The organism is Aequorivita viscosa (assembly GCF_900106795.1).
In the GTDB taxonomy this organism is placed as follows: Bacteria; Bacteroidota; Bacteroidia; order Flavobacteriales; family Flavobacteriaceae; genus Aequorivita; species Aequorivita viscosa.
Genome location: NZ_FNNS01000005.1, coordinates 115343 through 173013, shown reverse-complemented (window position 1 = coordinate 173013; position 57671 = coordinate 115343). Strand labels below are relative to the sequence as shown.

At 36.7% G+C, this 57671-nt stretch carries 52 protein-coding genes and 2 pseudogenes (2 of these 54 running past the window's edge); 15 read left to right on the top strand and 39 right to left on the bottom strand.

Going from position 1 to position 57671, the window contains the following annotated elements:
* The 5 genes from secDF to BLW28_RS04460 form a co-directional block, all read right to left on the bottom strand.
* Positions 1-1915, bottom strand: the 5' portion of a protein-coding gene (gene secDF, locus BLW28_RS04480; protein WP_073215538.1) for a protein translocase subunit SecDF. Its footprint begins 1124 nt before the window's first position; the window shows 1915 of its 3039 coding nt (coding positions 1-1915); it begins with the start codon at positions 1913-1915; its stop codon lies off the left edge, out of view.
* Between the two features lie 144 nt (positions 1916-2059).
* Entirely contained in the window at positions 2060-2710 is a 651-nt protein-coding gene (locus tag BLW28_RS04475; protein WP_143036836.1) for a hypothetical protein, read from the bottom strand.
* A 407-nt stretch (positions 2711-3117) separates the two neighbouring features.
* Positions 3118-3972, bottom strand: coding sequence for a hypothetical protein (locus BLW28_RS04470; protein WP_073215532.1), 855 nt, complete (start codon positions 3970-3972; stop codon positions 3118-3120).
* A 24-nt stretch (positions 3973-3996) separates the two neighbouring features.
* Positions 3997-6036 (bottom strand): TonB-dependent receptor plug domain-containing protein, encoded by a 2040-nt coding sequence (locus tag BLW28_RS04465; protein ID WP_073215529.1) that lies wholly within the window; start codon positions 6034-6036, stop codon positions 3997-3999.
* Between the two features lie 171 nt (positions 6037-6207).
* The gene (locus tag BLW28_RS04460; RefSeq protein ID WP_143036835.1) at positions 6208-6633 is read right to left on the bottom strand and encodes a hypothetical protein; all 426 of its coding nucleotides are present in this window, start codon (positions 6631-6633) and stop codon (positions 6208-6210) included.
* 253 nt (positions 6634-6886) lie between these two features.
* Here BLW28_RS04460 and BLW28_RS04455 point away from each other — a divergent pair, with 253 nt between their 5' ends.
* Complete coding sequence (locus tag BLW28_RS04455; RefSeq protein ID WP_073215526.1) at positions 6887-9439, top strand: adenosylcobalamin-dependent ribonucleoside-diphosphate reductase; 2553 nt, start codon at positions 6887-6889, stop codon at positions 9437-9439.
* 192 nt (positions 9440-9631) lie between these two features.
* Here BLW28_RS04455 and mdh read toward each other — a convergent pair whose 3' ends face one another.
* The 3 genes from mdh to gyrB form a co-directional block, all read right to left on the bottom strand.
* Positions 9632-10558 carry a malate dehydrogenase gene (mdh, locus tag BLW28_RS04450; RefSeq protein ID WP_073215523.1) on the bottom strand — a complete coding sequence of 309 codons (927 nt, stop codon included), beginning with the start codon at positions 10556-10558 and terminating at the stop codon, positions 9632-9634.
* Between the two features lie 209 nt (positions 10559-10767).
* Positions 10768-11784 carry a DUF6588 family protein gene (locus tag BLW28_RS04445; protein WP_073215520.1) on the bottom strand — a complete coding sequence of 339 codons (1017 nt, stop codon included), beginning with the start codon at positions 11782-11784 and terminating at the stop codon, positions 10768-10770.
* A 214-nt stretch (positions 11785-11998) separates the two neighbouring features.
* The gene (gyrB, locus tag BLW28_RS04440; protein WP_073215517.1) at positions 11999-13939 is read right to left on the bottom strand and encodes a DNA topoisomerase (ATP-hydrolyzing) subunit B; all 1941 of its coding nucleotides are present in this window, start codon (positions 13937-13939) and stop codon (positions 11999-12001) included.
* A gap of 297 nt (positions 13940-14236) precedes the next feature.
* On the opposite strand from gyrB, the gene BLW28_RS04435 reads away from it, so the two are divergent.
* Entirely contained in the window at positions 14237-14782 is a 546-nt protein-coding gene (locus BLW28_RS04435) for a DUF2911 domain-containing protein (protein ID WP_073215597.1), read from the top strand.
* A gap of 45 nt (positions 14783-14827) precedes the next feature.
* Here the strand turns inward: BLW28_RS04435 and BLW28_RS04430 are convergent, their stop codons facing one another.
* Positions 14828-15457, bottom strand: a complete 630-nt coding sequence (locus tag BLW28_RS04430; RefSeq protein WP_073215594.1) for a 7-carboxy-7-deazaguanine synthase QueE — start codon at positions 15455-15457, stop codon at positions 14828-14830.
* Between the two features lie 151 nt (positions 15458-15608).
* Here BLW28_RS04430 and BLW28_RS04425 point away from each other — a divergent pair, with 151 nt between their 5' ends.
* The 5 genes from BLW28_RS04425 to BLW28_RS04405 all read left to right on the top strand — a co-directional run bounded on the left by BLW28_RS04425 (position 15609) and on the right by BLW28_RS04405 (position 19875).
* The gene (locus BLW28_RS04425) at positions 15609-17138 is read left to right on the top strand and encodes a helicase HerA-like domain-containing protein (protein ID WP_073215512.1); all 1530 of its coding nucleotides are present in this window, start codon (positions 15609-15611) and stop codon (positions 17136-17138) included.
* Positions 17139-17191: 53 nt separating this feature from the next.
* Positions 17192-17758, top strand: a complete 567-nt coding sequence (locus BLW28_RS04420; RefSeq protein WP_073215509.1) for a hypothetical protein — start codon at positions 17192-17194, stop codon at positions 17756-17758.
* Between the two features lie 94 nt (positions 17759-17852).
* Positions 17853-18041, top strand: a complete 189-nt coding sequence (locus BLW28_RS04415) for a hypothetical protein (protein ID WP_073215504.1) — start codon at positions 17853-17855, stop codon at positions 18039-18041.
* Positions 18042-18173: 132 nt separating this feature from the next.
* Positions 18174-19214, top strand: coding sequence for an AI-2E family transporter (locus tag BLW28_RS04410; RefSeq protein WP_073215502.1), 1041 nt, complete (start codon positions 18174-18176; stop codon positions 19212-19214).
* A 208-nt stretch (positions 19215-19422) separates the two neighbouring features.
* Positions 19423-19875, top strand: a complete 453-nt coding sequence (locus BLW28_RS04405; protein ID WP_073215498.1) for a YkvA family protein — start codon at positions 19423-19425, stop codon at positions 19873-19875.
* Positions 19876-19892: 17 nt separating this feature from the next.
* On the opposite strand, the gene BLW28_RS04400 is transcribed toward BLW28_RS04405, so the two are convergent.
* The 3 genes and pseudogenes from BLW28_RS04400 to ffh form a co-directional block, all read right to left on the bottom strand.
* A complete protein-coding gene (locus BLW28_RS04400) occupies positions 19893-20774 on the bottom strand; it encodes a bifunctional 5,10-methylenetetrahydrofolate dehydrogenase/5,10-methenyltetrahydrofolate cyclohydrolase (protein ID WP_073215495.1) in 882 nt (293 codons plus the stop codon).
* A gap of 40 nt (positions 20775-20814) precedes the next feature.
* Positions 20815-21178, bottom strand: a pseudogene (locus tag BLW28_RS04395) (four helix bundle protein).
* An 86-nt stretch (positions 21179-21264) separates the two neighbouring features.
* Entirely contained in the window at positions 21265-22593 is a 1329-nt protein-coding gene (ffh, locus tag BLW28_RS04390; protein ID WP_073215493.1) for a signal recognition particle protein, read from the bottom strand.
* A 663-nt stretch (positions 22594-23256) separates the two neighbouring features.
* Here ffh and nhaA point away from each other — a divergent pair.
* Both nhaA and BLW28_RS04380 read left to right on the top strand, forming a co-directional pair.
* On the top strand, positions 23257-24594 hold the full coding sequence (gene nhaA / locus BLW28_RS04385) for a Na+/H+ antiporter NhaA (protein WP_073215490.1): 1338 nt from the start codon (positions 23257-23259) through the stop codon (positions 24592-24594).
* Between the two features lie 92 nt (positions 24595-24686).
* Complete coding sequence (locus BLW28_RS04380) at positions 24687-25025, top strand: DMT family transporter (RefSeq protein WP_073215591.1); 339 nt, start codon at positions 24687-24689, stop codon at positions 25023-25025.
* Positions 25026-25093: 68 nt separating this feature from the next.
* Here BLW28_RS04380 and BLW28_RS04375 read toward each other — a convergent pair whose 3' ends face one another.
* Both BLW28_RS04375 and BLW28_RS04370 read right to left on the bottom strand, forming a co-directional pair.
* Positions 25094-26194 (bottom strand): sensor histidine kinase, encoded by a 1101-nt coding sequence (locus tag BLW28_RS04375; RefSeq protein ID WP_073215487.1) that lies wholly within the window; start codon positions 26192-26194, stop codon positions 25094-25096.
* Positions 26195-26198: 4 nt separating this feature from the next.
* A complete protein-coding gene (locus BLW28_RS04370) occupies positions 26199-26978 on the bottom strand; it encodes a LytR/AlgR family response regulator transcription factor (RefSeq protein ID WP_073215588.1) in 780 nt (259 codons plus the stop codon).
* Positions 26979-27335: 357 nt separating this feature from the next.
* Here BLW28_RS04370 and BLW28_RS04365 point away from each other — a divergent pair, with 357 nt between their 5' ends.
* On the top strand, positions 27336-29078 hold the full coding sequence (locus tag BLW28_RS04365) for an FG-GAP-like repeat-containing protein (protein WP_073215484.1): 1743 nt from the start codon (positions 27336-27338) through the stop codon (positions 29076-29078).
* Between the two features lie 99 nt (positions 29079-29177).
* On the opposite strand, the gene BLW28_RS04360 is transcribed toward BLW28_RS04365, so the two are convergent.
* From BLW28_RS04360 to BLW28_RS04350, 3 genes are all read right to left on the bottom strand, one after another.
* The gene (locus BLW28_RS04360) at positions 29178-30560 is read right to left on the bottom strand and encodes an aldehyde dehydrogenase (RefSeq protein ID WP_073215481.1); all 1383 of its coding nucleotides are present in this window, start codon (positions 30558-30560) and stop codon (positions 29178-29180) included.
* A 17-nt stretch (positions 30561-30577) separates the two neighbouring features.
* A complete protein-coding gene (locus BLW28_RS04355) occupies positions 30578-31384 on the bottom strand; it encodes an SDR family oxidoreductase (RefSeq protein WP_073215478.1) in 807 nt (268 codons plus the stop codon).
* A 101-nt stretch (positions 31385-31485) separates the two neighbouring features.
* Positions 31486-31992: a GtrA family protein gene (locus BLW28_RS04350; protein WP_083540666.1), complete on the bottom strand. Its 507-nt coding sequence runs from the start codon at positions 31990-31992 to the stop codon at positions 31486-31488.
* Between the two features lie 178 nt (positions 31993-32170).
* Between BLW28_RS04350 and BLW28_RS04345 the strand changes: the two genes are divergently transcribed.
* From BLW28_RS04345 to BLW28_RS04330, 4 genes are all read left to right on the top strand, one after another.
* Complete coding sequence (locus BLW28_RS04345) at positions 32171-33145, top strand: D-alanine--D-alanine ligase (protein ID WP_073215475.1); 975 nt, start codon at positions 32171-32173, stop codon at positions 33143-33145.
* A gap of 83 nt (positions 33146-33228) precedes the next feature.
* Positions 33229-34359 (top strand): lipid-A-disaccharide synthase, encoded by a 1131-nt coding sequence (gene lpxB, locus BLW28_RS04340; protein WP_073215472.1) that lies wholly within the window; start codon positions 33229-33231, stop codon positions 34357-34359.
* A gap of 164 nt (positions 34360-34523) precedes the next feature.
* Positions 34524-35135 (top strand): C40 family peptidase, encoded by a 612-nt coding sequence (locus BLW28_RS04335; protein ID WP_073215470.1) that lies wholly within the window; start codon positions 34524-34526, stop codon positions 35133-35135.
* Positions 35136-35387: 252 nt separating this feature from the next.
* Positions 35388-37412 carry a ComEC/Rec2 family competence protein gene (locus BLW28_RS04330; RefSeq protein WP_073215466.1) on the top strand — a complete coding sequence of 675 codons (2025 nt, stop codon included), beginning with the start codon at positions 35388-35390 and terminating at the stop codon, positions 37410-37412.
* A 15-nt stretch (positions 37413-37427) separates the two neighbouring features.
* Here BLW28_RS04330 and BLW28_RS04325 read toward each other — a convergent pair whose 3' ends face one another.
* The 4 genes from BLW28_RS04325 to BLW28_RS04310 form a co-directional block, all read right to left on the bottom strand.
* The gene (locus tag BLW28_RS04325; protein ID WP_073215463.1) at positions 37428-37961 is read right to left on the bottom strand and encodes a thioredoxin family protein; all 534 of its coding nucleotides are present in this window, start codon (positions 37959-37961) and stop codon (positions 37428-37430) included.
* A gap of 85 nt (positions 37962-38046) precedes the next feature.
* Complete coding sequence (locus BLW28_RS04320; protein WP_073215460.1) at positions 38047-39834, bottom strand: peptide MFS transporter; 1788 nt, start codon at positions 39832-39834, stop codon at positions 38047-38049.
* Between the two features lie 36 nt (positions 39835-39870).
* Positions 39871-41274: a peptide MFS transporter gene (locus BLW28_RS04315; protein WP_073215457.1), complete on the bottom strand. Its 1404-nt coding sequence runs from the start codon at positions 41272-41274 to the stop codon at positions 39871-39873.
* A gap of 32 nt (positions 41275-41306) precedes the next feature.
* Positions 41307-43487 carry a S9 family peptidase gene (locus BLW28_RS04310; RefSeq protein WP_073215583.1) on the bottom strand — a complete coding sequence of 727 codons (2181 nt, stop codon included), beginning with the start codon at positions 43485-43487 and terminating at the stop codon, positions 41307-41309.
* Positions 43488-43842: 355 nt separating this feature from the next.
* Here BLW28_RS04310 and mgtE point away from each other — a divergent pair.
* Positions 43843-45159 (top strand): annotated as a pseudogene (gene mgtE / locus BLW28_RS04305) (magnesium transporter).
* A gap of 111 nt (positions 45160-45270) precedes the next feature.
* On the opposite strand, the gene BLW28_RS04300 reads toward mgtE, so the two are convergent.
* The 18 genes from BLW28_RS04300 to rpsH all read right to left on the bottom strand — a co-directional run.
* Positions 45271-46185, bottom strand: coding sequence for a dimethylarginine dimethylaminohydrolase family protein (locus BLW28_RS04300; RefSeq protein ID WP_073215454.1), 915 nt, complete (start codon positions 46183-46185; stop codon positions 45271-45273).
* A 63-nt stretch (positions 46186-46248) separates the two neighbouring features.
* A complete protein-coding gene (locus BLW28_RS04295) occupies positions 46249-47535 on the bottom strand; it encodes a citrate synthase (protein WP_073215449.1) in 1287 nt (428 codons plus the stop codon).
* A 176-nt stretch (positions 47536-47711) separates the two neighbouring features.
* Complete coding sequence (eno, locus tag BLW28_RS04290) at positions 47712-48998, bottom strand: phosphopyruvate hydratase (protein ID WP_073215446.1); 1287 nt, start codon at positions 48996-48998, stop codon at positions 47712-47714.
* 72 nt (positions 48999-49070) lie between these two features.
* Positions 49071-50192 (bottom strand): glutamine-hydrolyzing carbamoyl-phosphate synthase small subunit, encoded by a 1122-nt coding sequence (carA, locus tag BLW28_RS04285; RefSeq protein ID WP_073215439.1) that lies wholly within the window; start codon positions 50190-50192, stop codon positions 49071-49073.
* Positions 50193-50366: 174 nt separating this feature from the next.
* Positions 50367-50858: a 50S ribosomal protein L17 gene (rplQ, locus tag BLW28_RS04280; RefSeq protein WP_073215434.1), complete on the bottom strand. Its 492-nt coding sequence runs from the start codon at positions 50856-50858 to the stop codon at positions 50367-50369.
* A gap of 141 nt (positions 50859-50999) precedes the next feature.
* Positions 51000-51992, bottom strand: coding sequence for a DNA-directed RNA polymerase subunit alpha (locus BLW28_RS04275; protein ID WP_073215429.1), 993 nt, complete (start codon positions 51990-51992; stop codon positions 51000-51002).
* A 21-nt stretch (positions 51993-52013) separates the two neighbouring features.
* The gene (gene rpsD / locus BLW28_RS04270; RefSeq protein WP_073215426.1) at positions 52014-52619 is read right to left on the bottom strand and encodes a 30S ribosomal protein S4; all 606 of its coding nucleotides are present in this window, start codon (positions 52617-52619) and stop codon (positions 52014-52016) included.
* A gap of 158 nt (positions 52620-52777) precedes the next feature.
* Complete coding sequence (gene rpsK / locus BLW28_RS04265) at positions 52778-53179, bottom strand: 30S ribosomal protein S11 (protein WP_073215424.1); 402 nt, start codon at positions 53177-53179, stop codon at positions 52778-52780.
* Between the two features lie 11 nt (positions 53180-53190).
* The gene (rpsM, locus tag BLW28_RS04260; RefSeq protein WP_073215421.1) at positions 53191-53565 is read right to left on the bottom strand and encodes a 30S ribosomal protein S13; all 375 of its coding nucleotides are present in this window, start codon (positions 53563-53565) and stop codon (positions 53191-53193) included.
* A 3-nt stretch (positions 53566-53568) separates the two neighbouring features.
* Complete coding sequence (gene ykgO, locus BLW28_RS04255; protein ID WP_009779203.1) at positions 53569-53685, bottom strand: type B 50S ribosomal protein L36; 117 nt, start codon at positions 53683-53685, stop codon at positions 53569-53571.
* 92 nt (positions 53686-53777) lie between these two features.
* A complete protein-coding gene (gene infA, locus BLW28_RS04250) occupies positions 53778-53993 on the bottom strand; it encodes a translation initiation factor IF-1 (RefSeq protein WP_073215417.1) in 216 nt (71 codons plus the stop codon).
* 99 nt (positions 53994-54092) lie between these two features.
* Positions 54093-55436: a preprotein translocase subunit SecY gene (gene secY, locus BLW28_RS04245; RefSeq protein ID WP_073215414.1), complete on the bottom strand. Its 1344-nt coding sequence runs from the start codon at positions 55434-55436 to the stop codon at positions 54093-54095.
* Between the two features lie 11 nt (positions 55437-55447).
* The gene (gene rplO, locus BLW28_RS04240; protein ID WP_073215411.1) at positions 55448-55900 is read right to left on the bottom strand and encodes a 50S ribosomal protein L15; all 453 of its coding nucleotides are present in this window, start codon (positions 55898-55900) and stop codon (positions 55448-55450) included.
* A gap of 11 nt (positions 55901-55911) precedes the next feature.
* A complete protein-coding gene (gene rpmD, locus BLW28_RS04235; protein WP_073215408.1) occupies positions 55912-56091 on the bottom strand; it encodes a 50S ribosomal protein L30 in 180 nt (59 codons plus the stop codon).
* A 12-nt stretch (positions 56092-56103) separates the two neighbouring features.
* A complete protein-coding gene (gene rpsE / locus BLW28_RS04230) occupies positions 56104-56628 on the bottom strand; it encodes a 30S ribosomal protein S5 (protein ID WP_073215405.1) in 525 nt (174 codons plus the stop codon).
* An 8-nt stretch (positions 56629-56636) separates the two neighbouring features.
* Positions 56637-56993 (bottom strand): 50S ribosomal protein L18, encoded by a 357-nt coding sequence (gene rplR / locus BLW28_RS04225; protein WP_073215402.1) that lies wholly within the window; start codon positions 56991-56993, stop codon positions 56637-56639.
* Between the two features lie 68 nt (positions 56994-57061).
* Positions 57062-57604: a 50S ribosomal protein L6 gene (gene rplF, locus BLW28_RS04220; protein ID WP_073215399.1), complete on the bottom strand. Its 543-nt coding sequence runs from the start codon at positions 57602-57604 to the stop codon at positions 57062-57064.
* Between the two features lie 15 nt (positions 57605-57619).
* Positions 57620-57671, bottom strand: partial view of a 30S ribosomal protein S8 gene (gene rpsH / locus BLW28_RS04215; protein WP_073215396.1) — the 3' portion only. Its footprint extends 350 nt past the window's final position; the window shows 52 of its 402 coding nt (coding positions 351-402); its start codon lies beyond the right edge, outside the window; the stop codon is at positions 57620-57622.

The window sequence follows — 57671 nt, the reverse complement described above, 5'->3', positions numbered from 1 at the left end:
TAGTAGCAAACCCTTGAATAGGACCAGTTCCGAATACCAAAAGGATTAATCCCGTAAGACCTGTGGTGATGTTAGCATCTAGAATTGAAGACAAAGCATTATTAAAACCATCTTTAATAGCATCTTTTTGCGACTTCCCTTTTGCGAGTTCTTCTTTTATACGTTCAAAAATAAGTACGTTAGCATCTACCGACATACCAATGGTAAGTACAATACCTGCAATACCAGGAAGCGTAAGCACAGCACCTAATCCGGCTAATATTCCGAAGATGAATAAAATGTTAACTAACAAAGCGATGTCGGCATAAACACCTGCTCTTCCGTAGTATCCAATCATCCAAAGTAGCACAATTATAAGTGCTATTGCAAATGACATAACACCACTATTAATAGCTTCGTGACCAAGTGTTGGTCCAACTACTTCCGCTTGAACGATGTCTGCTGAAGCTGGTAGTTTACCTGCGCGAAGTACGTTTGCTAAATCCTGACCTTCGTTAACTGTAAAGTCTCCAGAAATCTGGCTACGACCTCCTGCGATTGGACCTGAAGTAACTCCAGGAGCAGAATATACAATATCATCAAGTACAATGGCAATCTGGCTTTGGTTTTGGTACGCATTACCAGTCATTTGTTCCCATACTTTAGCCCCTTGGCCATTCATTTGCATAGAAACTACTATTCTACTCATTTGGTCGTATTCTTGTCTTGCATCAACAACAACGTTTCCACCAAGTGGCGGCACCTCATCCCTATTTCCTTTTAACACATAAAGCGCAGTAGTTTCCTCTCCCTTTAATTGTGGGTTTGGTGAAGGCAAGCCCCATACAAATTTTGCAAAACGCATTTCTGTAGGTAGCAATGAACGTACTTGAGGCATACGCAAGTAACCGTTTACCGCTGCAGTATCTTTTAATCTGAAAGTAGCAATAACTGGACTTCCTTGGTTTCCAAGAGAGACCATTCTAGAAAGAATTGGGTTCGCCTTATTATCATCTACCAGTGTATCTTTAACATCTTGTCCACCTAGAAGTTTACTTACGTCGTCTTCTTCGGCAGCTTCGGTTGTATCTTCAACAACTTCAACAGTTTCTTTTACCGCTGTTTTACCGCTTTTAGCTAATTCAATTTCGCCAGCTCTATTGTCTGCAGCTTGTAAAAAACTAGCTACTTCTTCAAATTTATAAACATCCCAGAATTCAAGCTGAGCAGTGCTTTGAAGCAATTTCTTAACTCTACTTACATCCTTAGCACCTGGAAGTTCCACCAAAATACGGGCAGATTTCCCTAAACGCTGGATGTTTGGTTGTGTTACACCAAACTTATCGATACGTTTTCTAAGTACCTCAAAAGCTGAAGTAATAGACTCATCGATTTTTCTTTCAATAATAGGCTTCACCTCAGCATTGGTCATTAATGGAGTAATGCTTTCTTCTAAATTCTTATTAAAGAAAACATCTGGAGAAGCTAATGTGTTTTCGCCTGGAAGCGCTTCAAAAGCCTTAAAGAAAGACTCTAAATATGTATCCTGACTAGCTTTTTGAAGTTCTGTGGCATTTTCTAAAGCTTGGTTAAAAGCAGGATCTTTCGAATGGTTTGCCAATCCTCTCAAGATATCCTTTACAGAAACCTCAAGAATAACGTTAATACCCCCTTTAAGATCGAGACCTTTATTAAGCTCTTTATCTTTTGCGGTATTGTAATCAATTCCTAAAAACACTGGAGAAACTCCAACAGAATCAAGGTAACGAGCCTCTGCGGCTTCTCTTAAATCTGGTTCATTTTCAGAATATTTGCTTTGTGCAAATTCTTTAGCTTCACTTTCTACTTTACTGGAAATAAACGTAAAAGAAAGCTGATAAATACTCACCAATCCGAATAGAATGGCGAATACAGTAATTAATCCTCTATTTTGCATGTGTAAATTATTTTTGGTCAGATTTTTATCCCGAAATTTTCGAGAGCGCAAATATATAATTTGCTGCCATATCTAACAATTAAGATTATTTTTTAAAAAAATAAATTTTTGGAAAGCTGAAATTGGGGAAGCAAAGTGTACTTCCTAACAAATGGGGCCTGCCCTTACCTCGGGAATTATGTGTTCAAATTCCGTTATTAATTCGGGAACAACTAGGTAGTTGGTAATATCTGCACTTTCGAAATTATCTTTTGGAGTGAAGTTAATTTCGGAGGTAGCTAAAGAAATTCTCGGTTTTAAATATTGATCGGCAAGTGAATTTACTTCTACGAGTATTCCTTGAAAACCGATATCGGACCCTAAATCTGTTTGGATCTGGACAATTTCTAATTTGTAGGTTGTAGGGCTATTACTGAAGGGAAATTGAGAAGAATTGTCGTCCTCATTAAAGGCGGTATCGCTCAAGTCGAGCTTGTTATACCTGTAAAGTAAGCTTTTTACAACAGCTACATCGAGGGTACTAAAATAGGTAACTTTAACTTTACCATTAACCACTTCTGATACGTGAACATCATCTACACCTATAGATTTTAACTGCCTAGTTATTTCAGAAATTGTCTTTTTAGCATCATTGGCTGTGATAGAATCGGCACTGAACCTAACAACAATCTCCTGGTTAGGACTTGCTGTTGACTGTTCAAAACCAGCGCCATAAAACGCAAGGGCTATGATTATTCCAGTAATATACCATCTCCAATTCACGCGCCAAATATATAAAAATAAAGACTGTATCACTACAGTCTTTAAGGAATATAACGCAGCTTTTTTTAAAGTTCGTAAGACGATAGGACTGATGACGTAGGATAAATCCTCCAAAAAAAACAAGCGTCAATCTATCTAAAGGAATAAGTAAAGCACCTAACTTCCTTTTAAGAATATCAACTCAAAATCAATAAAAATCCAGTCAGTCACACAAGTATTACGGAAATGTTTGGCTAAAGCCAGATTCGCGCAACACTTTTTTAACCACGGGCTAAAGCGCCGTGGTTATTCTATTCTATGGTTTCCTTTAAACAACCCAGTGCTTTAGCTCGGGGAAATAAATAAAATAATTATCGGCTTTAGCCAAATTAAGGCAGAAGTCTATCCACTATTCGGATATTACTCGTTACGGTTAGATAAAGCCCTTACCATCTCTATTTTTAGAACTCTAGTTCGAAATAGAGACTACTTGCTGGGTTGTCATCTGTAATATCTTCCCCTTTCAAAACTTCACCACTTGCGTTTAGCAGCTTCAAGTTTATTTTCCAATATCCGGTCATCGTGAACGATAGCTTTCCGTTATACATTTTTGTTGCGGCATTATAAACCATATCTTCATTATTTGGAGATGTATGATTTCCCATGGAAGGCATTCTAGGATCAACAGTAACTTTGTAATTTTCAACCACTGGGAAGGTCATCATATTTTCCATTTTGTATAAAACCGCTTGAAAATCATTAATAGCCACTTGTGGATCTTTTGGGTTTACGAATGCCATAATATAGCGCACCTCGTCAGCTCCAGTAAATACTTGAGTTTTTCTAAAACCATCAACCGGTTGCACCACCGACACCCGTTGAGCCATACTCATTGGCTCTCCATTGAAATTATAATTTAAAGCAACCTCCCAGTATTCTGTATCATTTTCTGCCATCTGAAAAACGATATGCCCTTTGTAAACAGTTTCGTTTTCGGTATTTCGTAACATACTATGCGGTCCTGAATGACTCATAGACTCCATATGCATCATTGGCATCCACGTAGGCTCGGCATTGGAAATGTAGTTATTACTCGCCTTATCCAAAATTCGGATAGAAAGTTCGTTATAGCCCACTTCTAAAACTTGTTTTTCAGAATAGATTTCGACAGTATGGTCAGCTTCAGAAAATTCATAAATTTTAATAAGTCCTGCTACAGGGTTCATTGGTGTTGGCTCATCGTCATTGTCCGTAGAACAACTAAGGAATGAAGCCGAAATAATAAGAATTGCGAAAATATATTTAAGTGTTTTCATTTTTATATGAGATTTATATTGTTTTTATTTAATTGAATAAGAAATTGTTAAATAGATATTCCTACCCATTCTTGGTATATTTTTCCAATCGGTATAGGAAGAGTAATAAGTGTCTAAAATGTTTTCAATTCCAGTTTTAACAAAAAGACTATCATTATTTAAGAAGAAACGCTTTCCGAAACTCGCTGAAAGCGTCGCGTACGAAGCAGTTTTGGTTTCGCCATAAGCGGGATTGTAATTAACCTGCTTCCCGGCTCCATTTACAGAAAGTGAAGCTGAGTATTGGTTTTTATAAAAATCGAGGCTACCTTGATATGAAACTGGGCTAATCAACGGTAAGTTTTCATCGTCATTATCCACACCGCGATGATACGAAATTCTACCCGACAGTTTAAATGCATTCGAAATAGCATATCGACCCAAAAGTGAGGTATTAAATAGCTGCGCATAATCTAAATTTTCGTAAACCTTAACCCCATCGGCTCCAATGGCCATTGGACTCACCAACGGATTAACCGTTCCAATTATATAATTGAAAACGCGAAAGTAGTTTGCTTCGGCAGTAATTTCAAAAATCGGTTTTTCGTACGATATCGAGAGATTGACCTCCGCAGAGCTTTCCGTTTTTAAATCTGGATCGCCAATATAATCGTGGTTATCAAAACTATTGAACAAATAGAAACCATAGCCTTCAGAAACCGACGGCGCGCGCTCGCCATAAGAAATACCTCCATTCAAATGAAAATCGTTCATCATTTGGTGATACTGAGCCGAAAAACTTTTCAGAAAACGAGTGTTTGTCCGATCCATTTCAGGATGAAAAATCTTAAGACTATTCAGTCCAAAGTCATCTGCCACAGTATTTGAATGATAGCTTAAACGAGTAGATAATTTAAGCGAAGACTTTGAAAAAGAAATATTGTCTTCGGCATAAAATCCAAAATCGGTAGTGTGTACATTTGGCCACGTTAGCATAAACATTAAGGCTTCGCTGCTATTTGCAGGATACATTGTCATTTCGGCTATGGATTTATTGAAATAACCGTCTACTTTAAAAAAGAACCGATTCCTTTCTCTTGTGAAATTAGCCTGCGAATAAAACCCATACGTATCACTCCAACCCGGCATGTCCATATGAATTGGCACGCCTGGTCTCGTAGTATCGTCCATCACGTGTTCTATGGTGTTGAAGTACAACTTAGATTCCCAATTCGTCAAACTTCCAAACAAGGTATCCTGATTATAACTTACCGAACCTATGATCGCACGCGCCAAAGAAACATCCATTGTTAATGCGGGATATCCTACATCTCTAGCTTCGTCGTATATTAAGGTAGCAGAAACAGATTTGTCTTCAGCAAGTTTGTATGCCGTATTGATTGAGAAATTATACTTCTCAAATTGCGAATACAATACCTCTCTATCGCCCCCAGCACTGTAATTATCGGCTTTTCGATAAATCACATCAGTATTTATATAGAATTTTTCATCAGAATAATTTAGTTCTCCACCAAAAGCACGCATACTGTTGTTGCTTTCGTACGAACTTTCCAACGAACCAGTCCATCCTGTTGGCTTAAAATTACTTTTGTCCAATTTCAAATTAATTCCTCCGCCAATGGTATTTCCGAAAGCCGAACCTTGCTGTCCAGAACCAATTTGCGCTTCTGATAAGTTTGAAACATCGACATACGAAGTTATTGGATCCATCTTGTCTGTACACGCGCCAAAAATTTGCATTCCGTCTATAGTAACAGCCAAGCGTTCAGAACCCATATCGTTCATCGTTGGCTCCCAAGCATAGGCGCCGCGCTTTACCATATTAATACTTCGTGATGACTCCAAAAACTCATCTAAAGACGACATTGGTTTATGCTGCTTTTGATGATCCAACTGTTTACCAGCTGAAATTACCACTACTTCGTTTAAGTTGATTAACTTTAAGCTATCGGCTGCCACTTCTTGCCCATGCAATTCTGAAACAAAAGCCGTAAAAAGAACCGCTACAAGTAGGCACACCATCGGTATCCCCAATTTTGGAGACACCCAAATAAATGATTTCATTTTAAAAATAGTTATAGGTTTCTAAACACCAACAAGAAGTATATCGATTTTAAAAACACATCTTGAAGGAATGAAATGGTCGTCTTCGTTTAGCACAACTAGGTTTATAAACCTCACGAGCATTACAAGCGGGCTTTCATTAGAAAACCACAAAAAACGTCCCTCAAAAAACTATACTATTCGCGGGGGATGAAGAATTTTTGACACATAAAGTGAAGTGTGAAATACTGATGTATAACCCACTTTTTCTGGTGCAATAATATCTGGTATAAATGCTAATTGAAAATCAGAAATATTTTCAAGAATAATAACCTGCGGAATTTCGGTTTTTGAATTTTTATTGTTTAGAGGATTATTTTCATCAGCACCAGCTTCTTTAGCCAATTCTTTACTTAAATAACATTTTCCGTCACAGTTCAATTCTGGTTTGTCTCTATTTTCACATAAATTATTAACAATGTAATCATAATTCACCATATAATCCATTACTGGCCAAAAAGGTTTGGCGAACATTAGGAAGGTAATCGATATGAGAATTACATTTTTCACACTACAAATATACGATTCACTACAAGTTTCAAAAATGACTTTTATCACTTTATTAAATCATACGAAGCAAGCCCAAATATTCACCGAAAAACCATAAAACACAGGGTTCTATCAAGGAAACCGAAATTTCACAAATTTGTCAACTTTTTATTGTTTATAATTTTTAATGTTTTGATTAATAGGTAAGTATATATTTTTTCTGTCAACTTTTTAATTTATATTTTTAAATGAGATTTCTATTTCGCTATATTTACATACTTTAAAAAGCAAATTTAATAACCTCCTAAAATTTTTGCAAAAGATGTCTGTGAAAACCATTACCCCCACACCCCAAACCTTTACTCAAGATGAGGCTTTTAATGCTTCGGTTGATTATTTTAAAGGTGATGATCTTGCCGCCCGCGTTTGGGTGAACAAATACGCCCTAAAAGATTCTGAAGGCAATATTTATGAAAAAACTCCTGACGACATGCACCGCAGAATTGCGAGTGAAATTGCCCGAATTGAACAGCGCTATATAAACCCATTAACCGAGAAGGAAATATATGATGCTATTAAGGATTTTAAATATATAGTACCCCAAGGAAGCCCAATGGCCGGAATTGGCAATCCGTACCAAGTAGCCTCCCTTTCAAACTGTTTTGTTATTGGAAACGACGGCGATTCCGATTCGTATGGTGGAATTATGAAGATAGACCAAGAACAGGTACAACTTATGAAGCGCCGCGGAGGAGTTGGACACGATCTTTCACACATACGCCCAAAAGGATCTCCAGTAAAAAATTCTGCCCTAACTTCAACTGGTATTGTTCCATTTATGGAACGTTACTCCAACTCTACACGGGAGGTTGCTCAAGACGGGCGTCGAGGAGCCTTAATGCTTTCAGTATCTATAAATCACCCAGACGCAGAAGATTTTATCGATGCTAAAATGGAACAAGGTAAAGTTACTGGCGCCAACGTTTCTGTGCGAATAGATGATGCTTTTATGCAAGCGGTAAAAGACGGAGGAAACTATGTTCAGAAATATCCAATTTTTAGTGAAAACCCAAAGAATACAAACGAAATAGAAGCTGGAAAACTGTGGAAAAAAATTGTTCACAATGCTTGGAAGTCTGCTGAACCTGGAATTCTTTTTTGGGACACCATAATCAAAGAATCGGTGCCAGACTGTTATGCAGACTTAGGCTATAAAACGGTTTCAACAAATCCGTGTGGAGAAATTCCGCTATGTCCTTATGATTCCTGCCGATTACTGGCCATCAACTTATTTTCATACGTTGACAAGCCATTTACGAAGGAAGCTTCGTTCAATTTCGATCTTTTTAGAAAGCACTTGAACATCGCCCAAAGGATAATGGACGATATCATCGACTTAGAATTGGAAAAAATTGACGCAATTATTGCTAAAATTGATGCCGACCCACAGTCTGATGAAATTAAAGCTGTTGAAAGAAACCTTTGGAAGAACATTCAAACAAAAGCTGAAGAAGGTAGAAGAACCGGAATAGGAATTACCGCAGAAGGGGACATGCTTGCTGCATTAGGCATTAAATATGGCAGCCCAGAGGGAATTGAATTTTCAGTAAAAATCCACAAAACCATAGCTATTGAAGCCTATAGAGCATCGGTAAACACCGCGAAAGAAAGAGGCGCCTTTAAATTATTTGATTCTGATCGCGAAAAGAACAATCCATTTATACTTCGTTTAAAAGAAGCGGATGAAAAGCTGTATTACGATATGCTAGAGCACGGCCGTAGAAATATTGCACTTTTAACGATTGCTCCTACTGGCACTACAAGCTTAATGACACAAACTACTTCTGGAATCGAGCCAGTTTTTTTACCAGTTTACAAGCGACGAAGAAAAGTAAACCCAAACGATAAGAATGTTAGGGTAGACTTTGTTGATGAAGTTGGAGATAGCTGGGAAGAATATGTTGTTTTTCACCACCGCTTTAAAGAATGGATGGAAGTTACCGGTATAGACACCAACCAAAATTACACTCAGGAGGAATTAAATAAAATCGTTAAAAACTCACCTTATTACCAGGCCACTTCCAATGACGTGGATTGGCTTAGCAAAGTAAAAATGCAAGGAGCCGTTCAAAAGTGGGTAGATCATTCCATTTCAGTTACAATTAACCTACCAAACGATGCTACAGAAGAATTGGTCGGTAAATTATATCTAGAGGCTTGGCAAGCAGGCTGCAAGGGAGTTACCGTGTACCGTGATGGATCCCGTTCGGGAGTTTTAATTTCAAATGATGAAAAAGAGGAAGATCAAGAAACCACTCTCACTGCTTTCCCAACAAAGCGTCCAGAAATATTAAACGCCGATGTAGTCCGTTTTCAAAATAGCAAGGACAAATGGATAGCATTTATCGGGTTAATCGACGGAAAACCTTATGAAATATTTACAGGGTTTGCAGATGATGAAGATGGTATTCTAATTCCGCGATGGGTAAATCAAGGATTTATTATCAAGGCTAGAAATGAAGATGGCAGCTCGCGTTATGATTTTCAATATAAAAATAAACGAGGCTATAAAACCACAATCGAAGGACTTTCACACAAGTTTAATCCCGAATTTTGGAATTATGCGAAACTAATATCGAGTACCCTTCGCCACGGAATGCCGATTGAGAAAGCCGTGGAATTAATAAACAGTTTGCAATTAGACACAGAAAGCATTAACACCTGGAAAAATGGAGTTGCTCGCGCCCTAAAACGTTATGTTGCAGACGGGACGGAAGCAAAAAAACAAAAATGCGAAAACTGTAATAGCACCTCTCTTATTTATCAGGAAGGTTGTTTGACTTGCAAGAATTGCGGATCTTCAAAATGCGGGTAAAAAAAGGACGTAGGACTTAAGACCGCTGCGCTATAGGACGTAAGATTGTATAAATGTCAAGCCCCAAAGGTTAGATTGCTTTTTTCATCGCAATACCCTTGGGGTTTTTATTAAACAAAGAACATAATCCACATGAAAAAACCTCACAGGTCTTTCGAGACCTGTGAGGTTTAATTTAAAATTGCTTTATTATTAAAATTCTAGCAAATCGTTTGTTTTACGAACACCTTCAGCGCTTGATTGCATATGGGCTTTTTCCGCATCACTCAATTCAAGTTCTACGATTTTTTCGATACCATTTCGACCTAGAATAACAGGAGCTCCGATACAAATATCCTTCAATCCGTATTCTCCATCAAGCATTACTGAGCATGGGAACATTTTCTTTTGGTCGCAAGCAATTGCTTGAACCAATCCTGAAACTGCTGCTCCCGGAGCATACCAAGCCGAAGTTCCTAACAATTTGGTAAGTGTAGCTCCACCAACCTTAGTATCTTCAAGAACTTGATTTAATCTATCATCAGAAAGGAAATTAGAAACAGGAACACTATTTCGTGTTGCCAAACGTGTTAACGGAACCATTCCAGTATCGCTATGACCACCAATTACCATTCCGTCTACATCGCTAATTGGAGCGCCCAAAGCTTCAGCCAAACGGTATTTGAAACGAGCGCTATCTAAAGCACCTCCCATTCCGATAATTTTATTTTTGTCTAATCCTGAAGTTTTATGAACCAAATATGTCATAGAATCCATTGGATTACTCACGACGATAATAATTGTGTTAGGAGAATGTTTTACAAGGTTAGAAGAAACATCCTTTACAATACCAGCATTAATTCCTATTAATTCTTCACGAGTCATTCCAGGTTTTCTTGGTATTCCACTAGTAATTACGCAAATATCACTATCGGCAGTTTTAGAATAATCGCCTGTTACACCTACAATTCTAGTATCAAAACCATTTAAAGAAGCCGTTTGCATAAGATCCATAGCCTTTCCTTCAGCAAAACCTTCTTTTATATCCAACAAAACTACTTCACTTGCAAAATTCTTTATAGCGATATACTCAGCACAACTTGCGCCAACAGCACCCGCACCTACGACTGTTACTTTCATTTAATTATTATTTATTGATTATTAATATTTTCAATTGAATTTTGAACCCATTTTCAACTATTAAAATGTTTGGGTTAAAAAGCTTCACAAAAGTATCAAAAACTACTTAAAACAATGATAACAAAGCTTTAAAAACAAAACGAATTACCTAAAATTTTTCTTCAAAAATAAAAGAAGAAGGCGGTTATAGTAAAATAAAGAATAGTGTGTTAAATTCCGAAATGCATTCCCACTGAAGCATTGTTATATTGAGCAAAAGTATAATCTACATGCAATCCGAAGAATCCTAATTCTAAGATAAGTCCTAGCGTTCCGCGCATATCCGAAACACTATTCTCCACGGTAAATGGATTCTGAAATTCATCTGTGTCTTCATCTATAGGTATACCATCAACAACTTTATAATTTCCTAAAACATTAAATTCTGAATTTCCAGAAACATAACCAATTCCGCCGTAAAAGTTAATTACAGGCAGTTTTGTTGACGCTTGAAGTTGAAACAACCAAGAATTTACAGTTAAATCAAATCTTTGATTGGTACCTGTAACAATATTGTTATTAGTAAAATCGTAGTTTGCCCCAACATTTGTGTAGGCTACAATACCAGAAATAGCTACAGGAAACAGCTTCTCTGCCGGAAGCCAACTGGTAAATTCGTGTTGAAGTCCCACTCCATAAAGTCCGACGTCCACATCTTCTTGTTTAATTTTAGGAAAGTAACGTAACTTTAATTCAGTTCCTTTAAAAAGCCCTAATCTTGCTTGCAGAAATGCTGCAGGCAATATGTTCATATTTACTGAAGCCAATCCTTGCGGTAGTTCAAAAGGCACTCTAACTGTTATATCACCATCCTTAACTTCAGAATAAACCGTTATATCGGGGTTGTTTTCTCCAAAAACGGTAGCAACCTGTTTTACCGTACTGCCATCTTGAAATTTAAGATTTTTATAATCGGCGGTGTTCAGTGTAAAAGTTTGGTGCTCGTCTTTCACGAGAATAATATTTCCTATTAATGAAATATCAAATTTAAGTGGTTTTTTAACCTCAGCGGATTGTATCCACCCATTCGCGACATTGTGCATTAAGCTTTCAGTACCCGGTGTTAAATAATCAGTGGCAAAACGTTGGGCGTCTTCAATACCTGCAGCAATAAGGTCTTCTAATTTATCTTGCGCCAATGAAGGCACAGTAATCAATAATCCGAAAAACAGTAGTAACTTTTTCATATATACAGAATTTACATTTAAAAAAAACCACCTACCTGCCCTAGACTGGTAGGTGGGTTTAACAGTATTTTAGTTTCCATATAAAAATAGGGCTTTTTTAAAACCTATTCAAACTGCAGACGATTTAATAATTAGATTTTAAAGTAAGCAAATAGAAGAACTCAAAACATGGACATACTAAGCGAGGGATACACGGAATACCCAACCAGTGATATTACGCATCGATATGCGCATAAATTGCGTTTTTCTCAATAAATTCACGACGTGGCGGAACTTCGTCTCCCATAAGCATAGAGAAAACGCGATCGGCTTCCGTTCCATTGTCTATAGTTACTTGTCTTAAAATACGGAAATCTGGATTCATTGTAGTATCCCACAATTGCTCTGCATTCATCTCCCCTAAACCTTTATATCGTTGAATTGAAGCGCCACCGCCCATTTCCAGGTTATAATCATCACGCTCTTTTTCACTCCATGCATATACTTTTTTAGCACCTTTTTTCAATAAGTACAAAGGTGGAGTAGCAATATATACACAACCAGCTTCAACAAGTTCTTTCATATAACGATAAAAGAATGTAAGTATCAACGTAGCAATGTGGCTTCCATCCACATCCGCATCACACATAATTACTACTTTATGGTAACGCAGTTTTTCTAGGTTCAGTGCCTTACTATCTTCTTCAGTTCCGATAGTAACGCCAAGTGCAGTGTAGATGTTTCTAATTTCTTCGTTTTCAAAAACTTTGTGCTGCATGGCTTTCTCTACGTTGAGGATTTTACCTCGTAATGGAAGAATAGCCTGAAAGTTTCTATCCCGTCCTTGTTTTGCGGTTCCACCTGCCGAATCTCCCTCCACTAGGAATACTTCACATTTCGCAGGGTCTTGCTCAGAACAATCTGAAAGTTTTCCTGGCAGGCCACCGCCACTCATTACAGTTTTTCGCTGTACCAACTCCCTAGCTTTTCTTGCGGCATGTCGGGCTTGTGCAGCCAGAATTACTTTTTGAACTATTATTTTGGCATCGTTAGGATGCTCTTCTAAGTAGTTTTCGAGCATTTCCGAAACAGCTTGACTAACTGCAGCCGTTACCTCTCGGTTACCCAACTTGGTTTTGGTTTGTCCTTCAAATTGTGGTTCTTGTACTTTAACCGAAATAATTGCTGTTAAACCCTCACGGAAATCATCACCAGCGATCTCAAATTTAAGTTTATCGAGCATTCCAGAAGCATCTGCATATTTTTTCAGCGTACGCGTTAAACCAGCTCGAAAACCAGAAAGATGGGTTCCACCTTCGTGGGTATTAATATTATTTACATACGAATGAAGATTTTCAGTATATGAAGTATTGTAAACCATTGCAACCTCAACTGGAATGTCATTCTTTTCACCTTCTATAGAAATTACTTCAGCAATAATAGACTCGCGATTTCCGTCTAAATATTTGATAAACTCTTTTAGACCTTCCTCACTGTGAAATTTTTCGGTTTCATATTCACCTTTTTCATTTTTTTCACGCTTATCGGTGATATAGATAGTCAATCCTTTATTTAGAAATGAAAGCTCTCGCAATCTATTAGCTAGGGTTTCGTAGCTATATTCTGTAGTCTGACTGAATATTTCGGGATCTGGAAGAAAAGTAACAACTGTACCACGAACATCTGTTTCGCCAATAGACTTTACAGGATACATCGCCTTCCCACGCTCATATTCTTGCTGCCAAATTTTACCATCGCGATGAACGGTGGCTTTTAAGTTAACAGAAAGAGCATTTACAACAGAAACACCCACCCCGTGCAATCCTCCTGATACTTTATACGAATCTTTGTCGAATTTTCCACCTGCACCAATTTTGGTCATTACCACTTGTAAAGCAGAAACACCTTCTTTTTTATGCAGATCAACTGGAATTCCTCGACCGTTATCTTTTACGGTAATTGAATTATCTTCATTTATCCATACCTCAATAGTATCACAATGACCAGCCATTGCTTCGTCAATGGAGTTATCTATCACTTCATAAACTAAGTGGTGAAGACCACGTACTCCAACATCACCAATATACATTGATGGACGCATGCGCACGTGCTCCATTCCTTCCAATGCCTGAATTTGATCGGCACCGTAACTACCTTTATTTTGTTCTTCGCTCATATATGATTCTGTAAAATTTTCAATTTTTTCAACAATTCACAAATATAACGAAATCCCCTATAAAATTAAGGGTTTACGTATCTCAGAGACACTAAGTTATTAACAAAAACCTGTGGAAAAAAGCTGTTTTTATAGCTTTCTTGTATATTGAGACATGAAACCATAAACAGGGGGTTAAGTTTCACAAAACAGCTTTCTGTTTAGCAGCATTTACTCCATAACATTTAGAGCCCGATTAAACTTTTAATGAAAATAATTGTCATAACTTACCGTTCGTTCATTATTAAACGCAATACTATGAAAAACACTTTAGCTATATTTTTAACGCTTACCTTTTTTGCCATTCAACTAAATATTCAGGCTCAAGAATTTCCAAATATAGATGCTTCTCCTATGGATCTTGCAATTGCTAGAGCTAATAAAAACAGTCCGCCAATTGCTCGAGTTATATACAGTCGTCCTCAAAAAAAGGGACGTGATATTTTTGGCGAATTAGTGCCATATAATGAAGTATGGCGCACAGGAGCGAATGAAGCAACCGAATTAACCATTTACACCCCCTTACTTCTTGGAAAGACCGTTTTAAAACCGGGCACGTACACACTTTTCACGATTCCAAATAAAGACAAGTGGACGATTATAATCAACAGTGCAACCGATATCTGGGGAGCATTCAATTATAAAAAAGAAATGGATGTGGCTCGAATAAAGGTTTCATGTATGCAAGCCGTAGCTCCAATAGAAACACTTTCAATGATATTTCGCCCCGAAAACGACGGAACAACACTTTTGATAGGATGGGACGATCATTACGTAGAAATTCCTTTTAAAACTCTTCCTTAGAAGCACAGTGTATTACCACAAGTGGAGACACTATGCATTGCGCCTTTACGGAATGTTTAGATACTTATGCGTTTGTAGGGACACCTTCCATTTTGGATTTTGCATTACATAATCCACAATCAACGGCGACATTTTTTCACGGTTTCCCCATTCTGGCTGAAGATACAACAAACAGTTATCGTTAACCTTTGCAGCTTGTTCTTCAGCAAAACGGAAGTCATCCTTGTTAAAAACGATAACTTTAAGTTCGTGCGCAACTTCATAAATTTCTTCGGTAGGGAGTTTTACTTTTTTAGGAGAAAGACAAATCCAATCCCAAGTTCCCGTTAGTTTATAGGCGCCCGAAGTTTCAATATGCACATTCGCACCATTATCTTTTAGCATTTTGGTAAGCGGGCCCATATCGTAGGTAAGCGGCTCTCCACCAGTAATTACGACTGTTTTTGAGTGGCTTGTAGCTTTTTGGACCATGCTTTCAATAGTAGTTGGAGGATGAAGTTCAGCATTCCAACTTTCTTTTACATCACACCAATGACATCCAACATCGCAACCCCCTACTCTAATAAAATAAGCAGCTGTTCCTTTGTGATATCCTTCGCCTTGTATGGTATAAAACTCTTCCATTAAAGGCAAGACAAGACCTCTATCAACTAAACTTTGCACTTCATTCTTCATAGGCGCAAAAGTACTATAAAAATAAACTTCAAATAACAAAATGCAACGAACAAAAACCAACTGATAAACCAAACTTATTTAGCTCAATAGAATGCAACGGTATTTGAATTTTGGCACGTTTATTTATTACATTTGAGCAAAATTTAAAAGCATGGTAAACAAGAAAACTTTTATCGAGCATATCAATTCTGGTTACGCCACAAAAGGAGATTATATTACCCTAGGCTCAGCAATGTATGAGAAAGAAACTGTAAAAGATGCTTTTGTAAAACTTCCATTAAAAACTTTAAATCGTCACGGACTTATTGCAGGAGCCACAGGAACTGGAAAAACTAAAACGCTTCAAATTCTTGCTGAAAATCTTTCTGAAAAAGGAATTCCAGTGCTGTTAATGGACTTTAAGGGCGACCTAAGCGGAATCGCGCAACCTGGAACAGATAATGCCAAAATAAAAGAACGCCACGACGCCATCGGTTTTCCATACGAAGCCAAGCGGTTTCCTACCGAAATTTTATCGCTTTCTGAACAAAACGGCGTACGTCTTCGTGCCACGGTGAGTGAATTTGGCCCTGTGCTTTTGTCTAGAATTCTCGATTTAACCGATACGCAATCTGGAATCGTATCGGTTATTTTTAAGTACTGCGACGACAACAAAATGCCTTTATTGGATTTAAAGGATTTTAAAAAGATTTTACAATACACTACCAACGAAGGAAAAGAAGAATTTACAAATGCTTATGGCAGAATATCAACCGCTTCTACAGCCGCCATTCTACGTAAAATTATTGAATTAGAACAGCAAGGAGCTAACCTGTTTTTTGGCGAAAAATCGTTTGATCCACAAGATTTAATGCGCTTAGATGAAAACGGAATGGCCTATGTGAATATTATTCGCTTAACCGATATACAAGATCGTCCTAAACTTTTTTCAACTTTCATGCTAAGTTTGCTTGCTGAAATTTACACCACTTTTCCTGAGCAAGGAGATAGCGGAAGACCCGAACTTGTAATCTTTATTGACGAGGCGCATTTAATTTTCAAAGAAGCCAGTAGCGCGCTGTTAAATCAAATTGAAAGTATTGTAAAATTAATCCGTTCTAAGGGAGTTGGGCTTTATTTTGTAACCCAAAACCCTACAGATGTACCCGACGCGGTTCTGAGCCAGTTAGGACTAAAAATTCAACATGCATTACGTGCTTTTACGGCTAAAGACAGAAAAGCAATAAAACTTACTGCAGAAAACTATCCTATTTCAGAATATTACAAAACCGATGAAGTATTAACAACACTAGGAATTGGAGAAGCATTGGTAAGTGCTTTGAACGAAAAAGGAATACCTACACCTCTAGCCCGTACAATGCTTCGCGCTCCCATGAGCCGAATGGATGTATTAAGCAATGACGAGTTAAAGGAATTACTACAAAGTTCTACACTAATTCCCGAATACGACAAAACTGTCGATAGGGAAAGTGCTTACGAAATGTTGACGAAAAAAATTGCTGATGCCAACACAGAAGAAGCTAAGGAAAAATCTAGAAAAGAAACAGAAAAATCTAAACAAGCATCAACAGTTAGATCTTCGTCTCGCAGTAAACGCACTTCAAATCCATGGATAAAGACCCTCACTAGCCCAACTGTGATACGAAGCGTCCTTGGGATTCTAGGAAAAATGATGAAATAGTTCGTATACAATAAAAAACTTAAATTTAAATTAATTAATAATCAACCCTATAAATGAAAAAAACCTTATTCTTCGGTATCCTTGCAACACTATTATTCGTACAATGTGGAAAAGAAAGCACTGATCCATTTCTTATCAAAAAAGGAACAATTGGAAAATTAACAGACCAAGCAAAAATGAAGCAGTTGGATTCTATTTTTGCAACAGATTCAATTGTAAAAATCAGCTCATCCCCGAATGCCTTAGAAACGCAAGGTGAAGTAGAAATCTATGAAAAAGGAGGTCAAAAACTCCTATTGCTTTCACCACAAAACGAGACAGATCCAAATTCCACAATTACAGATATCATGATTTTCGATCCAAGATATAAAACGGAAAAAGGACTTAGTACTAAAAGCACATATAAGGATTTTAAAGACAATCATACCATTTCGGATGTACAACGAATTATTAATGGAGTAATGGTGTTTTTCTCAGATACTGACATCTATCTAACTATCGAATCTAAATATTTAACTGGAGAGGTTCGAAATGACCCAAATGCCAAATTAGAAGCCCACCACATAATAGACTCAGCTACAGTAAAATATTTTAGAATTGGCTGGCCTGCTAAAAATTAAAATTTACACGAAGCTACTAAGCTTTTGTTAATACCCATTACCAAACGAGTGATTTCCTATATTTTTAATCATCATTAACCAAAAAACCATAATCATGATCAAAATTTTAGGATTTATACTAACCATAGCTGGCGCTATCGCATTAATAATGGGTATTTTAGGAATTTTTGGAAGTATGGAGGTCGGAATCAACTCTTGGGCTTTAATAATCTTAGGAATCGTGTTTTTCTTTGCTGGCATCGGATTGTTAAAACGAAGAAAGGACACAGACCAAATTGATTAAAGCAGGGCATACTAACATTTTTTTAAATCGAATAAAGTCTTATAACAAGCAGGCTATTCAGCAAAGTATCAGTTATTAATTAGATACTTATGCACAGCCTAAATAATAGCCAGTAATAGTCTAATTTACTATATGACGAAAACCATTCCACCACAAATTATTCGACAAGTTTTTGTCATACTTCTCATTTTGTTAATGGGGAGTTTAATTTTTCGCGAGCTCTTACCTTATCTTACTGGAGTACTTGGAGCAATTACAATGTACGTCTTGATGCGAAAGTGGATGTTCACTCTTGTTAAAAAGAAAAAATGGAATGCAAGCCTTGCTGCGTTTCTTTTAATGCTCGGATCGTTTATTGGCATTCTACTTCCTATTTCTGGAATTATATTAATGTTAGGAAATAAAATTTCTGAAGCCGTTACCAATTCATCTGAAGTTGTTCACGCCTTAAAAGACCAATTAGGAATATTAGATGATAAATTAGGGTTTCAATTGAGTGAGCAAATAAATCCATCGGCAATTACAAGCTGGTTATCGGTTCAATTACAAGATCTAGCAGGTGGCACTTTTAACGCTTTTATTGCGATTGGTTTAATGTACTTTATGCTCTATTATATGTTAACCAATAGACGAAAGTTGAAGGAGTCTTTTAGTGAATACATTCCATTAGACCGAGATAATTTAAACGAAATTGGATCCGAAGTTCAGGCCATGGTACGGTCTAATGCACTGGGTATCCCACTCGTTGGGCTGGCTCAAGGTATTGTAGCCCTTATTGGCTTTCTTATTTTTGGCACTCAAGATCCATTTTTTTGGTTTGTAATTGTAACTATTTCAAGCATGATTCCCTTTGTGGGCACATTGTTAGGAGTAGTTCCAGTGTTTTTGCTCACACTCTCTGCAGGCGATAATTTTGCAGCTTGGGGAATTTTAATGTACGGTTTCATAGTTGTAGGTTCCACAGACAACGTTATCCGTTTATACGTTCTAAAACGACTGGACGATGTACACCCATTAATTACTCTAATTGGGGTAATTGTGGGAGTTCCATTATTTGGGTTTATCGGCCTTATTTTTGGGCCATTATTAATAAGCCTGTTTATTGTTTTAGTGAAGATTTATAGAAAAGAATATGGCGCAGACACTAGAGTGAATGAAGATAAAGTACTCTAAAAGTTAACTCTGATGCAAAATGTAGGCTAATTCAAAAACCTATAAAATTAGCAGAAATCGGACTTTCTTAGATATATTGAACCTAACTATTTTATTCCGCTTTAGAATTTGACCGTGTTTTATTTCTTTAAATTGAAGTTATTTATAACAAAATTTTAAAAGTATTCGGTTGAGGATTGATTAGATTTAGGAAATAAATTTAATCAATATGGTATTCAAAAAAGATAATTCAAAAAAACCCTTAATCGCTATGATGAATAGTAATGTAAGCGAAGATTATTTTGAGAATGAAACCTCAAAAATAGATGATGAAGATGTTGAATTGGTGATGGACAATGAAGAGTCTATTTCGAAAAAATTGAGCAATGCACCTCCCTTACGAAAGTTTGTTGAATTAGGAAAAATTATGTTTGAAATGCTCAAGGATTTCAAAAATGGCAAATATTCTGAAGTACCTTGGTTTACAATTGCGTCTATTGCAGTTACCCTACTTTATGTATTAAATCCATTAGACATTGTCCCTGATTTTATTCCAGGTATAGGATATATTGACGATTTGGCGGTAATGTCAATTTCTATGGGTTGGATTGAAACAGATCTTCATAAGTATTTAGATTGGCGCTTAGAAGAAGGTGATAAAATACTTTCCCGACAGAAATAGCTAATTGAATATAATTTCTAATGGCCTCTTCGTTGCTCGCGAGCTAAAAGCGTGTTTTTTAACAACATAGCAATAGTCATTGGCCCCACTCCACCAGGAACAGGAGTAATAAAAGAGGCTTTTTTACTAACGTTTTCAAAATCAACATCACCAGTAATCTTGTAGCCTTTAGGGCTATCAGCATCCTCTACTCTTGTAATTCCAACGTCTATTATTACCGCTTCATCCTTGACCATTTCAGCCTTTAAAAAATTTGGAACACCTAATGCCGAGATGATTATATCGGCTTGAGTAGTTATTTGAGCAATGTTTTTAGTATTACTGTGCGTCAAGGTAACAGTACTGTTTCCAGGCCAGCCTTTTCTACTCATTAAAATACTCATAGGTCTTCCTACAATGTGACTTCTTCCAATAACAACGGTGTGTTTCCCTTTGGTATCAACGTTATAGCGTTGTAACAACTCAAGAATTCCGAAAGGTGTTGCAGGAATAAAAGTGCTCATATCAAGTGCCATTTTCCCAAAATTCTCTGGATGAAAACCATCAACATCCTTGCTTGGATCTACCGTAAGAAGCACTTTTTGAGTGTCAATTTGCCTAGGAAGTGGCAGCTGAACGATAAAGCCATCGATATTATCATCTTCATTAAGTTCTTTAATTTTCTTAAGAAGCTCTAACTCACTCGTGGTGTCTGGCATTTTTACTAATGTAGACTCAAACCCAACACGTTCACAAGCTTTTACTTTACTACCTACATAAGTAAGACTCGCACCATCATTACCCACAATAATTGCAGCCAGATGCGGCACCTTTTCTCCATTGGCCTTCATTTTTTCAACTTCGGCAGAGATTTCATTTTTAATGTCGTTACTTATTTTCTTTCCGTCTAGGATTTCCATTCTCTAAAGTATTCAGTGGCAGTTGCAGTTGGCAGTAGTATTAGACTCCAAATTTGCCGGGATTATCAATCATTATAATTTATACGCTTTCCGATTTCTTCGCTTTTAGTTTTGAAATCTTCTTCTGTTTCAATCGAAATATAAGCTGAAGCTTTGGCAAATTCCAACCATACTTGGGTCTCAGAATTTTCGGCATCACTATCTGTCAATTTACTAACGAAATGCCGTTCATATCTTCTTTTGCGATAAGCTTCAGCAATGTTGGCACAAACAGAACGTGAGCTTCTTCGAATTGGGTCTGTCAGAGAATAGGTTTCTTCCTTTGGAAAAGTTTTGGATATTTCAAAAATTTCCATAGCCAGTGAAAATCCTTTTTGATATGCCAATAAAGTTTTAAAACTCATCAAAAAAAATTTAAATTTCTACTGTTTACTGCTACTTATCACTGTTACTGCTTACTGATACTGAAAACTGCTACTTCATTTTAAATCTACCTCATATTCCCCATCATCTGCATCATCTTCTTACCGCCACCACCTTGCATCATCTTCATCATTTTGCTCATTTGGTTAAACTGCTTTAGCAATTGGTTTACTTGCTGAACGCTTGTTCCAGAACCTTTAGCAATTCGTTTTTTTCTGCTTCCGTTTATTACTGAAGGCTGCGTTCTTTCAGTTGGGGTCATTGAATGAATAATGGCTTCAATTCCTTTAAAGGCATCGTCATCAATATCTACATCTTTTAAAGCTTTTCCGGCCCCAGGAATCATTCCCACTAGGTCTTTCATGCTTCCCATTTTCTTTACTTGCTGAATCTGACTTAAGAAATCGTCGAAACCAAATTGATTCTTTGCAATTTTCTTTTGAATTTTACGAGCTTCCTCTTCATCAAATTGTTCCTGAGCTCTTTCAACAAGGGAAACTACGTCACCCATTCCCAGGATTCTATCGGCCATACGCGCAGGGTGGAACACATCGATGGCGTCCATTTTTTCACCTGTTCCGATAAATTTGATTGGCTTATCTACAACACTTTTAATAGATATTGCCGCTCCACCACGAGTATCACCGTCTAGCTTAGTAAGCACAACTCCATCAAAATTCAATCTATCATTAAATGCTTTTGCGGTATTAACAGCATCTTGCCCAGTCATTGCATCAACCACAAACAACGTTTCTTGTGGATTAATGGCTTTATGCACATTTGCAATTTCCGTCATCATTGCTTCGTCAATAGCCAAACGTCCCGCCGTATCTACGATAACAACGTTAAAGCCATTCTGTTTTGCATAGGCAATTGCTTTTTGCGCAATATCGACAGGGTTTTTATTATCTGGTTCGCTATACACTTCAACCCCTATTTGATCACCAACTACGTGTAACTGGTTTATCGCAGCAGGACGATAGATATCACAAGCCACCAATAAAGGTTTTTTGGTTTTTTTTGTTTTAAGATAGTTTGCCAGTTTACCCGAAAAAGTTGTTTTACCACTACCTTGTAATCCAGACATAAGAATAACCGTAGGGGCTCCGCTCAAGTTTATTCCTGCAGTTTCGCCACCCATTAAGTCGGCAAGCTCATCCTTTACCAATTTAACCATCAATTGGCCTGGCTGAAGGGTTGTCAATACGTTTTGACCCAGGGCTTTTTCTTTTACGGTATTGGTAAACTCCTTGGCTGTTTTAAAGTTTACGTCGGCATCCAAAAGGGCACGGCGCACTTCTTTTAGGGTTTCTGCTACGTTTACTTCGGTTATACTGCCGTGACCTTTTAGTACGTGCAGCGCTTTATCCAGCTTTTCGGTTAAATTATTGAACATATCGTTGTTGTTTATTTAGGAACAAACCCTTAAATCCTTTAAAAAAATATAAGTCAGATTTCTATTGGATATACTGAGTTCGAGGTGCAAAGATAACATTCTGAAAGGGAGTATCAAAAAAATAAGACTATGGTATTTTAAACCAAAGCTTAAATTCTTAAAATAAATTTAGTAGAATATATTCATTCATTTTTTTTGAAAAATACGTCGTATAATTGCAAACTTTTTTCTATTCTTAATATTTAAATGATTGTTGTCTGATAAACCTATTGAAAACCTTAAAACCAAATAACATATTTAGTACTTATGGAACTCGGTATTTGATGAAGTTTCTATTTTCTAGCCTATTATTAATGCATAACGTCGTACTATCTCAGGGGAACAAGATACTAGTAAGCAAGGAAACGCAATTAGAACAATGTTTAATAGGAAAACAATTCGAATACAAATTGGACAATACAGTATATAAAAATTTGAAGTACTCCTTGAAATATCACAAAATTTTCATAAATCGTAATTTCCAAGAGCTTGGAATACACTGCGTTTTATGTCGATTTGCTATATTGCCAGCTTGAGGAAATTAGCTTTCAACTTCAATGAACACTTCGACACTAAGAAATTAGATAAAGACCGAAAGTTTGATAACAGCGTAACAAAAACCTAATGACAAAAGACAAAATACTATCTCCTTTTCAAAAATTCGTAAAACTTCAAACTTCGAGTGGAATCTTACTGCTCGCAACCACGATTATAGCCTTGATATGGGCTAATTCGGCGTTTGCTGAAAGTTATCAAGATTTTTGGCAATATGAAATCGGGTTTACATCGGATAGCTTCGAGTTAAAAAAACCCTTGATTCTATGGGTTAACGATGGCTTGATGGCTATTTTCTTTTTTTTAATCGGACTTGAAATAAAACGCGAGCTGTTAATTGGTGAACTCAACACACCAAAAAAAATAATGTTCCCTCTTTTTGGGGCGATTGGTGGAATTATTCTTCCAGTAGCGCTTTTTTTAATTTTAAACGATAACCCCGAAACCTTAAAAGGTTGGGGAATTCCTATGGCTACCGACATAGCCTTTGCCTTGGCTATTTTAAAAGTTTTAGGAAACAGAGTACCTCTTAGCTTAAAAATATTTTTAACCGCTTTTGCTATTGTAGATGATTTGGCTGCTGTACTTGTTATTGCCATTTTTTACAGTAGCAGCTTAAATTTTGTATTGCTGGGCGCCGCATTAGCACTACTTGTCGTTATTTATTTCCTGAGTCATAGAGGCTTGTATTTCGAGTTTTTAGCCATTGTATGTGCTTTTATTATTTGGTTGTTATTTTTAAAGGCAGGACTTCACCCTACTTTAGCAGGAATTCTAATGGCCTTTGCTATACCAGTTAGACAAAAAATAAGCACCCATGAATTTACAGATCAATTAGACAGTATAGTTGCCGAAATAAAGAAAACCACAGTTCTTCAGCGGCCTGTATTGTCTACCGACCAACTTGAACTTATAGACGACCTTGAGGATTGGTCTGATAAATATCGCTCACCGCTTCAGCATTTAGAGCATAAGCTACACAACTGGGTAGCATACGTTGTAATACCTATTTTTGCTCTTGCTAATGCTGGTGTGGCCCTTACTAGCACTGGATTAGAATTGAACCTTGTTTGGAAAATCATGGTTTCATTGGTATTGGGGAAATTTATCGGAATTACCGGTATTATCTTTTTAGCTCGAAAATTAAAAATTATTGACGTTCCTAAAGACATCACAAATAAACAGATTGTAGGTGTTTCTTTTTTAGCAGGTATTGGTTTTACTATGGCAATATTTATAGCTAGTTTAGCCTTTTCCAACTACCCCGAATACATAGATTCGGCAAAAATTGGAATTTTGGCAGGTTCATTATTATCCGCTATTATTGGATTTGCTATTTTAAGGTTTAACACTAAAAAAGGTATGTTCAACCACAATCCATCAGGCCAACAGAAACCTAAAGAATAGCTTTCGCGCAAAATATTGAAATTATTTATCTGGATTGCTTTTAGAATTGAAACTGTTTCTAAAAGCGATCCTTTATATTTGACTTCATGAGTATTAATTGGATTTTACTAATAATTGGCGGAATTTTTGAAACAGGATTCGCCATAAGCTTAGGGAAAGCGCAACACGCCTCAGGAAAGGAGTTCTGGCTTTGGCTCATATCATTTGCTGTTTGCGTATGTATTAGCATGTTTTTGCTTTTCAAGGCTATGGGAGGCGATAAAGCAATTCCCGTGGGCACTGCGTATGCGGTTTGGGGCGCCATTGGTGCAGTTGGAACCGTACTAATGGGCATTTTGTCATTTAAGGAACCAGTAACGTTTTGGAGAATGTTTTTTCTATCTACCTTGGTTATTTCGGTTATTGGCTTACAGGTTGTAAGTGCAGACTAGCTATATTGAAATTGAGAATGCCGTATCAGATTTTATTTCAAGTAAAAAAACTCTTGAATCCCTTTTTATCACTTCAACGGAATTTTTATTAAAGTAATGACACCCCGCTTGCTTATATTGTTTTCGACCTTAAACCCAACTTCATTTCCATACAGGGTTTTCAGTCTGTCCTGCGTGTTTTTTAGGCCAGTACCATTCTGAAGTAATTCTTCAAATGGCTGAGCTATTGGTTCGCCATCGTTTTCAATTTCAAAAAAAATAAATTCGGCATCTTTATGGATTTTCAAGCTTATAGTTAGCTCTGTTGTACTGTATCCATAACCGTGTTTTATGGCATTTTCAACAATTGGCTGTAAAAGCATGTGTGGAACCAGTGCATTCTCAACATCTTTTTCAATATATTTTTCAATGGAAAGATGGTCTGAAAACCTGACGGAAATAATACCTATATATTTATCGAGAATTTCAAGTTCTTTATAAAGTGGAATTAAATTTTCATCCTTAAAATCCAATAAGTCGCGGAAAAGGTCTCCAAAATCGGCAATCAGGTTTTGTGCTTTTTCTTTGTCTATTTCAACTAAAGCTGAAATGCTATTCAAGGTATTAAATATAAAATGAGGGTGTAATTGCGCTTTGAGCATATTGAGCTTTGCCGTGGCAAGATGCGTTTCGACCTGTGCTTTTTGAATTTCAATATTACGTACTTTCTTTATGTAATAATAAACGTTAATTATACCAATCATCGCAAAATAGACCAGGAAATTTACCTCTACAACTGCAATAAAATAGTTGAAAGAAAGGTAGCGCGAAGCCTCAGAAAAAGATGTTTCTCCTATTATTAGGGAAATAACGGCTGTCATAAAAAAGATGAAGTACCCGATAAAAAAAGAAAAGAAAACATGTACCCAAATTATTTTCTTCCATCCTTCGGCACCCCATTTTTCGAACATTATTTTGGTTAGGATACTTATGAACGTCATAAAAACTATCACGACAACCCAATCTATTAAAACACTGTAACTAAACAAATCGCCCCAACCCAATGGGCCGTAACTTTTGGAGCCAATAACCTTCCAATAGCTTTTTTTGAATTGCACCAACAGAATCACTACGGTGTAAAAAACAGCAAGGTATTTTAGGAGTTTTATGTCTATGTGTTTTTTCAGCATCTCCTTATACACCTACGTTCATTTGAAAATCCTTCCGGTAACTTTTACTTACCCTGAAAAGCGAACCGTCTTTCATTTTCACGTCTATTTCACCGAAATTTGAATGGATTACTTTTTCTAAAAAAACCGTATTTATAATGGTAGAACGATGAATCCGAAGCATTTGTTTACTTTCTATTTCCTTCATTATATTTTGAAGAGAATCGCGAAGCACGTGTTTTTTATCGCGTGTGCAAATTTCAACGTAACTTCCTGAAGCGAGAATGTATTGGATTTCGGAATACGCTATAAAGGACACTGTGTTTCCAGTTTTTATAGGCAGTTTGTTTTTTGAAGTTGCGGCCTTCTTTTCAGTTTTTTTACCTTCAATATACTGCAACAACTTTTGCAACTTATGGTCTAAACTATTCTGTGTTTTTTTTTCAAATTGTTGTTCTGCTCTTGCCACCGCCTGTTGAAAACGTTCCTTTTTGTAGGGTTTCAATAAATAATCCAACGCGAACGCATCAAAGGCTTTTACTGCATACGTATCAAAAGCAGTAACGAAAATAACCATTGGTTTTTTGGCGGTTTTCAACTTTTTCAGAACTTCAAATCCATTCATATCCTTCATTTGGATATCTAAAAACACAAGGTCGGGTTGTAATTCTTCTATTTTAGCAATAGCTTCTTGCCCGGTTTTGCATTGCCCGAGCAACTGTAAAATATCCATCTCTCCTACCAATGACAGCAATCGCTTTCTAGCCAAGGGTTCATCATCAATTATCAGGCAACTTATTTTCATTGAAACAGCCAATCTATTTAATTACTAAACGATTTTCAAAAAGTAAATGTAGCAAACCTAAACATCAATTTAATTGATTTGTAATTGGTCATTTCAAAATAAGTACCCTTCAAACCCATTTTTCAGGCATTCGCATCAATAATGAAGCGATTCGCGTCTTTTCCACAGGTTGTAGACCTTCCATATTCGGAAAGTAAACCATCGATTACAGAACAACGTTTTAAAACAGTTTAAAAGACATTCAAAACAATATGTTTCTGTTCACAACATAACTGAACATTACTATGGAGTTTCAAATTAATTTCACCCTTTGAAAACACATTAACCATTTAAAGAAGAACGTAAAACCAAACCAATATGAAAAAATCTATGCTACCTTTTAGTATTTGTGCTCTTATTTTTTTTACTGAAAATATAAATGCGCAATCCTTTGAAGAAACAACTTTTGAAGGCATTACCACAACACCTTCCGCCTCGCGAAGTGCCAATTTTATAGATGTGAATGGCGATGGCTGGGATGATATATTTTTTACCAACGGCCCAGCTCCTGGTCAAAACAATATGCTCTATATCAATAACGGAGATGGCACTTTTACAACCGTAACGGACGATGACATTGTATTGGACAACGACCGCTCAGACGGTGCGAGCTTTGCCGATGTTGATAATGACGGCGATTTGGATGCAGTGGTTGTAACTTACGGCAGGAACGGCACAGGCAAGAAAAACTATTTTTACCGAAACAATGGCGACGGTACCTTTGAATACGAACCAGACAATGCTATAGGAATTCCGTTGACTTATTCTGAAATGGCGAATTGGATAGACCTCAACAACGACCAATTACTCGATGCATACATTACGAATAGTGTTGTTTCTACGAGGAATCTATATTTCGCAAATCAGGGCGATGGGTCTTTTGAAGCGGTTACAGGTTTGTCCATAACTAATGAAACCCTTGCTTCCCGTTCCATAAACTGGATAGATTATGATGGCGATGGCGATAGCGATTTGTTTATTACCAATGAAAATAATGCCAACAATTCACTTTTTCGAAATGATGTTCCCGATAATTTCACGAAAATCACGAATCTTTCCATTACCCAAAGTGGGGGAAATTCGGCTGGAAGTTCTTGGGCCGATGTTGATAATGATGGAGATTTCGATTTATTTATTGCCAACTGGAATGGGCAAAACAATCAACTTTTTATTAACGAAAACGGAACATTCATAGAACAAACCAATTCTGAAATCGCTTTAGAAATAGGGAGTTCGTTTGGCTCTGCCTTTGCAGATGTAGACAATGATGGCGATTTGGACCTACTAGTTTGCAACGCATATTATCCTGGACAAGTCACAAATTCACTTTTCATAAATGACGGAACTGGCGTTTTTACTAAAGACACGACAAGCAGCTTGGCGAATCACCAAGGCAACACTTTTGGATGTGCCTTTGGCGATTACAACAACGACGGCTGGTTAGATGTTATTTTGGCGAATACATTTGATGAGAACCAAAGCAACTCTCTTTTCAAAAATACGGGAAGCGGGAATAATTGGATAAAAATTAAATGTGTTGGCAATCCTTCCAATGGGTCGGCTGTTGGCGCGAAAGTTAAGGTTAGAGCTACAATAAATGGAAATGAAGTTTGGCAAACACGCCAAATTGAAGCGGCCAGTGGATACTGTAGCCAGAACAGTTACACCAATCATTTTGGGTTGGGTGATGCTACAATTGTATCCGAAATTCAAATTCAATGGCCTTCTGGCGCAGTTGAAACTTTTAATGATATTGACGAAAACAACACCTATTTGGTAGTAGAAGGCAACGGTATTCAATTGAAAACCATTTCTGCAGCTAAATTTGGATATGTTGTTTATCCTATGCCAGCAGATGATGTTTTAGTCATCAATTTTCCGAAAGATGAATTAGATTCAAAAGTCGAAATTTTCGATTTAAATGGAAGAAAAGTAAATGAGCAGATCAGCTATGCTGAATCTTCAATAAATCTCGATGTGAGCAACTTAAGTGCGGGGCAATATATTCTGAAAATCATCAACAACGAAAGAGTGACTTCTCAGAAAATCATTATTAAATAGAAGGTTTTTTTATTGAAGATTGCTTTCAAAAAGAAACGTGTTGGATCGTCAATGAGTTATAATCCAACACGTTTTTCCATTTAAATATGATTGGAAAATCTATCCTAAAACAAATTTCTTTACCAATTCAAAATGTTTAAATGGAATATACTTAAACGGAATGTCAATCCAAGTAGGAGTAGTTACCACCGCCCTTTTGTGGCTAAACGCTATAAAGCTTTCTTTTCCGTGATAACTGCCCAATCCACTATTACCCACACCGCCAAACGGCAAGTTGTGATTAGTTATATGCATTAAAACATCGTTGATGCAAGCTCCACCAGAGGTGGTTTTTGACAATACTTCTTCGGCATTTTTAGTTTTTCCGAAATAATACAAGGCCAAAGGCTTTGGATTTCTGTTGATGTAATCTACCGCTTCCTCAATATCGCCAAACGACAATACCGGTAAAATTGGCCCGAAAATCTCTTCCTGCATAATTTTAAATCCTGGTTGGACATCATCAATAATTGTTGGAGGAAAAAAGCGCTCTTTAGCATCCAATTCGCCTCCGGTATGGATTGTACCTGCGTTTAATAAACCTGTGAGTCTTTCGAAAGCACTATCGTTTACAATTCGCGGATAAAAACGACTTTCCTTTAGGTTTTCGCCGTACATCGCTGAAATATTTTCGGCAATTTTATTCAGCAATTCGTCTTTAATGGACTTATGGGCAAAAAGATAATCGGGTGCAATACACGTTTGTCCTGCATTGATTAATTTTCCCCAAGCAATTCGCTTTGCGACAATGTCGATATCTGCATCGGCATCAACGATACACGGACTTTTCCCACCTAATTCCAAAATTACTTTTGACAGGTGTTCGGATGCTGCTTTCATAACGACTTTACCAACTTTAGAGCTTCCTGTAAAAAACATTAAATCGAAAGGTTGCGCTAACAGCCGTGTGTTTGTTTCTCGGCCACCCTGAACAACAGTTATGTAGTCTGAAATAAAAGTATCAGCTATCATTGCTTCCATCAATTTGGCGATTTTTGGCGTATCTGGCGATGGCTTCAAGATGGCACAACAACCAGCTGAAATAGCTCCCACTAACGGATTTATCAATAACTGAAAAGGATAATTCCACGGCGCAACAATCAAAGCAATTCCCAATGGTTCATAAATAATTTTGCTCGAAGACGGCTGTAACTGAAGCGGTGTTGACACTTTTTTAGGTTTTGCCCACTTCTTTATATTTTTAATGTGGTGGTCTATTTCGCTAACCACAATATTGATTTCGGTTAAATATGCTTCTTCAGGTGATTTATGCAGATCTTCCCACAGTGCCTGTTTTATATTTTCCTCATTATCGAGAACAACTTGTTTTAACTTCTTCAGATTAGCAAGTCGAAAATCTATCTCCTTCGTTTGATGTGTCGCGAAAAAAGCGCTCTGTTTGGCAAACTTTTGCTCAACTATTTCCCTTGATGTTTCTTCCATAAAATTTGCTTCAATAATTATTTTTTTCTACCCGTAAAGTGCTCCATCGTTTTATAAATTCCCAGGACACTTCCTGTAAACCAATCAAAAAACCGAACGGAGAACAAAGCCTGTCCCAACCTGGTAACCCGATAAATATATCCTGGCAGGGTGAGTCGGATTTTATTCCTCTCAATCGCCTTAACAATGCTAAGGGCTGCTGCCTCTGGTTCAAGAATTGGAATTTTCGATCGCACCCCATCAAACATTCCGGTATTGATATAATAAGGCATTACGGTGGTAACCTTTATATCTTTTTTCAACTGCTGCATTTCAATTCGCAGACTATCGGACCACCCAATAAGCGACCATTTACTCGCTGCATAAACAGACATCTTAGGGTTTGAAATAAGTCCGCCAGACGAAGCTATATTGCAAATATGACCCGCATTCTGCTTCAACATATCTCCTAGAAACGCACTGGTAATTAACATAGGGGCATTTGCATTGATTTCCATTGTTTTTATGACATCGGCCGTGGAGTGTTCATGAAAATACTTACCAACCACAATCCCAGCGTTATTTATGATTACGTCTACAAACCCAACATCAAGCTTTACTTTTTGAGCAGTTTCTTGAATTGCTTCAACATTAGAAACATCCACCTTATAGCCAACAACCTTTCCTATTGAAGCAAATTCAGAAATAGTTTCCTCCATTTGTTGTAGGTTTATATCCCAAATCACCACTTTAGCTTCGCGCTCTAAAAACAAACGGGTCATTATCTTGCCAATACCCGAGGCGCCTCCTGTTATAAGAATCGTTTTCTGTTTAAACTTTCCCATTTACACATTCTAATTTACGTAAAGATAACGGCTAAAGATGTCTTTACCAACGGTAATCGGTAGGAGTTTTAAGCCTATATAAATTCTGAAATAAAAACATACTAATTGACTTTAAAACTGAATTTATTCTGAAGAATATAGCTGTAACCAACCGTAATGATGGCGGTGAGTAATTTGGAAGGTGTAGGATAAAAACCGAGCAAATCGACAAAGAATTTCATCGACACATATCCGAGTATTAAGGCGCCCATCCCAACTAAAAAATATCTGAAAAATTGAACTTTCCACGGCAGGTTAGAATCTTCAAACGTGATGTATTTATTAAGCAAGAACCCTGTTGTAAACGTAATTGGAAAAACAACGAACAAGGAAGCAATATGTGGACTTAGCACGACGAAATACAAGTCGAGATTTTGTTTTGCAAAAATAAAATTATAGAAAATAAAATACAGGAGTATATCAAATACCAAGTTGCCTCCGCCACAAGCCGCATACCTATATGTTTTTAGCGGTAAAAATGGCCGAAACAGAAAATAAAAAGCATCAATAAATCTAGTTATACCATCTTTCATCACAAAGCGGGCAAAGGTAGGGAATGAAATCAACATTCAGAATACAACCGATATTTGGGTGTAAAAACTGAAATCGATTCGATATAAAATACACTTCCAAGTATGATTATACTATTAAAACCATCAAAAATGGCTATGGCATATCTCTTAAACTATTAATAAAACTGAGAACATTATTTCATACTTTTGTAAACGCACATTTAAACCTTTTGGTATGGGGAAAAAACATATTGCAGTCGCTATGGGAGGTTATTCCAGCGAATTCGAAATTTCTATCGGTAGTGGCAATATTGTCTGCAATGCTCTCGATAAAAACAAATATGAAGTTTACCCTGTCCATATTTTAAAAGAAGGATGGTTTCATCTTTCTGAAGATGGCGTAAAACACCCTATTAACAAGGCTGATTTTAGTTTTAGCAATGGAAACGACATTATTCACCCAGATGTTATTTTCAACACAATACATGGAACCCCTGGCGAAGACGGTTACCTTCAAGCCTATTGGGAGTTATTAGAAATTCCACATACCAGCACTGGCTATTATCAAGCCGCTCTGAGTTTTAATAAACGGGATTGCCTTTCTGTTCTTAAAGGTTTCGGCGTTTTGTGTGCGAATTCCTATTATGTAAATAAAGGCACTAACATTAATTTAGAAGAAATAGTCTTAAAAACAGGACTGCCTTGTTTTGTAAAGCCAAATCGTTCTGGTTCTAGCTTCGGAATTAGTAAAGTTCATAATATGGCAGAATTAATGCCAGCGATTGAAAAAGCCTTTACTGAAGATTCAGAAATAATTATAGAAACCGCACTTAATGGCACTGAAGTTCAGGTTGGCGTGTATAATAATGGCTCCGAGGTTATTGTTTTACCACCCACTGAAATCGTTTCAGAAAATGAATTTTTCGACTATGCAGCGAAATATTTGGGGAAATCTCAAGAAATAACCCCAGCGCGAATTTCAAAAGAAGAAACCCAAATGCTTCAACAGGAAGCCAGACGTATTCATAGCCTATTAGGCATGAAAGGCATTAGCAGAAGCGACTTTATCATTGAAAAAGGAAAACCATATTTTTTAGAAATAAATACCAATCCAGGACTTTCAAAGGAAAGCATCGTTCCTAAACAAGCACGTGAAGCAGGAATGACACTCACACAATTTTTCGATATTTTAATTAAAAATGTACTATAATAGTTTCAGGCAAAAGGAAGCAAGAGTGAGGTAATTTCACAATAACTTGTACCTTCCAACCTGCAATTTGCAATAACAATTACATGAAATACTACCTAATAGCAGGCGAAGCATCTGGAGATTTACACGGCGCCAACCTTATGAAGGCTTTGACTAAGGTAGATCCTGAAGCGGAGTTTCGTTTTTGGGGTGGCGATTTAATGAAGGCCGCAGGCGGAACAGAGGTAAAACACTATCGAGATTTAGCTTTTATGGGATTTTTAGAGGTTATAATGAATCTCGGCACAATTCTAAAAAATATAAAGTTCTGTAAAAGTGATATAGCATCATTCAATCCAGATGTTATCATTTTTATTGATTACCCCGGATTCAATCTGCGAATTGCCAAATGGGCGAGGCAAAAAGGATATCGAACGCACTACTACATTTCACCACAAATCTGGGCTTGGAAAGAAGGTCGAATCAAGGATATTAAACGTGACATTGATGAAATGTATGTGATACTCCCATTCGAAAAGGACTTTTATGAAAAGAAGCACAACTTCCCAGTTCATTTTGTTGGCCATCCATTGATTGACGCTATTCACAACAGAGTGCAAATAGATCCAGAAACATTTAAAAACGAAAACGGATTGGATAACCGTCCAATCATTGCTCTTTTACCTGGAAGCAGAAAGCAAGAAATTAAAAAGATGCTGGAGATAATGATTTCTGTGGCCAAGGATTTTAAAGATTATCAATTTGTTATTGCAGGTGCTCCAAGTCAAGAAAAATCATTTTATGAAACTTTTCTTACCACCAAAAATGTGCATTTCGTTACAAACAAAACTTATGATTTACTGAGTATTTCTGAAGCCGCATTGGTTACTTCGGGTACTGCAACGTTAGAAACGGCTCTTCTAAAAGTTCCTCAAGTAGTTTGCTATAAAGGAAATCGGGTTAGTTATGAAATTGCTAAACGCGTTATCAACTTAGATTATATTTCGTTAGTTAATTTAATTCTGAATAAAACAGTTGTCGCAGAATTGATTCAATCAGATTTTAATAGTAAAAAGCTAAAAGAGGCTTTAAAAGAAATTCTAACCCCAGAAAAAAGAACCGAATTGTTTTCAGATTATTACGATTTAGAAAAAGCTTTGGGAGGGCAAGGAGCAAGTGAAAATACTGCTAAATTGATTTATAAGGCCACACAAGATGGAATTATCGAGCATTAAGACCGAATACTTTACTTGGAACTTTGAAGTTGTTTTTAAAGACGCTTAGAAGCCTATAACATTTTCACCTAATCCCAATAGACACAAGGGATACTAAATTATATTGCAAAGGCGAAATAAATATTTTTTCATACCTTTAAACATTAATTTTCAAGTTAATATTGATGAAAAAGATAGTACTTCTTTTCTTTTTAAGCTTATTTATAATTTCCTGCGGATCGAACAGAAATCATGGACGTACAAGCAGTAAAAGCAGTCATCATTCAAGATCTGACAATCGAATAAATTCCCACCACAGCAACAATCGTGTTGCAACCACTAGGACAAAGACTGAGCCTAAGGAAAAAAGAAAAGAAGATCGATCTGAAAGTAAAGGCATAGAAAAAGATTCACATAGTGTAAAACAGGAAATTATCGACTATGCCAAAACCTTTCAAGGTACGCGATATAAATTCGGAGGTACCACAAGATCTGGAATGGATTGTTCTGGCCTTATTTCAGTTGCATTTCAAAAAGAAAATATCGAGTTGCCACGTGTTTCGCGTGAAATGGCAACCCAAGGCGTTCGTATTTCTTTAAAAAATGTTGAAAAAGGTGATTTGGTTTTCTTTAAAACGAGCAGCAGAAACGTTATAAACCACGTAGGCCTTGTAGTTGAAACAGATCGCGGTGAAATAAAGTTTATTCATTCCTCCACAAGAGCAGGTGTAATTATATCTTCATTAGAAGAAACTTATTGGAAAAAAGCTTTTGTAGAAGTACGCCGTGTTATTTAATTCAAAATTTATTGTATTTTAGTAATTGATTTAAAATAGGCACATTACGAGGTTTAAAATAAAAGTTAAAAAAGTTTAATTCACATTTCACTTAAAATACACCTTCGTTTTTATTGTTTAAAATATAGTGAAACACTGAAAACAAAGAGAAAATTGATAGTTGTTTTCCGAAAAGCTTTTTAATAAAATACAACTCCTCGAATATTTTCGCACTCCCCAGTAAATTTTAAATATTGACTTAAAAATGGGGTTATGCGGTTTGTAAATTTTGCAATAGTAAAGTTTTCTTTCTTTTTGGTGCTGGGCATTCTAACAGCACACTACTTCCCTATTCCATTTTTAATTCTAACGCCTTTAGTCGTTGTGCTATCGCTCGTTTTCGTCTTTTGGCTACTAGCCCGACAGCAATTGATACAACAGGTTTATTTAGGAATAGCTGCATATCTGTGTTTTTTCGCTATAGGAATTTTCAGCTATCAAATTAGGTTACCAGAATTTCAGCCTAACCACTTTTCGAAAATTATTCTTGATAATTCCCCTAAAATCCTGCAAATAAAAATCACGCAAACCTTAAAGCCCGATAGATTCAACCACAAATACTTTGCTGAAGTAAATGCTATAAATGGAATAGCTACTTCAGGAAAAGTGCTAATAAATATTGCTAAAGATTCGCTACTAAAACCTCTGGTGCCAGACAACGTTATATTGACCTACACAACTGTTTCTGAAATCTCAAAACCACAAAACCCGCATCAATTCGATTATTCAAATTATATGAAATTGCAAGGCGTTTATGGACAACTAAGAATTTCTAGCAACGAAATTTTAAAAGTTTCTAAAGACAGTAAAACCATCTTTGGAATTGCACAAAACCTACGCGCAGAAATAATAAGAAAGCTGGAAAGGTCAAAATTGGAGCCGGACGAACGCGCCATCATTCAAGCACTTGTTTTAGGCGAAAAGAAAGACATTGACAAGAACCTATACGAAGCTTATGCCGCCGCAGGGGCTGTGCATATTTTAGCGGTTTCTGGGCTTCACGTCGGAATACTGTATATAATCCTTGGATTTCTGTTTAAACCGGTAAAAAGATTGAAATATGGCATAGTACTGCACTCCATTTTAATTGTATTGCTTCTTTGGTGTTTTGCTGTCCTTTCAGGTTTATCGCCTTCCGTAACCCGAGCGGTAACAATGTTCAGCTTTTTCGCTTATGCCAATCTGTTGAATCGCAGGACCAATTCTACTAATACTTTGTTTCTGTCTTTATTGACGCTATTAATTATAAATCCGCTTTGGCTTTTCCAAGTCGGGTTTCAGTTAAGTTATTTAGCTGTATTTTTTATTGTTTGGTTGCTTCCTATTTTTAAAGGAATTGGACATTCAAAATATTGGCTAGTTCGCAAAACTGGACCGATTGTAGGAGTAACAATTTGCGCTCAAATTGGGGTTTTGCCATTGAGCCTATATTACTTTCATCAGTTTCCAGGGTTGTTCTTGTTTACAAACATTGTTTTATTACCTTTTCTTACAATCTTAATGTGTGGTGGTATATTAATAGTGCTGCTGGCAGTTTTTAACAGTTTGCCAAATTGGCTTTCGGAAATATACAATAGAATGATAGAAGGTCTTAATACATTTATTAATTGGGTCGCGTTGCAAGATGAATTTTTATTTGAAGAAATCCACTTTTCGGCACTGAAAGTCATAGCCGCATATCTACTGATAATTGCTATAGCACTAGCCGTTAAAAATTTGAATTACCAAAGACTGATTGTTTCTCTTGTTGCCGTGTCATTAATTCTTACAGTTTTCATATATGACGAATTTAGTACATCTACAAACCATCTTATCGTGTTTCACAAAAGCAGAAAAACATTGATAAGCCATAAAAACGGAAAGAAATTAACTGTTTACAAAGATGATTTGAACCTGCGTTACGATAAAACATACCCAATAAAATCGTTTAAAACCGCTGTAAACATTAGTCATTATTCCGAAGAAAAATTACCAAAAATATTTCGATATAACCAAAAGAATATTTTGATTTTAGATAGCTTGGGTGTTTTTCCGAAGCAAAGTAACATACACGCTGTGATACTCACGGGCAGCCCAAAAGTAAATCTAGTGCGCTTAATTGATAGCTTAAACCCAAAGCAAATTATCGCAGATGGAAGCAATTACCGCTCGTACATTAAACGATGGGAAAACACCTGCAAATTAAAAAAGCTCCCGTTTGCATATACTGCTGAACAAGGAGCTTTCCTTATAGAATAGATTTAAAGGATTTTTCTAAAATGTGTATTTAAAATCTTTTTGGTATTTATCCCACGCTTCTGCTGTGGTAACTTTTAAATAATCGTCACTATGAATCATTTTAAGGAATATTTCAAGCTGCGACGGAGTTCGATACCCTGGCACTGCCTGAATTAAATCGCCATTTTCCTTAAAAAAAACAACCGTTGGATATGCGGTAACCTTCATTGCATGTGCAAAAAGATGCTGAGAGTTTCTGCCTTTTCGTTCGGGTTGATAATTTGGGTTGGTATATGTAAAATCTTGATAAGTGATAGACTCATTCCCTTCGGCATTAAATTTTACCGAGTAATAATTTTTATTAAGGTATTCAATTACATTTTTATCACTAAAAGTGTTTTTATCGAGTAATTTGCACGGCCCGCACCAGGTAGTGTAAACATCCATAAAAATCTTTTTCGGATTTTTCTTTTGAGCAGCCAAAGCTTCGTCCATGGTCATCCAATTTATTTGTTGGGCGTTAACAGCACCAACAGTCAACATCAAAAAAAGTAGCAATATATTTCTCATCAAGTATGTCTTTAAGTATTCAAATGTAATAAAACAAAAAACGTTCCACAAAAAGGAACGTTTTTTAAGTAGTTTGTATTGTGTATTAGCGAATGCCGTGCATCAATTTTTTTAATACTGGATTTAATAACATTGCTATAAATCCAACTCCAATTGGAATAAGCGTAAAAATCAAAAAGAAAGTTCCAAGTGAATATTCTGCAGATATTTTATCAATCATACCTCCCATTGTGTTTGCAGCTTTTTGTCCAACAGCAATTGCCAAATACCAAACTCCAAACATAAAACCAATCATTCTTGCAGGGACCAATTTACTTAAATAAGACAGTCCGAGTGGCGATAAACACAATTCACCCATAGTATGAAATAAGTACGCCATTATTAAAAACACCATACTCACAGAGGCTGTTTTTGCTCCTGGAGGAATGTCCATTGCTCCATAAGAAAGAATTGCAAAGCCAAGCCCTAAAAGCACTAAACCAATACCGTACTTCATAGCGGCGCTTGGATTGTATTTGCTTTCCCACCATTTTGAGAAAAGTGGCGCAAGGGTAATGATAAAGAACGAGTTTAAAATCCCAAACCAAGTAGCGTCAACTCTTAGTTCTTCTGAAAATGCTTTGTCGTAAATACGATAAATAACCAATGCCCACACCAGTACGAAAGCTATTGCCAACACAATGTTTGAAGCTCCAATTTTTGTAAAGGTTTTTTTGAAGATAAGTATAATTACATAGGTGATGATAATCAATGGAATTGTTGTCAGTAAACCATCTATAATTTTAAAAATTGTAGCTGAATTTCCTTCTAAAGTTCTATCGGTATAGTCACTTGCAAACAAGGTCATAGAACCCAATGATTGCTCAAAGAAAGCAAAGAAAAACACTGTAAAGAGCGCAAAAATTGTAACTGCAATTAGTCTATCGCGAACAATAGGTAAATAACGTGCAATACGTGTAATTAACAAGAGAAGAAACATTGCCAAAGCAGCAAGAACTACAATATTAGTTCCACTCATTCCTCCTATTTGAAAGGGGACTAAAGATTTTGAGTAAATAGTTTCTAACGGATCGTTAAACAGGTACAGCAAACCACCTATAGATGATAGCACGATTAACACATAGTCAAACGTGGTAAATGGGTTCAGTTTAATGGCTGCTTTAACTTCTTCTTCAACTACGGCAGGATCATTTATATCTTCTTCCTCATGAATAATTACTTCAACTTTTTTAGAAGGTCTATCCCCTACTTTTCCAAAGATTTTATGTGCCAATATAAACTGAAGCATTCCTAACAACATAAAAATTCCAGCCAATCCAAAACCGTAAGCCCATCCATAGTTTTCAGCTAAATATCCACAAAGCATCATTCCGAAGAAAGCTCCCGCATTTACACCCATATAGAATATAGTGTAAGCACCATCTTTTTTAGATTCCCTGGTTTTATACATTTCAGAAATAATGGAAGTAATATTTGGTTTAAAGAAACCAGTGCCAATAACTAAAAGTGCTAATCCTAAATAGAAAGAAGAAGTGGTTTCCAGTGCCATAGCCGCGTGGCCAAGAGTCATTACAACACAGCCTATTACAACAGCCAGTCTATAACCTGTAAACTTATCTGCAATCCATCCTCCAATAATTGGAGTTAGGTATAAAAGTGAAGCATAGGTACCAATTAAAGCTAGCGCGTGTTCACGAGGCCAATCCCAACCAGGATTATCACTCATTAAAGGTGCTGTTAAAAACAGGATTAACAGAATACGCATTCCGTAAAAGGAAAAACGTTCCCACATTTCAGTAAAAAAGAGGATAAAGAGTCCGACTGGATGCCCTAAAACGGTGTCTTTAAATAAATTTTCAATATCTGTTTTCATCAGTATATAGTTTGGTTTAATTGATTTTTTTAAAAATTAATTGCCTCTATTAATATCTTCATTTGCAAGTTCGAACGGTTCCTGTTCCAATATTTCGCGTTCATTTTCTTCGGCTCCATGCGTAAGGCTTTCTAACTTTCTTCTCACTAAAAGAACCAATATACCAAAAGCAACTGCAAAAATTGCTATTCCAGTAAATACAGTATACTCACCTAAATCGGAAGCTGATTGTCCTAAGAAGCCAGCTAATAAATTCCCAAATCCAGTCATTGCAAAGTAAACTCCCATCATTAATGAAGCGTACTTTAATGGAGCTAACTTAGTAATATAGGATAGTGCAACAGGAGAAAGACATAATTCACCAATTGTATGGAACAAATAGGCTAAAACTAACCAGTACATTGCTGACGAACCTTCATTGTTGTACTGACCAGCAGCCGCGGTCATAAAGAAGAAACCAAGACCCATAATTACTAAACCGATACTCATTTTAAAGAGAGAAGTAGAAACTTTTCCTTTTAATTTTCTCTTGGCCCAATATGCGGCGACAGTAGTACCAAGGATAATAATGAACATAGCATTAAGAGATTGAAACCAAGATGCTGGCACTTCCCAACCCATTAAAAATCGATCGGTTTTTTCTGAAGCATAAAGATTCATTAAACCACCTGCTTGTTCAAAAGCTCCCCAAAACACAATAACAAGTAAAAACGAAATAAACAGAACAATCATTCTATCTTTTTCAATTTTATTTAAAGGTCTTTTCATTGCAGCTTTTTCTTCTGGATCTATAGATTTGTTAGTATTATTACCAACATATTTTAAGTGTTTTTGACCTACCAAATATTGAATTAACCCTAAAGCCATTCCTATGGCAGCAAGTCCAAATCCGTAATGCCATCCGTATGTTTCACCTACATAACCAACGATAATACTCGATAAGAAAGCACCTACGTTAATTCCTATATAGAATATAGTAAAACCTTTATCTCTTCTAATATCACCATCTTTATAAAGTCCTCCAACCATTGTTGAAATATTTGGCTTAAGCATACCTACACCTGCCACAATTAACCCAAGTCCGGAGTAAAAAGCCCACATTTCTTCAATAGAAAGTATTGCGTGGCCCGCTACGAGCAGTATACCTCCCACAAGTACGGATTGTTTCTGTCCTAAAAACTTATCGGCGATCCATCCGCCAGGAATCGATGCTACATAAACAAACATAGTATACCACCCGTAAACCGAAAGTGCTTCAGCATTTGTCCAACCTAATCCTGGGTTTGCACTGGTTGTTTCTGCAACTAGGTACAGTACTAAAATTGCCCGCATTCCGTAATAGGAAAAACGCTCCCACATTTCGGTGAAAAATAGGATATATAGTCCTACTGGATGACCAAATATTTCTTTTTGCTTTTGATATTGTAATGCGTCTGACATATAAATGGTTGATTTAGATTAATGTTGATTTATTATAAATTGTTCTTAATGAATTCGGTCATTAAAGTATAAAGATGCAAACGCGTCTTGCCGCCATAAATTCCGTGGTTTTTATCTGGGTAAATACGCCAATCAAATTGTTTGTTCGCTTGAACCAAAGCTTCTACCAATCGCATTGTATTTTGAACGTGAACGTTGTCATCGGCACTTCCGTGAATTAACAAAAATTCTCCTTGCAAACCATTTACGTGCGAATTTGGAGAGTTATCGTCGTAGCCACTTGGGTTTTCTTGAGGCGTTTGCATGTAGCGCTCGGTATAAATTGTATCATAAAACCTCCAACTTGTAACTGGAGCTACAGCAATTGCCATTTCAAAAGTTTCGGGCGCTTGGAACAATGCGTTAGACGACATAAAACCACCATAGCTCCAGCCCCAAATTCCTGTTCTAGAAGCATCGATATAAGGTAATTGACCTAACTTTTTTGCCACTGCAACTTGATCTTCAACTTCATATTTACCTAATTCTTTTTGAGTCATTTTTTTGAAATCGCGACCCTTGAATCCTGTTCCTCGACCATCAACACAAACAACAATTATTTCTTGTTGATTAACAAGCATTTCGTGCCAATAATCATTACTTCCCATCCAACTGTTAGCTACACTTTGTGAACCTGGACCTGAGTACTGATACATAAACAGCGGGTACTGTTTTGACTCGTCGAAATTTAAAGGCTTTATCATATACATATTCAACTCTGCTCCATTGACGTTGATAGTTGCATATTCTTTAGGTGAAATTTTATACGAAGCCAATCGTTTTTTTAGATCATTGTTATTCTTTATTTCACGAATTAACTTTCCAGTTTTTGATTGGTGAAGTGTATATGTATACGGTGTAGTTGCATTGGAAAACACATTGATAAAATAGGTGAAGTCTGAGCTAAAATCGGCGCTATTTGTACCTGTATTATCAGTTAAACGTACTTTGTTTCTTCCTGATGGCAAAATGGAAAAAACATCACGATTAATACTCCCATTTTCAGTGCTTTGATAATACACACGTCCAGTATTTTGATCAAAACCATAAAAATTTGTTACTTCCCAAGGTCCATTAGTCACTTGCGAAATTTGTTTTCCTTCTTTATCGTATTGATAAATATGGTTCCATCCGTCCTTTTCGCTCGTCCAAAAGAAGCTATTGTTATTTAAAAAAGTTAAATTATCAGTTACCTCAACATAGGCATCATCCTTTTCTGCAAGAATCAATTTTGAAGTATTATTAGCCACATTAACAAAAACTAAATCAATAACATTTTGATGTCTATTTGTTAATTGAACGCTTAGCACATCATTATCTTTTGTCCAAAGCAACCTTGGAATGTAGTAATTGTTATATTCTGAAAGATTTACTTTAGAAGCCCGACCTTTATTTAAATCATATATCCAAAGTGAAACTACTGAATTATTTTCACCTGCTTTTGGATATTTAAAAGTATCGGCAGAAGGGTAAAGTTCATTTCCATAAACATCCATATTAAATTCTGGCACTTCGGTCTCGTCAAATTTAATATAGGCTATTTTATCGCCATTCAGGCTCCATTCAAAGGCACGCACAAATGCAAACTCCTCTTCATATACCCAATCGGTAATTCCATTTATAATAATATTTTTTTCACCATCGGAGGTTATCTGTTCGGTTTTGCCAGAATTTAAATCTTTCACATAAAGATTGTTTTGATAACCATACGCTATTTTACTACCATCATTGCTAAAAGTAGGTTCTTGAATTTTGTTAGTAGAAACGAGTGAAAATTCTTCAGTTTTTATGTCATAAACGTAGTATATCCCTAATGAAGATCGTCTATAAACTTGCTGTAACCCTGTTGAAAATAGAATTTTAGATTCATCTTTGTTAAGCTCATATGATATAATGTGATTTATTCCCGGCAAATTTGAACTATTCAAAATAGTTCGCACCATTTCGCCGTCTTTATACCTGTAAACATCGACGGTAGATGCTTTCTTGCTTCGATCATAATTAAGCACTGCATACTCCTTTCCGTTGTTAAGAGAACGCAACGCCTCCATACCTTGAGTTCGGAAAGCTCCACCCCAAATTTCTTCGAGAGTTATGTCGTTTTGTTGGCCTGTAATAGGGGAAAAAGCCGCCAAGAAAAGCAGCAATAATGATAGGGAGATGAATTTATTCAAAATGTTAAATTTTTGGCATGCCAAGTTTACTAATTTTTTGTGAAAGAGAAGACGGTTTTTATGTTAAATAAGGGTTTGTAGCCTATTTCTTGAAATCTCGAAAAACCATTAATTATATCCTATTTTATCAAAATTTTAAACTTCTTCCGTGCATATTTTCAGAATGTTTCATTTATCAAAACCCTGCTAGTGTTCATTTTTAGATAAAACCGGAAGCTTTAATTTCATATTGATGAAACGATCAACACTAGACATTACTATCAACAATATTGATTTGTTTTACTGAAGTTAAAAGCAATCTTTTTAGCCAACTTCGTCCTTCTTTTTAAATAGAAAAAATTTAAAAATACAGCTCATGGTAGATTTCCAAAATCAGCATCCAGCCGATATCGCAGAACAATTATCTGAAATGGATAGTAAACAATGAAACTTGTCGTTTATCATGCTTTCTTCCAATAAAAAAACACTTGTTTTTCCATTTTTGCAACCAAAGGAACAAATAGAGATTATAAAATCTCTTGGTAATATTGAGCTTTCTGAAGTGTTAAACAATTTACCTCCCGACAATAGGACTAAGCTATTTGATAATTTTCCAGATCATTTAATTAAAAGATCTATAAGCCTTCTTAACAGTCAAGAAAAAGAAATTGCGCTCAATCTCATTGGATACAACAAAGACAGTATTGCGAGATTGATGACCCCTCATTACATTCAAACAAAACCAGATAAAACCGTTGCTCAAGTTTTATCTCTAATCAAAAAAGAAGGCAAAAGAGCAGAAACACTAAATTTCGTTTATGTTGTAGATGAAAGCAATAAATTAATTGACGACCTTAGAATTGGAGAGCTACTTATGGCAGAAGCTACCACCAAAATCTCTGAACTTATGGATGCTCACGTCCTTGCCATAACAACGACCACGTCTATCGAAGAAGCTGTAGAAATTTTTGACAAATATGACCGATCTGCCCTGCCCATCATCACTGAAAATGGCGTACTTGTTGGCATTGTAACCTTTGACGATATTTTGGATAGAGTTCAAGAACAGACCACCGAAGACATACATAAATTTGGAGGAACGGAAGTTTTAGATATGTCTTATACCCAATCTACCCTTTCAGATCTTGTTAAGAAACGAGCAGGATGGTTGGTTATTCTATTTTTTGGGGAAATGTTAACCGCCTCGGCAATGGGCTTTTTTGAAGGTGAAATTGAAAAAGCAGTGGTTTTAGCTTTGTTTGTTCCCTTAATTATTTCAAGTGGCGGAAACTCTGGATCTCAAGCCGCTTCTTTGATTATTCGTGCTATGGCTTTAAAGGAATTGAAGTTAAAAGACTGGTGGTATGTAATGAAAAAAGAACTGCTATCTGGGCTAATCTTAGGAACAATCCTAGGCAGTATAGGTTTTATAAGAATATGGCTCTGGCAAATAACAGGAATATATGATTATGGAGTATTTTGATTATACGTAGCCTTAAGTGTATCCGTTTCATTGGTATTTATTGTGCTCTGGGGAACCCTGTCTGGTTCATTAATTCCGTTTATACTAAGAAAAATAAAACTAGACCCGGCCACAGCTTCAGCACCATTTGTGGCAACCTTGGTCGATGTTACCGGGATTATAATTTACTTTTCGATTGCGGCTTTTTTTTTGGCTGGAAAACTATTGTAACTTGAAAGAAATACAACTTTACCCCGTGCGATTTTCAAATTGTTACATAGACCAAAACGTATGTTTATGTGGTATTTAAAAATTATCGCTCGAAGAACCTAATGAAGAAAGTTAATCACGTATCAATGGCATCGTGCTACAGCGAAGCAATCCCTCTTGTTTTGCTATTTCGGCATAAGGCACTTCTTCTACTGTAAAACCTTGTTCACGAAGCCAAGTATTTAGGCGAGTGAAGTTTTTTTCTGAAATAACAACATCTTCAGAAATAGAAAAAATATTACTATTCATATCATACATTTCGCGCTTATCAATATGAAAACAATTCTCTTTTCCGAAGAAGTTTACAAGCCATTCATATTCTTCTTCAATCAAGAAACCTTCTTTGTGAATTATCGCTTTTCCTTTGCCCAATGGTTGAAAGCAGCAATCTAAATGAAGCGCATTTTCATCAGCAACCGTATTACTCTTTCGAAGACTAAAAGACTTTACTTTTTTATGCGGGAATAGTGTTTGTAAATGTTTAACCGCCTTTGTGTTGGTTCGCGCGGTTATATAGTTTGAATAATCATCGCCATAATAAGTGCCAACAAAAATGTAATCTCCCCAAGGCATTACGTCACCACCTTCAATATGGGCGGCTTCCGGGAATTCGATTATTTTGGACGGATCAATTTGTTGAATAACGTGTGCTATGGCATCAATTTCTTGAGAACGATCTTCGAGAATATTGGCTATTATTAACTTGTCTTCGATTACGAAAGCAATATCACGCGAAAAAATTTGATTGTAATTTTCAATCGAATGCGGACGATAGACCTTAATGTTATATTTTTCAAATACTTTGGCTACAGCTTCCATTTCGGCCACCATATCTTCGTCTTTTGGATACGTTCCCGCTTTAATGTGTTCAGCAGATTTTGGATCATAAGCATCCTCTAGTTTCGGAACAGGCCCATTACTATCTGCCCTACCAAGAACTACAGCTCTTAGGGTTGAAACTTCGTCATTAATATTCAGTTTGATCATAGTACAAATATAAAAAAAGCACCTCAAGAGTGAAGTGCTTTCAAATATATTAAAATTTAGTGATTACCTCTTCTCAACAGGTACAAATTCACGCAATGTCTCTCCAACATAAATTTGACGTGGACGCCCTATTGGTTCTTTATTCAATCGCATTTCCCTCCACTGGGCAATCCATCCTGGTAACCGTCCTAACGCAAACATTGCTGTAAACATTTCTACCGGAATACCCAATGCACGATAAATAATTCCTGAGTAAAAATCGACGTTTGGATACAATTTTCTATCTACAAAATATGGATCTTCTAATGCTTCTTTTTCTAATGCTTTAGCTATATCAAGGATATCGTCTTCGATTCCTAAGCTTTCTAAAACGTCGTCTGCGGCCTTTTTGATTATTTTAGCACGTGGATCAAAGTTTTTATAAACTCTATGGCCAAAGCCCATTAATCGGAAAGGATCATCTTTATCCTTAGCTTTTGCCATAAACTTTTTAGTATCGCCACCGTCGGCTTTTATCGCCTCAAGCATTTCAATCACAGCTTGGTTGGCTCCTCCGTGAAGTGGACCCCATAATGCCGCAATACCAGCAGAGATAGAAATAAAAAGACCTGCGTGCGAAGAACCAACAATTCTCACTGTAGATGTTGAACAGTTTTGTTCGTGATCTGCGTGTAGAATAAGCAGTTTATCTAATGCGTTTAATACCGTTTGATTGGTTTTGTACTCACCATTTGGCTTTCTAAACATCATTTTTAGGAAGTTCTCTACATAACCCAATGTATCATCTCCATAATCTAATGGCAAACCTGTACGTTTTCTGTAGGTCCAAGCGGCCAAAACTGGAAACTTAGCTAGAATTTTCACAATGGCTTTGTACATATCTTCCTCACTATCAACATTGACCGACGAAGGATTGAAAGCTACCAAGGCAGATGTAAGGGAAGATAAAACTCCCATTGGATGTGCAGACTTTGGAAACCCATCTAAAATCTTTTTAACATCCTCATCAACCTGAGATTGAGCTCTTATGTCATTATGAAATTTCTTGATTTGGTCGGTAGTTGGCAATTCGCCAAAAATCAATAAATAACAAACTTCAAGAAAGTTGGCTTTTTCGGCTAATTCTTCGATGGAATATCCTCTATAACGAAGCACGCCCTTTTCGCCATTTAGGAATGTAATTGCACTCTCACAAGCACCTGTATTTTTATATCCAGGATCTAAAGTCACTACGCCTTTGGTATCAAGACGCAAATTCTTTATATCAATACCTAATTCATTCTCGGTACCTTCCACAACAGGGAGTTCATACTTTTTACCGTCCAATTCGAGGGTCGCTATCTTAGCCATATATTATAATTTGTTTTTGTATTATTCAGAATCGCTAAATTACAAAATAACGAGCGATTATTTTAACGTTTTGGGAGTATCTTAGGTTAAAAAATACTTAAATCTATTGTTGGTAAATTCTAATTAAAAACCTGGGATTTCTTAGGAAATATAAGGTCTTCAAATTCACTTAAAAATTAGATTTTAAAAGCATTTCTTTGCGGAAAATAAGCTACATCACCTAATTGCTCTTCAATTCGGAGTAATTGATTGTATTTTGACATACGATCACTTCGGGATGCCGATCCGGTTTTTATTTGCCCACAATTTAATGCTACTGCAAGATCTGCAATTGTGTTGTCTTCTGTTTCGCCACTTCTGTGTGACATAACCGAAGTATAACCCGCATTGTGCGCCATATTTACAGCCGCAATTGTTTCAGTCAAGGTTCCAATCTGATTCACTTTAATCAAAATAGAATTCGCTATCTTTTCTGAAATACCGCGTGAAAGTCTTTCCACATTGGTAACAAAAAGATCGTCACCGACTAATTGTACTTTATCGCCTACTTTCTCGGTTAGATACTTCCAACCTTCCCAATCATTTTCATCCATACCATCTTCTATTGAAAGTATTGGATATTTCGCACAAAGCTCTGCTAAATAATCAGCCTGCTCTTTTGACGAGCGCACTTTACCCTTGCCTCCTTCAAATTTAGTATAATCGTACTGTTTATTCACGTAGAATTCGGCAGCGGCACAGTCTAATGCAATCATTACATCATCGCCCAGTTTATATCCAGCTTTTTCGGTCGCAACGGCTATAGTATCCAATGCATCTTCGGTTCCGTTTAAAGTTGGGGCAAAACCACCTTCATCACCAACCGCTGTACTTAATTCTCTATCGTGTAATACTTTTTTCAGGTTATGAAAAATTTCAGAACCCATTTGCATTGCGTGAGTAAAGTTTTTAGCTTTTATAGGCATTATCATGAACTCCTGAAAAGCTATAGGTGCATCACTATGCGATCCACCATTAATAATATTCATCATTGGCACAGGAAGCGTTTTTGCACTCACTCCACCTACATAGCGATACAAAGGCATTCCCAATTCATTGGCTGCTGCTTTAGCACAAGCCAAAGAAACTCCAAGAATAGCATTAGCACCGAGTTTTGATTTATTAGGAGTACCGTCTAAATCGATCATTGTTTTATCGATAAGTTCCTGCTCAAAAACAGAAATTCCTAATAGCGCTTCAGCAATATCCCTATTCACATTTTCAACGGCCTTTAAAACACCTTTCCCCATGTATTTACCTCCTCCATCTCGAAGTTCAACCGCTTCGTGTTCACCTGTAGATGCACCTGATGGTACGGCTGCACGACCCATATAACCATTTTCGGTTACTACGTCAACTTCGACTGTTGGATTCCCTCTAGAATCAAAAATTTGGCGTGCTTTAATGTCAATAATAATGCTCATTGGATTAAAATTTGATATTTATAGTTAGTTAAAAACCCCAAAGATTTTGAAAACCTTTGGGGTCAAGAAATATTATACAGTTTGTGTTTTATATTTTTCAATATTATCTATGAACTGGTCGAATAAATAGGACGCATCGTGCGGTCCTGGACTAGCTTCAGGGTGATACTGAACTGAGAAAGCAGGTTTGTTTTTCATTCGAATACCCGCCGCAGTATTGTCATTTAAATGGATATGTGTTATTTCAATATCTGGATTGGCTTCAGCCTCTTCTCTATTGATAGCAAAACCGTGATTTTGAGATGTGATTTCACCTTTTCCGGTCAATAAATTCATTACAGGGTGGTTAATTCCGCGATGTCCGTTGTGCATTTTATAAGTAGAAATACCATTTGCTAAAGCCAACATTTGGTGACCCAAGCAAATTCCAAACATTGGTAACTCTTTATTTAAAATAGTTTTAACAACTTCGATCGCCCCTTTTAAAGGTTGTGGGTCTCCAGGTCCGTTTGAAATAAAATAACCGTCTGGATTAAACGATTTTAAGTCTGAAAAACTTGAATTATAAGGAAAAACCTTAACGTAGCAATCGCGCTCGGCAAGACGACGAAGTATATTCTTCTTTATACCCAAATCAAGGGCAGAGATTTTATATTTTGCATTTTCATTTCCATAGAAATAGGGTTCTGTGGTCGACACTTTGGAAGCCAGTTCAAGACCGTCCATTTTAGGGAAATCTGCTAATTGTTTTTTTAGTTCTTGAATGTTATCGACCTCGGTAGAAATAACAGCGTTCATAGCTCCGTTTTCGCGAATGTAAATTACCAGAGCTCTTGTATCTACATCGCTAATAGCTAATAAATTATTCTTATCTAAGAATTCTTCTAAGGAACCATCTGCTGCAGGGCGAGAATAATGGTAGCTGAAATTTCGAACTACTAAACCAGAAATTTTTATTCCTTCAGATTCAATTTCTTCGTGACTAATTCCATAATTTCCAATGTGAGCCGAAGTTGCAACCATAATTTGTCCGTGGTATGAAGGATCTGTAAAAATCTCTTCGTACCCGGTCATTCCGGTGTTAAAACAAACTTCTCCAAAGGCCGAACCTTCTTTGTTGCCAACAGCTTTTCCATAAAAAATGGTGCCATCTGCCAATAGGATAAATGCTTTTTTACGTGTTTCGTATTTCATTATTTGAAGGGTTTCAGATTTCCTGCCTTTTGACGAACAGGCTGGTATCAAGTTTCAGGTTAAAAACATCCATCACCAAGCATCCAGTATTTCAAAATTATTTGCAAAAATAGTATAAAAAAAGGGATAAACGAAAACGCTTATCCCTTTGTAACATAATGAAACTAATTTCATTTATTCTTCTTCTTTATTTGCCTCTTTAGTGCTTGCTGCAGGAGCCGCTTTTGCTGCTTCACTTCCTGCACCACTTCCACGACGGCCTCTACGAGTAGATTTCTTCTTGGTAGCTTTTCCAGCGTTGTAAATTTCGTTAAAATCTACAAGTTCTATCATAGCCATATCAGCGTTATCACCTAGTCTATTACCCAACTTAATAATACGAGTATAACCTCCAGGACGGTCACCAACTTTTGGCGCTACTGTTCTAAAAAGCTCTACTACGGCATCTTTCTGACGTAGTTTAGCCATAACTAAACGACGATTTTGGGTAGTGTCTCCTTTAGACTTAGTTATTAATGGCTCAACAAATTGCTTTAAGGCTTTTGCCTTTGCAACAGTGGTGTTGATTCTTTTATGCTCAATTAAAGAACTCGCCATATTAGCTAACATTGAGTGTCTATGGGCTGTTTTTCTTCCTAAGTGATTGTTTTTTTTTCCGTGTCTCATGACATTTTTGATTTCATCATCTTGCTACCAAATCGGCTGCGGCCGAGAGCAAAATATGATGGGTTAAATTAATTTCAGAATTACGATTTCAGATTTACGATTTCAGAAATTTAAAATCGTAAATCCAAAATCTAAAATCCTCTAGTCTTTATCTAATTTATACTTTGCAAGATCCATCCCGAAGTCAAGGCCTTTAACGCTTACTAGCTCTTCAAGCTCTGTAAGTGATTTTTTACCAAAGTTTCTGAATTTCATCAAGTCGTTTTTGTTGTAAGATACAAGGTCACCCAAGGTATCAACCTCTGCAGCTTTTAAACAGTTTAGCGCACGAACCGAAAGATCCATATCTACTAATTTTGTTTTCAATAACTGACGCATGTGAAGTGATTCCTCGTCATACGTTTCAGTTTGTGCAATTTCATCAGCTTCTAAAGTTATTCGCTCATCGCTGAACAACATAAAGTGGTGAATTAAGGTTTTCGCTGCTTCAGTTAAAGCATCTTTAGGATGAATAGAACCATCAGATTGAATTTCGAAAACTAATTTTTCATAATCGGTTTTCTGTTCAACACGGAAGTTCTCAATACTGTACTTCACGTTTTTGATTGGCGTATATATTGAGTCCATAAAGATAGTTCCAAGAGGTGCATTTGCTTTCTTGTTTTCTTCAGCAGGAACATATCCGCGACCTTTTTCGATAGTAATTTCGAAGTTAAGGTTCACTTTAGGGTCCATATTACAGATAACCAAATCTGGGTTCAATACTTGGAATCCTGAAATGAATTTCTGGAAATCTCCAGCTTTCAGCTGTTCTTTTCCTGAAATAGAAATAGTAACTGTTTCGTTATCTACTTCATCAATCTGTCTTTTGAAACGAACTTGCTTTAGGTTCAATATAATTTCGGTAACATCTTCTACTACTCCTGCGATTGTAGAAAATTCGTGATCCACACTTTCGATTCGAACCGAAGTAATGGCGAATCCTTCCAATGAGGAAAGCAGTACGCGTCTTAATGCGTTACCAATAGTAAGTCCATAACCAGGTTCCAAAGGACGGAATTCAAACTTTCCTTCGAAATCGGTTGAAGTTACCATTATAACTTTATCAGGCTTCTGAAAACTAAATATTGCCATAATTGACTTTCTGTGTTTTTATTATTTAGAATATAATTCAACGATCAATTGTTCGTTGATGTTTTCTGGAATCTGGATACGCTCAGGAACAGAAACAAAAGTCCCTTCCTTTTTCTCGCCATTCCAGGTAATCCATTCGTAAACGCGATTGGCATTAGCCAATGAGTCGTTAATTGCTACAAGAGACTTTGATTTTTCTCTTACACCCACAACGTCACCAGCTTTTAACTGATAAGAAGGAATGTTTACTTTATTACCATTTACGGTAATATGACAGTGTGAAACCAATTGTCTAGCACCAGAACGAGTTGGAGAAATCCCCATTCTATACACCACGTTGTCTAAGCGTGATTCACACATTTGAAGCAATACTTGACCTGTAATTCCAGGAGCAGCGTTTGCTTTCTTAAACATGTTTCTGAACTGACGCTCTAAAATACCGTAAGTATATTTTGTTTTTTGCTTTTCAGCAAGTTGAATTGCGTACTCAGATTTCTTTCCACGACGACGGGTGTTACCGTGTTGTCCTGGAGGGTAATTTCTTTTTTCGAAAGATTTGTCGTCTCCGAAGATTGCTTCGCCGAATTTACGAGCGATTTTAGTTTTTGGACCAGTATATCTTGCCATTTCTAATTTAAGGTTTTGAAGAGAAACTAAATTAAGGTCTTATGCTATCCTCTAGTTTTTATAGATCTTCAGTTGATACTTATTAATAAATTTTTGATTTACGATGTACGATTTTAGATTTTGCAATCTTAAATCGTACATCTAAAAATCGTACTTGGTTAAACTCTTCGTCTTTTTGGAGGACGACAGCCGTTATGCGGCATTGGGGTTACGTCGATGATTTCGGTAACTTCGATACCCGAATTGTGGATAGATCGAATGGCAGATTCTCTACCGTTACCTGGACCTTTAACATATACCTTTACTTTGCGCAATCCTGCATCGTGAGCAACTTTAGCACATTCTTCTGATGCCAATTGAGCTGCATAAGGAGTGTTTTTCTTAGATCCACGGAAGCCCATTTTACCGGCCGAAGACCAAGAGATAACATCTCCGTTCTTATTTGTCAACGATACGATAATGTTGTTGAAAGAAGCTGTAATATGTGCTTCGCCAACTGATTCAACATTAACCTTACGTTTTTTAACTGATTTTGTAGTTTTTTGACTTGTCTTTGCCATTACCTTAGGTTTTATTTAGTCACTTTTTTCTTGTTAGCGACTGTTTTACGTCTTCCTTTTCTAGTACGAGAGTTATTCTTTGTACGTTGTCCTCTCAATGGAAGACCCGATCTGTGTCGAATACCTCTGTAACAACCAATATCCATTAAGCGTTTGATGCTTAATTGAACTTCACTACGTAATTCACCTTCAATTTTGAAAGACCCTACCGCTTCACGAATGGCACTGATTTCATCATCATTCCATTCGTTTACTTTTTTGTCTTCGTCAACTTCGGCTTTTTTCAGAATATCTTGGGCACGGCTTCTACCGATTCCGAAGATATACGTTAACGCGATTACACCCCTTTTGTGCTTCGGGATATCTACACCTGCGATTCTTGCCATAACTTATCCTTGTCTTTGTTTGAACTTTGGGTTCTTTTTGTTAATTACATATAATCTGCCTTTTCTGCGAACAATTTTGCAGTCGGCACTTCTCTTTTTTACGGATGCTCTTACTTTCATCTCTCTAATTTTTAATTGTCAAAAGAAGGGATTAGAAATATAGGTTCCAATTCCCTTTTGTTTTTTGTTAATGAACCGCAAGGTCCGTTGTGTTAGTATCTATAGGTAATTCTTGCCTTGGTTAAGTCGTACGGACTCATTTCGAGCTTTACCTTATCGCCCGGCAACAATTTTATATAGTGCATACGCATCTTACCAGATATGTGCGCAGTCACCACGTGACCGTTTTCCAATTCCACACGGAACATTGCATTTGAAAGTGCTTCAACGATGCTCCCATCTTGTTCAATTGCGTTCTGTTTAGCCATTTTTAGTATTTAACTTTAAAAGTTTATTTCTATTTGCGTTTGTTATCAACTTTAATATAAGCAAATCTTACCTAAAGTCAATAAACACTTTTGCTTAATTTATGCTACAGCTTTTCTATTCTTACCACTCTTCATTAAACCATCATAATGACGATTTAACAAATAGGAGTTTACTTGCTGCATTGTGTCAATAGCAACACCTACCATAATAAGTAGTGATGTACCACCGTAAAATAATGCCCATCCCTGTTGAACGTCCATCAATTTTACCACAAAGGCAGGAAATATAGCAATTAAGGCTAAGAATATAGACCCTGGAAGCGTTATCTGAGACATAATTTTGTCTAGATATTCCCCTGTTTGGCTTCCCGGTTTAATTCCCGGAATAAATCCGCCACTACGCTTAAGATCGTCTGCCATTTTATTGGTAGGTACTGTGATTGCAGTATAGAAATATGTGAATATAATAATCAACAATGCAAATACTACGTTATACCAAAGTCCAAAAATATCACTAAATGTAGCTTGTACTCCTTGGGCGAAATCGCTTTCTGAAAGACTTGCTACAGCAGAAGGCACAAACATAATTGCTTGAGCAAAGATAATTGGCATTACCCCAGAAGCGTTCAGCTTTAAAGGAATAAATTGACGTGCACCAAAGATATTTTTTTCATAACCACCACTAGCGGTTCTTCTAGCGTATTGAACTGGTATTTTACGAACAGCCATTACTAACATAACTGATAGTAAAATAATAATAAACCATATTGCCAATTCAATAAGCACCATAATTAAGCCACCGTTTGAATCACTTACTCTAGAAACAAATTCCTGAGCGAATGATTGAGGCAGCCTTGCGATAATCCCCACCATAATTAGGATGGATATTCCGTTTCCGATACCTTTATCCGTGATTTTTTCTCCTAACCACATTGCAAAGATAGTTCCTGTAACTAATATAATAACCGAAGAAACATAGAACATTACACTTTGACCCATTACGAAAGCTTCAGCTGGTACTCCCATTGCTGGAAGCCCTGCAAGATAACTTGGTGCTTGAACCAAACAAATACCAATTGTTAACCAACGAGTAATTTGATTGATTTTTTTACGTCCACTTTCACCTTCTTTCTGTAATTTCTGTAGGTACGGTACAGCAATTTGCATTAACTGTACTACAATAGAAGCAGAAATATATGGCATAATACCCAAAGCAAAAACAGAAGCATTGGCAAAAGCCCCTCCTGTAAATGCGTTTAATAAACTACCTAATCCACCACCTTCAAAATTACCTGCAAATTGCTTTAGCATATCTGCATCAATCCCAGGAAGCACTACCTGCGCACCAAAACGGTACACTAATAGCATTCCTAAGGTAAGTAAGATGCGATTACGCAACTCCTCTATTTTCCAAACATTTTTTAAGGTATCGATAAATTTCATCCTTATCCTTATTACAATGTTACTACTTCCCCACCAGCAGCTTCTATAGCTTTCTTAGCTGACGCAGTAAATTTGTGTGCTGATACTTTAAGTTTTGCCTTTAGTTCTCCTCTTCCTAAAATCTTAACCATTTCATTCTTGCCGGCAAGACCCAAACCAAATATAGTTTCAAAGTCTACGGTATCTTTAATTTTTCCGTCGTCAACTAGTTGTTGCAACGTGTCAATGTTTATACCTTTATACTCCTTACGGTTAATGTTTGTGAAACCAAATTTAGGCACACGACGTTGAAGGGGCATTTGTCCTCCTTCAAATCCAAGTTTTTTGGAATATCCAGAGCGTGATTTTGCACCTTTGTGTCCTCGGGTGGCAGTACCACCTTTACCGGAACCTTGTCCGCGACCTACTCGCTTGCCTTTGTTTTTCGCCGATCCTGCGGCGGGTTGTAAGTTACTTAAATTCATTTTTCGTGTCCTTATACGGTTTCAACAGAAACCAAGTGATTAACTTTATTGACCATACCAAGAATGCTTGGTGAATCATCGTGTTCTACGGTTTGTCCAATTTTACTAAGACCCAACGCTTCCAAAATTTGCTTTTGGTTTTTGGGGCGATTAATTGCACTTTTAACCTTTGTTACTTTAATTTTTGCCATCTCAATTTATTATTAACCGTTGAAAACTTTATTCAATGAAATTCCTCGTTGATCGGCAATTGTCTGTGCGCTTCGCATTTGCAAAAGAGCATCAAAGGTAGCCTTTACCACGTTATGTGGGTTAGACGATCCTTGTGATTTTGACAATACATCGTGAACTCCTAGAGACTCCAACACCGCTCTTACAGCCCCTCCAGCAATTACACCAGTACCAGGTGCAGCAGGTATAAGGTTAACACGAGCCCCGGCATACTTACCTTTTTGTTCGTGTGGAAGTGTTACGTCGTTTAATGGAATTCGAACCAAGTTTTTCTTAGCGTCCTCAATAGCTTTTGCTATAGCACTAGCAACATCCTTAGATTTACCAAGGCCTTGCCCTACCACTCCTTTCTCGTCACCAACAACTACAATAGCTGAAAACCCAAAAGCTCTACCACCTTTGGTAACTTTAGTTACACGTTGTACACCAACCAAACGGTCTTTTAAATCAAGTCCTCCTGGTTTTACTAATTCTACGTTTTTATAATTTTGATACATAATACTGCTTAGAATTTAAGGCCACCTTCACGTGCACCTTCAGCTAATGATTTTACTCTTCCGTGATATAGGTAACCGCCTCTGTCGAAAGCAATGGTTTCAACACCAGCTTTTACAGCTTTTTCTGCGATTAATTTCCCTACCATTTTTGCAGCCTCAATTTTATTTACATTTGAGGCGTCAATATCTTTATCTCTTGAAGATGCAGCGGTAATTGTATTTCCGTTTACATCGTCAATAATTTGAGCGTATATTTCTTTATTGCTTCTGAAAACAGCTAAACGCGGGCGACTTTCGGTCCCCTCAACAGTTTTTCTTATTCTCATTCGCAGGCGAGCTCTTCTTTCGTACTTTGATAATGCCATTTTTTTAGATATTAGATTTTAGATTTAGATTTTAGACATATTGTCTTAAATTTAATTTCCAAAAAATATTATGCAGATTTTCCTGCTTTTCTTCTTAATTGTTCTCCAACGAATTTGATACCTTTTCCTTTGTAAGGTTCTGGTTTACGGAAGCTACGGATTTTTGCAGCTACTTGTCCTACCAACTGTTTGTCGTGAGAAGTCAATTTAACTATTGGGTTCTTACCTTTATCTGATACGGTTTCAACTTTCACTTCTGGAGCGATGTCCAAAACGATGTTGTGAGAGAAGCCTAGAGCCAAATCCAATTTTTGTCCTTGCGTACTCGCGCGGTAACCCACACCAACCAATTCCAAGTTTTTAGACCATCCTTTGCTAACACCTTCAACCATATTATTGATTAAGGATCTATAAAGACCATGCTTTGCTGTGTGGTCTTTAGAATCTGAAGGACGTTCCAGCAATACGTGTCCATCTTCTACTTTCACAGTTATATCAGCATATTCCTGAGATAACTCACCTAACTTTCCTTTTACGGTAATTACGTTGTCTTTAATATCAACTGTAACTCCTTGTGGGATTACTACCGGGCTTTTACCTATTCTTGACATTTCTTTGTCTTTTTTTTAGTAAACGTAACATAAAACTTCGCCTCCAACATTTTGCGCTTTAGCTTGT

Coding starts and splice junctions, on each gene's coding strand:
- BLW28_RS04320 (WP_073215460.1), bottom strand. CDS start 39,834: ATGAAAACAGATATTGAAAATTTATTTAAAGACACCGTTTTAGGGCAT.
- rpsE (WP_073215405.1), bottom strand. CDS start 56,628: ATGTATCAAAATTATAAAAACGTAGAATTAGTAAAACCAGGAGGACTT.
- BLW28_RS04375 (WP_073215487.1), bottom strand. CDS start 26,194: ATGCTGAAAAAACACATAGACATAAAACTCCTAAAATACCTTGCTGTT.
- rplQ (WP_073215434.1), bottom strand. CDS start 50,858: ATGAGACACGGAAAAAAAAACAATCACTTAGGAAGAAAAACAGCCCAT.
- gyrB (WP_073215517.1), bottom strand. CDS start 13,939: ATGAGCGAAGAACAAAATAAAGGTAGTTACGGTGCCGATCAAATTCAG.
- BLW28_RS04445 (WP_073215520.1), bottom strand. CDS start 11,784: ATGAAAAAGTTACTACTGTTTTTCGGATTATTGATTACTGTGCCTTCA.
- rplO (WP_073215411.1), bottom strand. CDS start 55,900: ATGAATTTAAGTAACTTACAACCCGCCGCAGGATCGGCGAAAAACAAA.
- lpxB (WP_073215472.1), top strand. CDS start 33,229: ATGAAATACTACCTAATAGCAGGCGAAGCATCTGGAGATTTACACGGC.
- BLW28_RS04315 (WP_073215457.1), bottom strand. CDS start 41,274: ATGTCAGACGCATTACAATATCAAAAGCAAAAAGAAATATTTGGTCAT.
- BLW28_RS04325 (WP_073215463.1), bottom strand. CDS start 37,961: ATGAGAAATATATTGCTACTTTTTTTGATGTTGACTGTTGGTGCTGTT.
- BLW28_RS04410 (WP_073215502.1), top strand. CDS start 18,174: ATGACGAAAACCATTCCACCACAAATTATTCGACAAGTTTTTGTCATA.
- rpsD (WP_073215426.1), bottom strand. CDS start 52,619: ATGGCAAGATATACTGGTCCAAAAACTAAAATCGCTCGTAAATTCGGC.
- BLW28_RS04425 (WP_073215512.1), top strand. CDS start 15,609: ATGGTAAACAAGAAAACTTTTATCGAGCATATCAATTCTGGTTACGCC.
- BLW28_RS04360 (WP_073215481.1), bottom strand. CDS start 30,560: ATGGAAGAAACATCAAGGGAAATAGTTGAGCAAAAGTTTGCCAAACAG.
- rplR (WP_073215402.1), bottom strand. CDS start 56,993: ATGGCATTATCAAAGTACGAAAGAAGAGCTCGCCTGCGAATGAGAATA.
- BLW28_RS04420 (WP_073215509.1), top strand. CDS start 17,192: ATGAAAAAAACCTTATTCTTCGGTATCCTTGCAACACTATTATTCGTA.
- BLW28_RS04300 (WP_073215454.1), bottom strand. CDS start 46,185: ATGATCAAACTGAATATTAATGACGAAGTTTCAACCCTAAGAGCTGTA.
- ffh (WP_073215493.1), bottom strand. CDS start 22,593: ATGTTCAATAATTTAACCGAAAAGCTGGATAAAGCGCTGCACGTACTA.
- eno (WP_073215446.1), bottom strand. CDS start 48,998: ATGAGCATTATTATTGACATTAAAGCACGCCAAATTTTTGATTCTAGA.
- BLW28_RS04355 (WP_073215478.1), bottom strand. CDS start 31,384: ATGGGAAAGTTTAAACAGAAAACGATTCTTATAACAGGAGGCGCCTCG.
- BLW28_RS04275 (WP_073215429.1), bottom strand. CDS start 51,992: ATGGCAATATTTAGTTTTCAGAAGCCTGATAAAGTTATAATGGTAACT.
- BLW28_RS04295 (WP_073215449.1), bottom strand. CDS start 47,535: ATGGCTAAGATAGCGACCCTCGAATTGGACGGTAAAAAGTATGAACTC.
- ykgO (WP_009779203.1), bottom strand. CDS start 53,685: ATGAAAGTAAGAGCATCCGTAAAAAAGAGAAGTGCCGACTGCAAAATT.
- BLW28_RS04330 (WP_073215466.1), top strand. CDS start 35,388: ATGCGGTTTGTAAATTTTGCAATAGTAAAGTTTTCTTTCTTTTTGGTG.
- BLW28_RS04345 (WP_073215475.1), top strand. CDS start 32,171: ATGGGGAAAAAACATATTGCAGTCGCTATGGGAGGTTATTCCAGCGAA.
- nhaA (WP_073215490.1), top strand. CDS start 23,257: ATGACAAAAGACAAAATACTATCTCCTTTTCAAAAATTCGTAAAACTT.
- BLW28_RS04405 (WP_073215498.1), top strand. CDS start 19,423: ATGGTATTCAAAAAAGATAATTCAAAAAAACCCTTAATCGCTATGATG.
- BLW28_RS04430 (WP_073215594.1), bottom strand. CDS start 15,457: ATGAAGAATGAAGTGCAAAGTTTAGTTGATAGAGGTCTTGTCTTGCCT.
- BLW28_RS04470 (WP_073215532.1), bottom strand. CDS start 3,972: ATGAAAACACTTAAATATATTTTCGCAATTCTTATTATTTCGGCTTCA.
- BLW28_RS04435 (WP_073215597.1), top strand. CDS start 14,237: ATGAAAAACACTTTAGCTATATTTTTAACGCTTACCTTTTTTGCCATT.
- carA (WP_073215439.1), bottom strand. CDS start 50,192: ATGAAATACGAAACACGTAAAAAAGCATTTATCCTATTGGCAGATGGC.
- rplF (WP_073215399.1), bottom strand. CDS start 57,604: ATGTCAAGAATAGGTAAAAGCCCGGTAGTAATCCCACAAGGAGTTACA.
- BLW28_RS04350 (WP_083540666.1), bottom strand. CDS start 31,992: ATGTTGATTTCATTCCCTACCTTTGCCCGCTTTGTGATGAAAGATGGT.
- rpsK (WP_073215424.1), bottom strand. CDS start 53,179: ATGGCAAAGACAAGTCAAAAAACTACAAAATCAGTTAAAAAACGTAAG.
- BLW28_RS04455 (WP_073215526.1), top strand. CDS start 6,887: ATGTCTGTGAAAACCATTACCCCCACACCCCAAACCTTTACTCAAGAT.
- secY (WP_073215414.1), bottom strand. CDS start 55,436: ATGAAATTTATCGATACCTTAAAAAATGTTTGGAAAATAGAGGAGTTG.
- BLW28_RS04370 (WP_073215588.1), bottom strand. CDS start 26,978: ATGAAAATAAGTTGCCTGATAATTGATGATGAACCCTTGGCTAGAAAG.
- BLW28_RS04465 (WP_073215529.1), bottom strand. CDS start 6,036: ATGAAATCATTTATTTGGGTGTCTCCAAAATTGGGGATACCGATGGTG.
- infA (WP_073215417.1), bottom strand. CDS start 53,993: ATGGCTAAACAGAACGCAATTGAACAAGATGGGAGCATCGTTGAAGCA.
- BLW28_RS04400 (WP_073215495.1), bottom strand. CDS start 20,774: ATGGAAATCCTAGACGGAAAGAAAATAAGTAACGACATTAAAAATGAA.
- mdh (WP_073215523.1), bottom strand. CDS start 10,558: ATGAAAGTAACAGTCGTAGGTGCGGGTGCTGTTGGCGCAAGTTGTGCT.
- BLW28_RS04335 (WP_073215470.1), top strand. CDS start 34,524: ATGAAAAAGATAGTACTTCTTTTCTTTTTAAGCTTATTTATAATTTCC.
- rpsM (WP_073215421.1), bottom strand. CDS start 53,565: ATGGCAAGAATCGCAGGTGTAGATATCCCGAAGCACAAAAGGGGTGTA.
- BLW28_RS04415 (WP_073215504.1), top strand. CDS start 17,853: ATGATCAAAATTTTAGGATTTATACTAACCATAGCTGGCGCTATCGCA.
- rpmD (WP_073215408.1), bottom strand. CDS start 56,091: ATGGCAAAAATTAAAGTAACAAAGGTTAAAAGTGCAATTAATCGCCCC.
- BLW28_RS04365 (WP_073215484.1), top strand. CDS start 27,336: ATGAAAAAATCTATGCTACCTTTTAGTATTTGTGCTCTTATTTTTTTT.